This is a genomic window from Maricaulis sp., from assembly GCF_015665295.1.
Lineage (GTDB): Bacteria > Pseudomonadota > Alphaproteobacteria > Caulobacterales > Maricaulaceae > Maricaulis.
The window spans coordinates 1-57,019 of the sequence record NZ_JADFAJ010000004.1 but is presented as its reverse complement, the minus strand read 5'-3'; the positions used below and the strand labels follow the sequence as shown (position 1 = coordinate 57,019).

The following is a 57,019-nucleotide window of genomic DNA, read 5'->3' as shown; positions in this document are numbered from 1 at the left end:
GCCTGTCGGCAGGCGCGCTGGGCCTGATGCTGCTAACCGACCATCTGACCTATTGGGTGATGGTGTGCTTTGCCTTGCTGATCGGGGTCGCTGGCGGTTTCGTCATGCCGGCCCGCGACAGCGCCATCAATCCGGTGGTGCGCATCTCGGCGCGCACGCGCCATGGCGGGATCGAGCTGCAGCGTGCCGTGGTGATGGCCTCGGCGGTCCAGTTCGGCGCCCAGATCGCGGGCATGGCGGTCGGCTATTTCGCCGCCTATACCGGGCCCGGCACCCTCTTCCTGCTGCAGGCGGCTGGCCTGTGCATCGGCGGCGTCTCGGCCGCCTTCCTGCCGCGCCTCGGCTCCAAGCGCAACAAGTCGACCGCCCATCCGATGGCCGACCTTGCCGACGGGGTGAAGGCGGTCTTCACCTCGCCCGTGCTGATGCCGATGACGCTGATCATGATCGCGCTCGGCATTCTCGTGGTCGGCGGCGCCTTCCTCGTCCTGATTCCGCTGATCATCCGCGAGAGCTATGGCGGCGGATTCCCGGAAATCGCCAGCCTGATGGTCGCCTTCTGGGTGGGAGCCCTGGTGGCCAATGTGGCGCTGGTGAAATTCGGCCAGATCGAAAAGCCCGGCCGCGCTCTCATCCTGGCCCAGGCCGTGACCGTCATGGCCACGGGCGCCTTCTATTTCCACCTGCCCTTCTGGTCGCTCTACCTGCTGGTTTTCGGCTGGGGGCTGGGCGCCGGCGTCGCGATTTCACTGTCGCGCTCGGTGGTGCAGGAACAGGCGCCGCCGGACAAGCTGGCGCGTGTCATGTCGGTCTATCAGCTGGGCCTGTTTGGCGGCATGCCGGCCGGCGCCGTGCTGATGGGCATCGTGGTCGGCCAGCTCGGACCCAATGTCTCGGCGCTGATCCCGATGTTCGGACTGGGCATCGTGCTGGTGGTCATCTGCCTGACAACACCCATATTGTCTGTCAGACGGGGCCAGACCCATGCGCTGGCCGGCCCGGACGATACAGCTGCCGCGGAGCACCCGAATGCCGAAACTGAGTGAGACCGAAATCGCAGCCCTGAAGGCCAGGCTTGATCCGCACACCTATGCGATCGCCTTCGAGGAAGGGACCGAGCGCGCCTTCACCCACCCGTTCAACACGGAGAAGCGGGCCGGCGCCTATCACTGCAAGGTCTGCGACATCCCGCTTTTTGCGTCGAGCGCCAAGTATGACAGCGGTTCGGGCTGGCCCTCCTTCTGGGAACCGCTCGGCGGCGACAATGTCGAGACCAAGACCGATTACAAGCTGCGCCTGCCGCGCACCGAAATCCATTGCGCCAATTGCGGCGCCCATCTCGGCCACGTCTTTGCGGACGGACCGCAGCCAACCGGCCAACGCTATTGTACCAATGGCGGCGTGCTGGACTTCAAGCCCGGTGACGGCGAGACGTAGGCCAAACACTTGAGGGGAAACACATGCGTTATTTGCCGCTTGCCAGGCGAATGGGCGTGGGACTTGCCGGTCTCGCACTCGTCGCCTGCAGCCAGGAGACTGACATGACGTCCGACAATCCGGCCGCCACCGCGACCACCACCGTGACCACGCACGGCGCCCTGATCACCCGTGCCCAGGGCCTCGAGCCACCACGCGCCGAACAGCGACCGGTCACCATTGAACAGGTCGGTTTCACACGCGTCGACGAATACCAGTGGATCAAGGACGAGAACTGGCAGCAGGTCATGCGCGAGCCGGAGGTGCTGGACACAGATGTCCGCGAGCTCCTCGAGGCGGAGAATGCCTATCTCGACGCTGTCATGGCGCCGACCGAAGCCCTGCAGGAGCGGATTTTCCAGGAGATCCGCGGCCGCATCAAGGAAGATGACAGCTCGGTGCCCGAGCGAGATGGCGACTATGCCTACTACACGCGTTATCGCGAAGGCGGCCAGTATCCGGTCTTCGCCCGCCGTCCGGTCGATCCGGAAACCGGCGAGCCGATGGGCGAGGAAGAAGTGCTGGTCGATGGTGACGCGGAAGCGGCCGATTTCGACTATCTCGACTTCTCCGACATGGAGCATTCGCCGGACCACCGCTATGTCGCCTTCGGCGTCGATGTGCGCGGTTCGGAGTATTACGAGATCCGCGTCAAGGACGTCGCCACCGGCGCCATCGTCGCGACCCTGACCGATGAAAGTTCGGGCGATTTCACCTGGGCCAATGACAGCGCCACCCTTTACTGGGTCTGGCGCGACGATAATGGCCGCTCCAAGCGCGTCTATCGCCAGTCGGCCAATGGCGGGCCGTCAGAGCTGATCTATGAAGAGCCGGATGACGGCTACTTCGTCTCGGTCGGCCTGAGCGACAACCACAATCACATCGTGATCAATGCCGGCGGCCACACCTCGAACGAGCTGCGCCTGATCGACGCCAATGACCCGGCCGCCGAACCGGTCCTGATCGCGGCACGCGAGGATGACGTGGAGTACTACCTGACCGAGGCTTCGGACCGTTACTACTTCCGGACCAATCTGGATGGCGCGGTCGACTTCAAGATCATGTCGGCGCCGCTCGACAATCCGGGCCGGGAAAACTGGGAGGATTTCATCCCCCATCGCCCCGGCACGCTGATCAATGGAGTCATCGGTTTTGCCGATTGGCAGGTCCGCGTCGAGCGGGAGAATGCCCTGCCGCGCATCGTCGTGCATGAATACGCGACCGGCGAGGAATACAATATCGACTTCGACGAGGAGGCCTATTCACTCGGCGCCTCGGCGGGATACGAGTTCGCCACCGACGTGCTGCGCTTCTCCTATGAGAGCCCGTCCACGCCGGAGGAGACCTATGACTACAATCTGCGCACGCGCGACCGCACCCTGCTGAAGCGCCAGGAAGTGCCGTCCGGGCATGATCCGGAAGACTATGTCGTGCGCCGCATCATGGCCGAGGCGCATGACGGGGCTCAGATCCCGGTCACCATCCTCTATCACCGTGACACGCCGATCGATGGCACGGCGCCGCTGCTGCTCTACGGCTATGGCTCCTACGGCATCACCATTCCGGCCGCCTTCCGCGTCACCCCGCTCTCGCTGGTCGATCGCGGCATGGTCTATGCCACCGCCCATATCCGCGGCGGCATGGCGAATGGCTATCAGTGGTATCTGGACGGCAAGCTGGAAAACAAGATCAACACCTTCCGCGACTTTGTATCGTCCGGCGAGGCGTTGGCGGAACTCGGATACACGTCGCGCGGCCAGATCGTCGCCTATGGCGGCTCGGCCGGTGGCCTGCTTGTCGGCGCTGCGATCAATCTCCAGCCCGACCTGTTTGCCGGTGCCATCGCGGCTGTTCCCTTCGTCGACGTGATCAACACCATGTCGGATCCGGAACTGCCGCTGACCCCGCCGGAATGGCCGGAATGGGGCAATCCGATCGAGAACGCGGCAGACTACCAGACGATGATCGAATACTCGCCCTACGACCAGATCCAGGAAATGGCCTATCCCCATGTCCTGGCCACGGGCGGCCTGACCGATCCGCGCGTCACCTATTGGGAGCCGACCAAATACGTCGCGCGCCTGCGCGAGCGCCGGACCGATGACGGTCTGACCCTGTTGAAGATGAATATGGGGGCCGGCCATGGCGGCGCCTCCGGCCGCTTCGACAGCCTGCGCGAAACCGCCCTCAACTGGGCCTTCGCCCTGATGGCGGTCGGCCTGGCCGACGAGGAAGTCGAAGCGATCGCCGCTGAATAGCGCGGCTTGCAGCGCAAACGAGCAAGGCCCGGATCGATGATCCGGGCCTTTTTCTTTTCCTAGCCGTCGAGACGGTAGTCCAGCCGTGTCGTGGCGCCCTGGAACAGGACGGGCTGGCCATTCTCGACCTGCGGGTTGTAGCGCCAGCGACTGACGGCGGTGACGGTCGCCCGTTCAAACGCACCGCTGTCGCAGGACAGCGCCCGGATATTGGTCGTCGAGCCATCAGGCGTGATGTCGAAGATCACCGTGCAACTGCCCGAATTGCCGCGTTCGGCTTCCCGCGCCGGATAGACCGGTTCGATGCGCACGATGGGGACCGGGTTCCCGTCCACACGTGTCAGGCCATCCCGATTGTTCAGGACCGGCGGCTCGACCGGAGGCAGCGCGTGGGAGATCCCGGCACCGGGGTCAGTCGGCACGGCCCGGTCAACCGGCAGGCGCTCCAGCGGTGGCGGTGGTTCCACTGCCGGAATATCGACGATTTGGACACGAACGTCCGGCAGGTCGTCTTCCGGCACCTCATTGATCGAAAAGCGCGGCGTCTCGACCTCCTGAACCCGCTCCACCATCGGAACGGCGATCAGGTCGCGCATCAGGAGAAAAAGACCAACGGTGATGGCGGCCGCAACCGGCAACACGATTGGTGTGCGAAGATTTTGGATCATGGCTGTCATTGAACAGGCCTCCCCACGGGCGTGTTCTGCATGGCCTCACAGAGGTATGCCCCTAGCAAGCCGGCCAAGTGCCCGGCGCCGTGAACCGGCGCCGGGTTGGCCGGTGCGGCCCGTCCTCACAACACGAGGCCCGGCCGCAGGATCAGCCTCGCCACGCGGCGGGGCAAAAGCGGGGCGCAATCACGGTCAAATGGGGCGATTGCGGGGTCTTGTCCGGGCCGGCCTCAAGTCCGCTCCGGATCCGGCAGGCGATGGCCATAGCTGTCAAACCAGGGCTCGCACGGGGCTGGCAGTGCCAGTACGCGCCGGCCCTCGCTGTCATACTCGTCCTCGGACACCACGACCTGGCGACGAAGCCGTTCGATGTCGATTTCGCAGGACTCGATCGTGGTCAGGATTTCCAGCTCGCGAGCCGCGCGCAGGACAGCGCGCTTGGACGCGATGAAATCGAGCCAGCCCTGCGCCCCGGCACGTGAGTAATCCCAGTCAAGCGCCCGCAGGAAGGCCTGTTCGGCGGCGTTCAGCCGGCCGAGTTCCATGCGGGCATTGCCGACATAGGTCCAGGTATCCCCGGGCCGAGACAGGCCGCCGCGATTGATGGCCTGCAGGAATACCGCCTCGGCCTCGCTGAACTGCGCGGCCCGGTACAGTGCCTCGCCATAGGCCTCGTAGTCACGGCCATGGCCCGACGTGGTGGCGACGCGTTCCAGAACCGGCAGGGCGCGCTCCCACTCACGGGCATGCCGCCAGAGATTGGCCAGCAGCTGCAAATTGCTCACAGACGCTTCAACCCGCCCGGCATTGAGCTCGCGCTCGAGCATGACCGCGCCGCCATAAGGGTAGTCGTAATAGGAATAGTATTGCGCCAGCCGTACCAGCTCCTCGCTCGAGGTGAGCATGCCGTTCAGATACATGATGCGATTGACCTCGAAGGCATCAGCCTCCCGGCCATTTTGTGCCAGCAATGCGGCATAGCTGGTCCAGTTGGCCTTCTCATCGGGCCAGCGCGCCACCATCAGCTCCATCAGCGCCATCTGGTCGGGCAGGCGTTCGAGCTGCTGGTAGTAATAGAGCAGGACGGAAATGTGTTGCCGCCCCTCCGCACCGTCTGCCTCGGCAAGCGTGAACGCATCGCGGGCATAGGCCAGGCCGCCCTGATGATCATCGTCCTGGGCATAGGCCTGGGCCAGTCGCATCGCGAGGTCGGCGTTCACCGCAACGCCATGTCCGATCGCCGCCTCGGTCAGATTGATGCCGGCGCGATACTGGCCATCGACCATCAGAAGCTGTCCGGTATTGATCCGCAGCGCGTTCAAATCGTCATCGGGAAGATTTGCCAGCGCAATCACGGTGCGCCAGTCGCTGATGGCGCCGTCCATGCTGTCGAGTTCATAGCGGGCACGGCCGCGCTGGCGCAGCAGGATGGCCCGCTCATAGGGGCTCAGCGACCAGCCCTCGATCATTGCGGCATAGCCGGCCTCCGCCTCGTCCCAGGCCTCCAGGCCCTCCAGCTCGATCAATTCCAGCAATCGGGCTGCCACCGGCGGCGACAGGGTGCCGCCGGGCCGGTCATCGGCGAACGCGGCAGCGAATGGGTGGCCGAAAACCATGAGTGATATTGCCAAGGCCGCCACCGCAAGGCGGGGCCAGCCGGCATTGCGCGCCGGACAAACCGGTGTGTCCATGTCCTTCTCCCCAAGCCATGACGCGAACTCCCCAGCCCGGCATTACCGTCATGTAATGAAAGTCTTGCCGCCCAAGATGGCGGGAATGCGGCGATTTGGGGTTGTCTTTTGGGCGAGGCGCCCGCCTGGGGCGATCAGGCCGGGATCGGGACAGGCCGGGATCGGGACAGGCCGGGATCGGGACAGGCCGGGATCGGGACAGCCTGATGCGAACATGAAAACGCCCCGGCTGCAGGCAGCCGGGGCGTTGGTCATTCTCAGTGGCAATCCGGTCTAGCCGGCGTCGCCACCCGTGCCGTTTTCCTGGGCTGTCGCAACGGCGTCAAGACGCTCGCCATGGACATTGTACAGGTCGGTACAGCGCTCCGGCACATCGACCACGATGCGGCCATCCTCGTCGATATCACCCAGCAGGGTGGCCGTTTCGAGAAGATCGCTGATCGAGAAGCGGCACTCGTCCTGGCGGACGCGTTCACGGATCTCGACACGTTCCCGCGCGGCACGCTGGCGGTTGGTGATGAAGGTGGCCCAGCCATTGGCCGTGCGGCGCGAATACGGGTAGCGCGCGCCCTCGCGGAAGGCGGCCAGGGCCGATTCCTCGCGGCCAAGCTCGGCCCGCACATTGCCCAGCAGCGTCCACGCATCACCCGGACGGTCAAGGCCGCCGCGGTTGAGCGCTTCGGTGAAGGCGTCTTCAGCCTCGTCGAGTTCACGACGCTGCCAGAGGGCCTCGGCCAGCTTGAGATAATCGTCACCGTCACCGGTCAGCTGAGCCAGCTGGCGCAGAACCGGGATGGCCCGCTCCCACTCACGCGCCTGACGCCACATATTGGCAAGAAGGCTGAGATTGTTGCGGGTCCGCTCGACGACGCCGGCATTGAGCTCGCGCTCGAGAACCACAGCGCCACGATAGGGGTATTCATAGAAGGAATAGTACTGGGCCAGGGCCACGACTTCACGGCTCTCGGTGAGCATGCCGTTGATGTACATGATCTTGTTGGCTTCAAACGCATCCTGCTCGCGACCCGTCTGGGCCAGCAGAGAGGCGTAGGACCGCCAATTGCTCTTCTCGGTCGGCCAGCGCTGGACCATCTCCTCGATGATACGGAACTGGTCCGGGATGCGCTCGAGCTGCTGGTAGAAAAACAGCATCAGCGAATAGTCACCACGAACCCGTTCGCCCGCCGGCTGGGCGTTCCAGAAACGCTCGGCCCAGACAACACCGTCACGATAACGCTCGGCCTGGGCATAGGCCTGGGCCAGCATGCGCATGACGCGCGGGTTGAGGGCATCGACGCCCAGCTGGGCAACGGCTGCTTCCAGCGCCTGGATACCGCGGGTGTAGTCACCCTCGGAAATGTACAGCTGGCCGATATTGATGCGCAGGTCAGAGACTTCCTGGGGCAGCATGGCGCCGGTGGCGATCGCCGCTTCCCAGTCCTGGATGGCCCGCGAAACCTGCTCCAGCTCGTAATAGCCCCGGCCTCGCATCTGCAGCGAGATCATGCGCTCGTACGGGTTGATCCCGGAGTTGCCGAGGGCCCGGTTGAGGGCCGTAATCGACTCCTGGAACTGGTCATTCGACTGGAATTCCTGGGCTTCCAGAACGATCTGGCCAATGGCCGCCGAGAAGACCCGTTCAGCCTGGTTCTGCTCGGCGTCTTCGTCGTTATTGTTCCGTCGACGCTGCGCATCGGCATCGGAAATCATGACTCCGGCCAGCGAAACGGCGAGAGCAAGCGTCGCGACAGAGCGCAACAGGCCTGATGTATCGAAACCGTTGAAACGGATCATCGATGGCTCCTTCATACCAACCCCAACTCCCCGGGTCGGCTTTCCAAAATCTCGCGGGATGCGGACCGCACCGGTCCTTGGTTCATCCCGGGCGGCCAGCGGGGACGCAGCGGACCGGTCAGGCCCGCCGCGCCCGAACACTAGTCGGCCAAGCGGAAGTCAAAGCGGGTTTCCACGCCACGACGGGCGACCGGAATACCGTTTTCGACTTTCGGATTGTACCGCCAACGCTCGACAGCCCGACGCGACGCGCTCTCGAAGAAGGAGCTGTCACAGCGGTAGATGTCGACATTGGTCGGCGTACCGTCCGGCGTCACATCAAAGCGAACCCAGCAACTCCCCTCAATGCCGCGCTCGGCGGCACGAAGCGGGTATTGCGGCTCGATCCGGACCAGCGGCTGGGCATCCCGGTCAGAGACCGAGAAGTTGACGCTGTCCGAGTTGAGCTGCGGTGCCTCGAAGTCCGGAATCGCACCCATGACGGTGGCGAGACCTTCCGACGGCTGTTCCGCACGCTGCCGCTCGATCTGCGGCGGCGGGGGTGGCGGATCGACTTGCTGGACATCCTCGATCGTGGTGTCGCGGCGACGGGCTTCCACCTCGGCCACTTCATCATTGATCGAGAAGACCAGATCGTCAGCCGCCTCGTCCTGCTGGACCTCTTCGGTCTTGATCAGGTCCTGCATCACATAAAACAGGAACACCGTGATGATGGCCGCAAGCGGGACACCGATAACGAGACGTATGAAACTTCCCATTTTCTCTCCTCCCGCTACTGGAATGTCGAAATCTTCACTTCGACTTCCATCTCCGAAAGGAGCTCCTGGACGTCGAGGATCAGACCGATATTCGCACTTTCATCACCCTGGATCATGGCACGACCCTTGGGGTTCTCTTGCAGCAACTGCTCGATGACCCCCCGAAGCTCGTTCATTTCATAGACCCGACGATTGACCCAGATCTCGTTATCCGCGGTCACGGCAACGAGCATGGAAGGGTTCTCATCCTCTTCGGTCAGGGCGTCCGGGCGGACAGTGTCCACACCGGGCTCCTTGATGAAGACGGAGGTGACGATGAAGAAGATCAGGAGGATGAAGACGACGTCCAGCATGGGCGTCATGTTCAGTTCGACCTCTTCCTCATCGGTACTCACGCGGCTTGCACGTCTAGACATGTAAACCTCCCCTATCCGTCGGTCTGACGCTGGATCGAAACCGGAACGCCATTGACGCCCATTTCATCCCAGATCTGAACGATGATGCCATGATCGGCTTCGTCATAGACTTCAAGAAGCACCGCGGAACTCGGCTCCTCCGCCCGGAAGCGGTTGACGGCCGACAGGACGCGATCAACGTCGGTCCGGACCTGGTTGACGAAGATCTCGTTATCGCCATCAACCTGGATCACGATCGGCGGTGCCGCGTCAGGCGGCGGATCGTCCGGATTGTCCGCAGGCGGACGCATGTCGATGCCTTCTTCCGAGAGGAAGGTGGCGGTGACGATGAAGAAGATGAGCAGGATGAACACGATGTCGAGCATCGGCGTCATGTTCACTTCGGCCTGATCGTCCTTGTGTTTTTGACGACGCCTCATTCCACAGCCCCCTCACCGATCTCGAGCTCATCAGCAAGCTTCGACACGCGACGCTTGGCGAGGATTTCGATCTGGTTGGCGAAGATGAGACCCGAAAGGGACGCCACCATGCCAGCCATGGTCGGGATCGTGGCCCGCGAGACACCGGCCGACATGGCCTGGGCGTCCGAGGAACCCGAAATCGACATGACGTCGAAAACCGAGACCATGCCGGTCACTGTTCCCAACAGTCCGAAGAGCGGAGCGACAGCGACGAGGGTTTTCACCAGCTCGACATTCTGATCGCAACGCGATTTGACCTCCGAGATGAGTTGGTCGCGGATGGCGTGGGCATACCAGCTATTCCGGTCTGCCCGCGCATTCCACTCCCTCTTCGCCGATTTCGCAAAGCCCTCATGGGCCATGTAGAAATAGGCGAAGCGCTCGAGGATAAAGGCCCACATCACAAATGTAGTTGCCATGATGACAACCAGGACGGGGCCCCCGCGCTCGAGGAACTCCTGAAGGCCGGTTTGTACGGCCTGGAAATCCATAACGCTTCCTCCGGTTAGCCTTGTGCGCGTTCTTCAGCGTGACGGGCGATCATGCCAGCCGCCTGCTCTTCGAGCACCTGCTGAACGCCGCGCGCGAAGCTTTGCGCGAAGCTGTGGATGAACAGAAGCGGGATCGCCGCGATGAGACCCAGAACCGTGGTCATCAGGGCTTCGGAGATACCACCGGCCATGATTTTCGGGTCACCCGTACCGAACAGGGTGATCTGGGTGAAGGTCTTGATCATACCGGTGACGGTACCCAGAAGACCCAGCAGCGGTGCGATACCGGCAGCCAGCTTGAGGAAGTTGAGACCGAATTCGAGCTTCGGCGTTTCCTGCAGGATGGCTTCGTCGAGCTTGAGTTCCATCGTCTCGACGTCTTTGTCCTTGGCACCTTCATAAGCCAGCATGACACGGCCCAGCGGGTTACCCTTGGAACCGGAAGACTTGCGCTTCTGGCCCGAGACAGCTGCCTGCGTCATCAGCAGGGTGATCATGCGGAAGATACCGAACAGGGCAGAGATGACCAGCAGGCCGATGATGACCAGGCCGACATTGCCCGACTGAGCGATACGCTCATTGAGGTCCGGAACGTCCTTGTAGATGTTCAGCAGGGCGCCGCGCGACGGATCGACGACACCTTCGACGATCTCGTTCGGATCGGCGTTGAACAGGGTCGACGCCGCACCGAGGAAGTTCGCCGGCGGCTGGGCCGGCATGTCGGTCAGCGAGTAGGCGCCGGTGTTCTCGCTCTCACCCCAGAGGGCGAAACGCTGGTTGTTGTTGTAGCTGGTGAAAGCCAGGAACGGACCAACGCGGGTGATCGGAACCGCGGCACCGTCGCCGAGACCGGTCACACGACCATTGAAGGTGACGACCTGCTGCTGCTGGATCATCTCTTCGATGACACGACGCGGAATGAAGTCGAGTTCCGCACGGGTCGGCAGGGTCCGGCTTTCGGACAGGGTTTCCAGCGCATCGGCGCGACCCGGGAACTGGGCCGAAATCACCGACTGGTTCAGGATGGCAGCGAATTCGCCGGCCGACTGGCGCGCAGCGCCAAACAGCTCACCGAAGGCACCCTGGCGCTGGCGAAGCTCGGCATCGAGCTCGTCAATACGCACCTGGTTGGCTTCAAAGTCAGCCGACAGCTGGGTCGCCTGACGCTCGAGGGCAGACAGTTCACCCCGGGCCGTATTGAGCTGGGCCTGCTGGGTGTTGGTTGAGGACTGGAACTCGCGCAGGCGGGCGGCGTTTTCGGCGCTCGCTTCACGGACGTCGGAACGCACGCGGTTGAGGAGTTCATTGAGGGAACCGGCCGGCTGGGTCTGGGCCACAGCACCGGCGGTAAGAGCCACGCCAAGCGAAACGGCGGCGGCGAGCATCTTCATGGTGGTCTTCATAACTTAACTCTCCGTTCCAAGCCGTTACTGGGCGACCGTCGGGCCAGGCAGCGGCGCGAGGAAGATCGACGGGGTCGTCACTTCATCGGCGATGCGGATGGCGCGGGTCACGTTGGCAAGATAGCTGCCCGGAAGGGCTTCCCAGTCAGACGAGCCGTTGTGCAGCATCGTCAGGCTGTTGTCGGGGTAACGGCGGATCATCGCGACGCGACCGATCTGCAGGACTTTCACCTGAACCGGCACACCGTCTTCAAGGACTTCCTCGTCATAGGTGTTCACACCGCGGCCGTAAGAGGCTTCGATGTCATAAGCGTTCAGGATCAGGCGATAGCGCTCGGCCGGCGAGATGTTCGGATCATCAATGTATTCGTACAGGCGCTCGATACGAGCCAGACGACCGGCTTCGCCCTCAAGGCGGAACGGCAGGTCGAGGGCCACGAATTCTTCAAGAAGCACGACCATTTCGCGCATCATCGGAGCCAGGTCACGCTCGATATTGTCGACGCGGCCGATCTGCTGCTCGAGCGAGGCGATCTCATTCTCCTGCGAGCGGAGGAAGACCTGCTGCTGCTCGACGAACAGACGCTGCGACTCGATCTGCTCGAGCAGCGCACGATATTCCAGTTCGATGTCAGTCCGCTGGTCATCCAGCTGTTCGATACGCGCCTGGGTCTGAGCCCCGTTCTGCGTATCACCACGCGCGACTTCGAGCGTTTGGTTCAGCTGCGCTACGGCGGCCCCCCCAAAGGCGCCCGCCGCCACAGTCGCCATAAGCGACGCGCGAACCAAATTCTTCAAGTTCACCATTTCTCGCCTCACAATGGTCAATGCGGGTTCGTCCCGGAAGACTCCCCGCCCCAATAAAACTTCGATGCTGAGCCAGCATAACCTGCTGGCCTGGCCCCTACCCTTGGTTCAAGCGGCCTAGCCAAACCGCCGATACAGCGACTTAGCGTCCCAAGTCTGCATGAGTGGTTACCGCAACTGCAGGCCACCCGGTCCGTGACGGTTTCCCCGCCATCTCGTCGGCGCAGGCGCGCCGCTTGAAAATCCGTTGAACGCTAACACCAGCGTTACACTACGATCAATACATCTTTGTGGCTGCAATGCGGCCTGAACTGCGCAGAATAAGGCAGGATTCGCCTGACAGGATCATCCGCGCGCGGCAGTTCGCCCAAAGATAGTACGGTAAGCACCATCCGGTTGCCTTGCCAGACACGTTGTCTGCGCTGACCCGGACAAGAAAACTCATACTCACATTTCGGTGATGACGGTCTTACAATGCCTGCCGGATGATATCGGCGAGCACTTCGACATTCCCGGTCCGGAAATACTCGCCGTGCGCGCCGGGAAGCACGGCCATTGTCAGACCGGACGGGCATTGCGCCGCGAGGCGGGCCTGCAGCGCCTGGTCCTGCCGGCCGCTGCCGACATGACTGACGGCCCCCAGAACCAGCGTGACCGGACACGGCACGGTCTCAAATTCGGTCTGGTCGAGCAGGATGGCGCGTGAAACCTTGCGACCACGGCCCGTCAGCACGCCCGCCACGGCGATGGCAATGCGGGCGCCCTGGCAATTGCCACCGACAAGGATCGCCCCGTCCGGGCGCAAGGCCTCCACCTCGTCGGCATAGCGTTCTGCCAGGGCCGTCACCAGGTCCGGCTCGTAATCCATCACCAGATGCCCCGACCGCATGGCCGTGAAACCGGTCCCGGCGCCCAGCGCCGCCGCCAGCTGCTCCATCTCGCGCCCTGTCTGGCAGCACCAGAACATGTGGGCCGGCGTGTCTTCCGGTCCGAGCGTCCGCAGCAACCCGCCCGGACGCACCGGGCGGCCCGGCCAGCCGGCCAGCGAGCGCTGCAGGCGGTCTGTGACTGCGGTCAGCCGGTTGCGCGCGCCCAGGCCGGGCGCCTCGCCAAAGCGGGCCGCCAGCTGTCGCACGGTCGGGGCCTCATAGAGCGTGCGCAATCCGGCCGGCAGCCCGATCAGGCTCTCCAGCCCCAGCATGGCCTGCAGTCCACGCAGCGAATCCCCGCCCAGATCGGTGAAGAAGTCGTCCTCCGTGCCGATTTCCGCCAGTCCGAGCGTGTCCGACCAGACTCGCGCGATGTCGGTCTCCAGCGGGGTTTCGGGCGCGCGGGCACGCCGTGCCTGCATGACAGCGCCGCGATCGGCCGCCTTGAGCGCCACCCGGTCCGGCTTGCCGGTCCCGGTCAGCGGCAGATGCTCAAGCACGACCAGGCGGGTCGGCAGCATGTGGCGCGGCAGGACTGACAACAGGGCACGCCTGATCTGAGCCAGGTCCGGCGCCGCACCGGGTGTCTGCGCCTCGACATAGGCGACAAGTCCGGTGGCCGCAGCGTCCGCATCGGCCCGTTCCGGAATGACCGCCGCCTGGGATATCCCGGCAAGCCGGTGCAGGGCGGCCTCGACCTCGCCGGGCTCGACCCGGTTGCCATTGATCTGGACCTGATGGTCGATGCGCCCGAGGAAATGAAAGACCCCGGTCTCGTCGAGCCAGGCCCGGTCGCCCGTTCGGTAATAACGACGCGGCGTGCCGCCGAACGGGCTGAGATCGACAAAAACACGCCGGCTCGCCTCGGCATTGCCCAGATAACCAAGTCCGAGACAGGTCCCGGCCAGGCACAGCTCGCCGGGGATCCCGACCGGCGCCGCCCGTCCCGCCGCATCGACAATGGCAACGCGGACATTGGCCAGGGGACGGCCGATGGGTACCGGGTCGGTGGCGCCCCGCTCGACCCGGTGGAACACGGTGCCGATCGACGCTTCGGTCGGGCCGTAAGTGTTATAGACGCCGACATGCGGCAGCAGGGTATGCACGGCTTTCACATCGGCGGCGCGCATCGTCTCGCCACCCACCGACAACAGGCGCAGACGTGGCAACGGGCTGCCATTGCGCGGCAGGGCAGACAGATGCGCCACCCAGTCATGCAACATGGCGGGCACCATGTCGGTCACCGTCACGCCGGCGCGGCGACACAATGCGGTAATCTGCTCCGGCACGGCCATGGTCTCGCGCGATGCCAGAACCGTGCGTCCGCCGTGCAGCAACGGCCAGAAGAACAGCCAGACAGAGGTGTCGGTCGTGCCCGCGGCACCCGCCAACACGACATCGCCGGACGGCACGCCGAACATTTCGCTCATCGCCTGCAGCCGGTTCAGCACGCCGGCATGGGAGTTCACCGCCCCTTTGGGGCGCCCCGTCGAGCCGGAGGTGAAGAAACAATAGAGCGGCGCCGGGTCGGGCAAGGCATCCAGTCGACCAGGCCGGAAGGGGGTGGCGGCCACATCCGCCAGATCCTGGCCGGCATCAACTGCAAGCCAGTCAATGCCGGTCAGCTCGTCAGCGACATCATCGGCGGAGCGCTTCAGTGCGACCGGCGCATCAAGCTGGTCGAGCACGGCCCGGATCCGGGCGACCGGCCAGTCCGGGTCGAGCGGCGTGAAAACCAGGCCAGCCATCATGCAGGCCAGCTCGGCAATCACCAGTTCGGCGCTGACCGGCATGACCAGTCCGATCGCCTCGCCCGGCTTCGTGCCGGCCGCAACCAGCTCACCGGCCAGGCGCGCAGCCCGCGCAGCCAGTTCCTGGTAGCGCCAGCTGCGCTCGCCCTCGACGAGCGCAATCCGATCAGGGGTGCGGACCACCTGGTCAAGAAGGGGCTGATGCAGGCGTTGCCCCGGCAGGCGCGGCTCGTCAGGCCCGCGCCCCAATCGCTCGACCTCGACCGCGGCGGCCGGCGACACGCGCGCCAGCGCGTCCAGCTGACGGTCGGGTTCGGCCAATGCGGCGGTCAGAAAATCCGTGAAGCCGGTGACCATGCGCGCCAGGCCGGCTGCATCGACCAAATCCCGGCGCACAACCCAGCTCAGCCGCGTCCCGGCCTGGCCCGGCTCGACATAGACCGAGACCGCCCGGTCGGCGACCGGAAGGAAGACACGGTGTTGCGACAGGGTCAGCGCCCCGGCGCAGCGCGGCGGCCCGTCGGGCATGCGCACGACCGAAACCGGCGAGAACGGCATCCGGGCCGGATCATGATCGCGACGCAGCGTGCGCAGGGCCAGCGCTGCCGGATAGGTTTCATGCTGCCGCGCCGCGCGGATGCTGGCATCGACCTGCCGCACCAGGCTGACCAGGCTGTCATCAGGGCCTGGCTCGACCATGATGAGGCCGAGCTGGACGAAATAGCCGATCATGTCGGCAGTCGCGTGATCGCGGCCGGTGAAGACGGTCGAGAGGGCGAGGCGTCGGCGTTCCGACAGGGCCGCGATCCAGGCCGCCAGCGCTGCGGCCAGTATCCGGAAGGGTGACACGCCGACGCGCGCTGACAGATCCTGCAGCGTGTCATGAAGCGTTGCCGGCAGGGCGGCCGAGGATACCCGGCCGCGCGGCCCCGCATCGGCGGCAGGCCGGGGCGCAGACTGCCAGGGCAGCGGCCAGGCAGCCGTACGCCCGCCGGTCACCGCATGCCAGTGGTCCCGCGCGCTTGCGCCAGCCTCGGGGGCCGCCAGACGTTGCCGCTCCGCTGCAGCCCAATCGGCATAGCTGCATGGCGCAGCGGCAACGGCCTCACCGGCCAGCTCCAGCGCCAGCTCGTTGTAGAAGCGGATCCAGGACCCGCCATCCATGACCAGGTGGTGAAAGCCGCAGGCCAGTCGGCCGGATTCGCCGTCGGCGGTGAACAGCGCGAAGCGGTAGAGGGGGCCGGTCCCGAGGACATAGGGCATGAGCCCGAAATCATCGAGGCGCGCGGCCCGGCCCGCACTGTCAAGACAGGTCAGGTCAATGACGTCGAGATGCACCGGATCCGCTTCCAGGCGGAGCCCGGTCAGGCCGGTCTCGGCAAACCGGAAAACGGTCCGCAAGGCCTCATGCCGCTCGATGATGCGGGTCAGGGCTGCTTCCAGCGCCGCGAGGTCGACGGGCCCGTCCAGCCGCACACACCAAAGCAGGTTGTGCCGGGCCGGATCGACCGCGCCCTCACCGTCAAGCCACAGCGCTTCCTGGCTGTGGGATGTCGAGATTTGAGTGGTCAATCCATCCACCTGCAGACCCGCGTGACAGGCCCCCTGCATAGGCAGGTCCTGAACTTGCAGTGTCCCGAATTCGTGATTCAGGACAAGTGGTTACGGATGAGTTGGCTGGGGCGCCAGGATTCGAACCTGGGAATGCCGATACCAAAAACCGGTGCCTTACCACTTGGCGACGCCCCAACCGTGACCGCCAGTAACGACGGTTGGCGGTAATTACAGAACCCTCCGGAGGGATGCAACGGCGCAGTGCGGTTGATGGCAGTTCAAATGACAGAATTTGCAGCCACCCGCCCTGACCGGCCTGTTGGCACCGGCGTTTGCCGAGGCTTCAGACGGCTGACTGCACGCGCCCCGCAACCGCTGTCTTTGCCGCGTTGCACGGGGCAGAAGAGTTGGCTATAAGCCGCGCCTCGGTTCGGAGTATAGCTCAGCCTGGTAGAGCACCGTCTTCGGGAGGCGGGGGTCGCAAGTTCGAATCTTGCTACTCCGACCATTCATTTCCCGCCTCGTTTCATACCTCTCGCCCCGTTCGGGCAAACCGCCCGCGAACACTGGCGGCGCACGCCGTTTCCGCTGTGCGGGATCGCAGGCTGCGGCATCCCTCGACCCAATTGCATCCAGCACCTACATAATACTGCGAACAGGACTGCTTCTTGCAGTGCCTGGGCGAGATCATGAAAGCGCGGGGCGAAAGGGCTCTTATGAAACAGTTCTGGATTACATTCTTCGGGTCAATCGTCGGCGTTGTCGTCGGATCCCTGCTGACCGTCGTGCTCGGCGTCTTCCTTATCGGTGCCGTCATCGGCACCTTGGTCGAGGGCGCGCGGACCGAGACGGCCCTGCCCCAAACCGCCATGGTCCTGGAGCTCGACCTGCGCGAGGGACGTCTGGACAGTCCGTCACGCACGCCCTTCGGCTTTGCCGAGCCGCTGTCGGTGGTTGATGTGGTGAGGACGCTGGAACAGGCTGAATCCGACGACCGGGTCGCCGGGCTCTTCATCCGCGCCAATGAATTCGGGATGTCGCCGGGTGCTGCGGAAGAGATTCGTGGCGCCATCGCCGATTTCCGCGCCGCCGGCAAATTTGTCATCACCCATGCCCAGGGCTTCGAGGGCACCACGGTCACAGGCTATTTCGCGGTCTCCGGATCGGACCAGATCTGGCTGCAGGATACGGCCAATTTCACCCCGGCCGGCATCGCCTCGGAAGTGACTTTCCTGGGCGGGCTGTTCGAGCATTTCGACGCGGTTCCCCAGTTCGAGCAGTTCCACGAGTACAAGAACGCCGCCAACACCTACACCCAGTCCGGTTTCACCGAGGCGCACCGTGAGGCGACCCTGTCCTATATGGGCTCGATCTACGACACGGCGGTCAGCCATATCGCAGCAGATCGCGGCCTCACCGAGACCGCCCTGCGCGACATTTTTGAAACCGCACCGCACACGGCCGAAGAAGCCGAGGCGCTGGGCCTGGTCGATCAGCTCGGCCATGTCATTGAAGCGCGCGAGGCCACGCTCACCCGCGTCGGTACCGGCGGCCGCTTTGTCGACATCAGCCAGTACAACAGCCTGGCAACCCCCGCCTGGAGCAATGGCCCGATCATCGCCCTGATCGAAGGCCAGGGCGCCATCGTCACCGGCTCGCCGTCAGCCAGCCCGTTCGGTGGCGAGAACATGATTGGCGGCGACTTCATGTCGGAAGCCATTCTCGACGCGGCCGACGATCCGTCGGTGCGCGCCATCGTGATCCGGGTCGATTCGCCGGGCGGGTCGGCCATCGCATCGGATCAGGTCTGGCATGCCGTCACCCGGGCCCGTGAAGCCGGCAAGCCCGTCGTGGTTTCCATGGCCTCGCTGGCCGCATCCGGCGGCTACTACCTCGCCGCACCGGCTGATTATGTGCTGGCCCACGAGACCACCCTGACCGGATCGATCGGCGTTCTCGGCGGCAAGATCGTGCTTGACGGGACGTTCGACCTCGTCGGGTTGAATGCCGAGACGGTGTCGGTCGGCGGCGAATACGCCACCGCCTTTTCCGCGTCCGAGGCGTGGAGCGAGACGCAGCGTGCGGCCTATCGCGACCAGATGTCGGATATCTATGACGACTTCACCCAGCGCGTGGCCGATGGCCGCGACCTGCCTCTGGAACGCGTCCTGGAGATCGCCCGCGGGCGCGTCTGGACCGGCGCACAGGCGCTTGATCTGGGCCTCGTCGACGAGATTGGCGGCCTGCGCGATGCCATCGGCGCAGCACGCGAATTCGCCGGCATTGATCCCGACCAGGCGATCCGCCTGCGCCGCTTCCCGGCCGAGCGTTCAGCCCTCGAGGCCTTCCAGGAAATGTTCGGCGTGTCAGCCGACACGGCCCAGTCCGCCGCCCGTCTCAACGCGCTGATGGAACTGCCGGAAGTCCGCGCCGCCCTGGAAGCCCGCGAGGCCGCGACACGGACCGGCGTGCAGATGCGCTCGGATGCAGCCCTGCCGCAGTAAGCCGCGTAGTAAAGGGGACAGGTACAATTAACGCGCGGCGTTAATTGTACCTGTCCCCAATCTCGAGATCGCTGATCGCTGATCGCTAGGACGTCAGCACGCCCACGATCAGCAAGCCCAGCAGGCCGACGCTCAGCAGGATGGCGTAGGCAAAATCGAGGATCACCACGCGCAGCAGCGAAGTAAAACGCCCGTGCGCATAGACGGTCCGGTGCAGGCGGTAAAGATACCAGTTCGACCAGATCAGTCCGACCAGGGTGACAATGCCGCCATGGATCACATAGGCGGCGATCGAAAGCCCCGTGATCAGGAACAGCATGAAGGCGTGGAAGTGCAGCGACACCACAAGGTGATCGTAGAAGAAATAGCCCCTCTTGTAGAAATGCATGCCCGCCAGCATCAACGCATAGAGCGGCAGCATGAAGAACATCATCGTCGGCGCCCAGCGTTGCATGGACGCGACCAGCGTCGCGCCCCTGCTGTCAATGATGCGATCAAAGCGCTCGACCAGCGCCTGCCGGGCCTCCAGCGGCAATTCCTCGAGCCCGTTGGGGTCGACCGTCATGCCCTCGCCAACCTCGATCGGACCATCCGGCGTCTCGACCGCGTCTGCCGCGTCAGACGGATAGAGTTCCGGCAACAGGGCCTGACGGAATTGTCGCTTGATGTCATCGCGACTGGCCCGCGCTTGCATTTCCTGCACTTCCGGCGGCAGATCCGGCACAGCGTCCGCCTGGGCGATCCCGGTTTCGGCAAGGCGGGCAATCCGCTCACGTTCCTCGGCGCTCATACCAGCTTCGGCCAGCCGGGTGTCCAGCTCCGCCAGATTTGTCTGGATGGCCTCGCCATCCGCCACGGCGGCGTTCGCGATCTCCCGCGCGGCATCGAGATCCGCGCCATCGCCGCCACCGCCAATTCCATCAAGGGCGAAAACAAACAGGAAAAACAGCACACTCGCCGTCAGATAGAGACGGAAGGGCATGACATAGCGGGCGCGCACGCCGCTGAGATAATTCTGGGTGATCTTGCCGGGCTGGAACATCAGCGGCGGAAGGGTGCGCCACAGGCGCCCCTCGAGACCGAACAGGCCATCGAGGATGTCGGTCAGCAACTCCCAGATCGGCCGGTGATAGGTGTCGGCGGTCTGGCCACAACTGTGACAGACCGGGCCGGACAGCTCGGTCGAGCAGTTCGAGCAATGTCCGGCGGGGGTCGGCGCCTCGAACACGGAGTATCTCGCGCGTTTCTTGCGCTTGGAAGCCTGGATCGAGTCGCCAAGCTCGCCGGCGGCGCTACCTGCGACCACGGCGTCACTGATGGGATCACTTCCGGTCATGAAAAAGCCCTGCCCCTGGCATTGTGCGCGCACAAGCTAGGTCGGCAGGGCCTCCTCTGACAAGCGCTGCGACGGCTACTCGTCGGTCGCGGCCGTCTCTTCCAGGTCCGCAAAGCACAAAAAGCGCGAGCGGTGGATGTTGGTGAGATTGTCTTCCCAACCGGTGATACGCGGGTTCACAAGGTTCTTGTTGACGTAGAAGACAATCGGGATGATCGGCATGTCGTCGATCATCATCTGCTCGGCCTCGGCCATCATGCGGCCACGCAGTTCCAGGTCGAGCTCGCGATTGGCCTCGGTCACCAGGCTGTCGAATTCCGGATTGTTGTAGCGGGCATAATTCATCGGCACCGACCGATACTCGCCAAGGAAGAGGAAATTGTAGGGATCGTTGTAGTCGGCGATCCAGCCGCCGTCTGCGACCTGGAAATCGGACGCGCGCAGATTGTCGTAATGGATCTGCGTGTCGTTGACGATCAGCTCGGGCTGGACCCAGTCGGCAATCGCCGACCAGTCATTCTGCACCACCGGCGCGATGCGCGGATTATCGCCTGTCGCACGATAGGTGTACTCGAATTCGAACGGATTGTCGGGACCATAGCCGGCGGCCTCGAGTAGCTCACGCGCCATCCCGCGGCGCTGTTCGACCGGGATGTCGGCCCACTCGGCCTCGACACCGCCCGGATAATTGGCAACGCCCGGCGGGATCATCGAATAGGCGGGCTGCTGGCCGGCCCTCAGGATCTCGTTGGCGATGAAGTCGCGATCGATCGCCATGCCCAGCGCATTGCGGACATTGGCATCGTCGAACTGTTCGATGGTCGTGTTGATCGAGAAGTAGATCGTGCCCATGAAGGGATTCACGCGGACATAGTCCGGGATTTCACGGCGCAGGAATTCCATCTGCTGGCCGGGGAATTCCATGTTCAGGTCAAGCTCGCCATTGCGGACCCGGCGACCGGCCGCCGAATTGTCGACGGTCGGGTAGAAATACACGTCGTCGATACAGACATTGGCGTCGTCGTAGAAATTCTCGTTGCGGACCAGATGGACATAATTATTGGTCCGCCAGTCCTCGAGCGTATAGGCGCCGTTCGACACCATATTGCCCGGGCGAACCCATTCATCGCCATAGACCTCGACCACGTGCTGCGGGAGCGGGAAGGTGGTGTAGTGGGTCAGGAGACCCGGCAGGTAGGGCGCCGGATTGACCAGCTGGACTTCCAGGGTGCGGTCATCAATCGCGCGCACGCCGATGGTCGACGGTTCCGCGGCCCCGGTCGAGGCTTCCTCGATACCGGCGATCGGGTACAGCAGAGAGACATATTGTGCACCGGTGGTGGGTGTCGCGATGCGCTGCCAGGCAAAGACGAAATCACCAGCCGTCACCCGTTCGCCGTCCGACCAGACCGCTTCCCGCAGGGTGAAGGTCCAGGTCAGGCCATCCTCGGAGACTTCCCAGCTTTCGGCCATGCCCGGGATCGGCGCGCCGTCCGGATCATCCGTGAACAGGCCGAGGAACATGTCGCCAATGATGTTGTTTTCCCAGGTGCCGGAGGCCTTGTGCGGATCAAGCGAAAGCGGCTCCGCATTGTTTCCCCGGTGCAGCACCACCGATGTGGAATCGGCGGCATCATTGCCGCCACAGCTGGCCAGGGCCAGCGCTGAGGTGGTGATGAGGACAGTCTTGAAAATTTTTGTGCGGATCACGGTTTCGGTCTCCCCTCCGAAGCAGCACGACGAGTCAGTTGGCGATGTTCTATCTGAACATCACCGGCCGGTCGACACTGGCCGAGCGGTCGCGCATAGTCGAACAAGCAAATAGATTTACACGAGTCACCATGAACGCGCGATTACTGATTCTTCTGCCTGCCACCCTGATCACCGCCCCGGCGCTCGGACAGGCGAGCGATTCGCCGCTGGACCCGCTTTTCACCTGCCGCGACATCGCGGATGACAGCGCCCGACTGGTTTGTCTGGATGCGGCGGTCGATGCCTTGCGCGGCGAGACCCAGCGGGGTGAGGTTGTCGCGGTTGAACGCGAGCAGATCGAGGCGGCCGAGGAAGCCACTTACGGGCTGAGCATTCCAACGCTGCGTCTTCCCGGATTGTCTTTGCGCGGCAGCGAAGACGATACCGAGCTTGCGGAAATCGAGTCCGCGGCGGCCTCTCCCGATCGCGTGATCGTCCGCAATGACCGCGGCCAGATCTCCCGGATCGAGGGCCTGCGCGTCCTGGAAATTTCCGAAAATCGCAGCGGTGAAAAAATCATCCGGCTTGCCAACGGCCAGGTCTGGCGACAAACCGACAGCACCTATGTGCAACTCACTCGCAGCCGGGCCGACACCGACTATACGGTGACCATCTCGGACGGTGCGCTGGGCTCGCATTTCATGCGCCTGGACAATGGCGGTCGCCGTTTCCGGGCCGTCCGCGTCGAATAAGCAATCGAGGTTTACATGCGTAACGCATCCTGCGGCCTGATCGCCGCGCTAATGATCAGCACGGCCCTGCCAGCCACGGCACTCGGCCAGGACGGCGACGCCGTCGATAATATCCTGGCCTGCCGCGGTATTGCCGACATCTCCGCCCGACTGGCCTGTTTCGACAGCGCCGCAACCGAGCTTGCGACCGCGCGCAGCACCGGCGATTTGCTGACGGTGAGCCGTGAGGATGTCGAGGCGGTCGAGGGCGACAGTTTTGGCTTCGCCATGCCGAGCCTGCCCCGCCTGCGCCTGCCCTCGCTCGCCGCATTTGGCGGCGCCGGATCGCAACATGACGCCCTGGCCCCGATTCCGGGCGACGCCGCAGCCCCGGCACCGGCCCCGGCCGCTGCACCGGCCGCTGCGCCGGCCCGCGCGCCGTCAACGCCGGACGAACCGGCCGTCCGGCCGACCCCGGCTCCTCTGCAGGCCCCGATACAGACCCCGGTACAGGCCCCGGTACAGGCGCCTCCGGCCCGGGTCGCGAGCGCCGAGCCTGCTCCGGCATCGGCCTCGGTGGCGCCGAGCGAAGAACCCGGTGGCGTTGCCATCCTGGAACGGGCTGATGACGGCGACGTCTTCCGCGTCTCCATGGAGATCGAACGCATGCGCACGGTCGGCTACAATACGGTGATCTTCGAGATGGCCAATGGCCAGGTCTGGCGCCAGGCCGATTCCGGACGGGTTCGTCTCCCGCGCGGCGACGGCCATGTTGCGGAGATCCGCCGTGCGGCGCTCGACAGCTACCTGCTGCGCATCAATGGCGAAGGCCGCGCGATCCGGGTCCGCCGCGAAGAATAGCGACAGCCGGCTTCCATGAGAAAAGGCCGCCGGGATGATCCGGCGGCCTTTTTTGTTCGTCCTGCGCGCCCTGCCCGTCGGTGCATGCGGCGCGCGCGGGGGCTAGCGGTCCTTCGGATCGATCGCGTCGCGCAGACCGTCGCCGATGAAGTTGAGGCAGAACAGGGTCACCATCATTGTCACCGCCGGGCCGATCAGGGTCCAGGGCGCCGGTTCCATGTCCTGGGCACCGGCCGAGATCAGGCGGCCGAGCGAGGTCAGCGGTTCCTGGACGCCGAGGCCGAGGAAGCTGAGGAAGCTCTCGGCCAGGATCACGACCGGGATCATCAGCGTGACATAGACCACCACCGGGCCCAGCACGTTGGGGATGATGTGGCGCTGGATGATCTTGGGCCGCGACACGCCGGCGGCATGGGCCGCCTCAACGAATTCCATGCCCTTGAGGGCGATCGTCTGGCCGCGCACGATGCGGGCCATGGTCAGCCATTCAACGGCACCGATGGCCACGAAGATGAGGATGATGTTCCGCCCGAAAGTCACCATCAGGATGATGACGAAGAAGATGAAGGGCAGCGAATACAGGATGTCGACGAAACGCATCATCACCTGGTCGACCCTGCCGCCGATAAACCCGGCGGTGGCGCCCCAGGTCACACCGATCAGCAGCGACACGAAGGTCGCCACGATGCCGACCATCAGCGAAACACCGAGACCGACCAGGATCCGCGCGACCATGTCGCGCCCCTGGGCGTCAGTGCCGAGAATGTGCCAGTGATCCAGCGTCGGCGCGATCCAGACGCGGTCGCGATAAATGGTGTCGTAGTCATGCACCCAGAGCAGCTGGCCGACCGTGGCCAGGAAGACCAGGATGGCGAGCACGATCATCGAGGTGACGGCCGCCTTGTTGCGCATCAGGCGAACCCGCGCATCGTCCCAGAGCGACCGGCCCTGGACAGCGGCCTTCTCGATCAGCTCGGCCTTTTCCTTGGGAGTGTAAAGCGTCGTCATGACTCGTACTTCACCTTCGGATTGAGAACGCCATAGAGCAGGTCCGCGAGCAGGTTGAGCAGGATGATCAGGGTCGCATAGACGATGACCACACCCATCACCACCGTGTAGTCGCGCTGCAGGGCGGCATCGACGAAGTGCTTGCCGATACCCGGCAGCTGGAAAACGCGCTCGATGACCAGCGAACCGGAGATCACCGCCGCCGAAGCCGGTCCGAGATAGGAGACCAGAGGCAGGATGGCAGAGCGCAGCGCGTGGCGGATGATCACTGCCGGCGCCGACAGGCCCTTGGCGCGGGCTGTCCGGATATAGTTGGAACGCACCACCTCGATCATCGAGGCGCGCATCAGGCGGGCAATGATGGCGATCTGCGGCAGGGCCAGCGTGATCACCGGCAGGATGAGGCGGTCGGGTGTCATGCCGTAGCGCGGGTCAAGCCCGCCGGTCGGCACGAGTCCCAGATAGAGACCGAAGACCAGCGCCAGAATGGGACCCATCACAAAGGGCGGGATCGATATGCCCACCATTGCGAAGGTCATGACCGAGAAATCCGTACCGGTGTTCTGCCGGAGCGCCGCGATCGAGCCGAGCAGCGTGCCGAGCGCGATGGCCAGCAACATCGAGAACAGGCCGATCGTGGCAGACACGGGGAAACCTTCCGCGATGATCTCGGCAACATTCTTGTCGCGCAGTTTCAGCGACGGTCCGAGATCGCCCTGAAAGAGATTTCCCATATAGTCGAAATACTGGAATATCAGTGGCTTATCGAGACCATAGCTGGCCATGATGACCTGACGTGTCTCTTCCGGCATCGGACGTTCGAGATCGAACGGTCCGCCCGGAGCGACACGCATCATGAAAAAGGCGACCGTGATGATCACCAATATGGTCGGGATGGCGACGCTGAAGCGCCTCAGTACAAATCCAAGCATGAAATCTTCGGCTCAGTCCAAGTTGCGCGCAGTTTCAATGCGCCACGCGTGATGTCAATGAAGCGTCTGTTGCTGTAATGCAGCATCCTGCACGGCTGGCGGGGGTAGAGGGGCTGTCCGGGACAGCGTGGGCATGGGTGTCGCCTCACTGACAAAAAACTGGACCAGTATCAGCGCCAGGATAAGCCAGCCCAGCCGCAAGATGCGCTTGCCTAGAAATCGACCGGCGTTCACATTCCCCTCCCGTGATCATGACGACACACACCGATCACGCAAAAACCGCGCCGTCCGTGACCCGGAGTGAATTGCAAGTGTCCGGCGAATGCCTAGGATGCAGCGCGTCGACGACCGAGAAAGGCCAATCCATGCACAGTGCGCTGTGGTGGCGAGATTTCGAGTTCCAGGACGGCATTGTGACCGTGAAGAAGACGGGCGCCCGGCTTCCGCTCAAGCTGGGACTGATTGGCGAAGTCCTGTCCTGGTTCCCTTTCTACTTCGTCGTCGAGGGCTGGCGGATCAAGTCGGCATTCCGCCGGGGTCCGAAAATCTGGTTCGCGCCTGACCGGCCGCGTCCCTGGTATCTGATCTGGTCGGTGCTGCACGCCGCCGGTGCCCGCATCGCGCGCCATCCCGGCGAGGCGGATGCGGTATTTGTGTTCGATGATTCCACAACTTGCCAGCCCTGCAATGTACCGCCGGATGCCCGCGTCATCAACCGGGACTGCCAAAGCATCGAAAAGAGCCATGTCGCCGCCGTGTTCGAACAGGCATTCGGCTATTCGCTCTCGGTTGACCCCACGACGTGGAGCGGGCCGATGGTGGAGAAGTCCGAACTCAACGGCGCCCATGATGGCCGTGTCATCCAGGGCCCGATCGACAGTGCCAGGCCGGGCCGGGTCTATCAGCGCGTGATCAACAACACCGTCCCCGGCAATATGGTCGAGGACCTGCGCTGCGCGACGATGGACGGCCACATCCCGCTGGTCATCCGCAAGCGCCGCCAGATCGCCACGCGCTTCTCGAACTCGAACGACGAAATCGAGTGCGCCGAGACCGACGATGTCTTCTCCGCGGAGGAAAAAGCCCAGCTCGCGGCCTTCACCCGGGCCATGGGGCTGGACTGGGGCGGGCTTGACGTGCTTCGCGATCGCGAAGACGGCAGGCTTTATGTCGTGGATGTGAACAAAACTGATATGGGTCCTCCGGTCGCAATGCAGTTGGATGACAAGATCATAGTCACCCGACGGCTGGCCGCGGCATTCCTGGAATTCCTCGGCCACCCGAAACCGGAACCGGTCAAGCAGGCATCATGAGTTCAATACCATTCGCAAGAGATTTCGACTTCGAGTACGGGCGTTGCGACACGCTCTCCCCCCTCATCCGGCGCGTCGTCGCTCCCAATCCCGGCCCCTTCACCTATACCGGCACGGGCGTCTACATTATCGGCCATGGCTCGGTTGCCGTGATCGATCCCGGCCCGGTTGACCCGGCCCATATCGAGGCCCTGGACGCGGCGCTCGAGGGCGAGACCGTCAGCCACGTCTTCGTCACCCATCACCATCTCGACCATTCGCCGCTGGCTCATCCCCTGGCCAAGCGCCATGGCGCAAAAGTCTACGGTTTCGGCCCACAGCAGACCGAGCCGGCCGGCGGCGAAGTGCGCATGGAAGCGGGCGATGATGTCGGCTTCCAGCCGGACATCCAGGTCGCCGACGCGGACATGTTCCACGGCAAGGGCTGGACCATCGAGGCGATGCATACGCCCGGTCATACCTCAAACCATGTCTGCTATGCGCTGATCGAGGAAAACACGCTGTTCTCGGGCGATCATGTCATGGCGTGGTCGACCAGCGTCATCAGCCCGCCGGACGGGCATATGGGCGACTACCTGCACCAGCTGGCACGGGTGCGCGACCGCGAATTCGCCAGGCTTTGGCCGACCCATGGCCCGTCGATCAACGATCCCCGCCCCTTCATCCAGGCCTATATTGATCACCGGCTGGCCCGCGAGGACCAGATCCTCGCCTGCCTCGCCGAGGGGCACGACAATATCCGTGACATGGTCGCTGTGATGTATGCCGATGTCGACAAACGCCTCCACCCGGCCGCCGCCCATTCCGTCCTCGCCCATGTCATCCATCTGGTGGAGCTGGGCAAAGTCGCCAGCGAAACCGTTGACCAGGTCGATCTGACGGCGACATTCAGGCTCGCGGAACCGGCCTGAGCTTGCGCAAAATGCGGACAGGTAGAATTAACGCCGCGTGTTAATTCTGCCTGTCGCCTTTATTCCACGGCCTCACCGCGCATCGCGGCCAGGAAGCGCTCGACGCGCTTGGCATTGCGGCCCAGATCATGGACCGGCTGACGGGCCAGGGAGCGGATATCGACACGGGCACGCCCGTCCTCAAGCTCTGTCACCCGGACCGCGATATCGTCGCGGAATCCGAACATCAGGCTCTCGGCCCCGGCCTCGAACATGCCGGCCGCATCGGACGCCGTGCCGATCCGCCAGCCCTCGTCACGGGCCACCACAAGGGCCTCGCGGAAGACCGTGCGGGCGTCGCGCTCGACGATGAGGCTGGTGATCTCGGGATAATAGGACTGTTGCATCGCAGCGCCAGACGGATCGAAGTCGAGCGGGCGCTGGGCATTGCCGCGGCGCGCGGCATAGGCCGGCGTGAAATGGGGCGGGTCCTCGAAATCCGTCGTCACATCGAGCACAAGCGGCCGACTGTCGGCCAGCCCGTCAAACACGACACGCCCGCCATAACCGCCGATGGCTACGAGAAGTGCGAGGATCGGCACGCTGATCACGCCGAACCAGCGATGCGCGAGCAGGCGATGGGTGATGACCAGGATCGCCATCATGCCGCCGGCGATGGCACAGGCCAGGATGAGTTTCGGGCCGATATCGAGCGTCATCCAGTTCAGCCCGAACGCCCAGCCCCAAAAGCCCAGCTTGGTCCCGAGCGCAGCGACCAGGAACCACAGCGGTGTCAGGATGGCGAGTGGTGCCGTGATCCAGCCCAGCGGCTGGATGACCAGGCGCAGCATGTCAGTCAGACGTTCCACTTTTCGGCCCCCTCAGGCGTTCGGCTCAGGGATACAACCGGCGGACCGTCCAAGTCGACCCCAAATCGGGCCTGTCAAAAAACATTCTATCATGCAGGCGGAAGGGCCGGTCGCGCCAGAACTCGAGGCTCAGCGGACGGATGCGAAAGCCCGACCAGTGCGACGGGCGGGGCACTTCGCCCAGGCCAAAGCGGGCCGCCTCGCGGGCCACGGCCTTCTCCAGCGCAAAGCGGCTTTCCAGCGGGCGCGACTGTTTCGAGGCCCAGGCCCCGATCCGGCTGTCGCGGGCCCGCGAGGCGAAATAGGCGTCCGCCTCCTCGGCGCTGACCGGCTCGACCGCCCCCCTCACCCGCACCTGACGACGCAGCGACTTCCAGTGAAAGCACAGCGCCGCCTGCGGATTCTCGGCCAGCTGGCCGCCCTTGCCGCTTTCCAGATTGGTGTAGAAGACGAAACCGTCGGCATCGACATCCTTCAAAAGCACCATGCGCACATCCGGCAGGCCGGACGCATCCGCCGTCGCCAGCGCCATCGCATTGGCATCATTGGGCTCTTTCTTCTTCGCATCGGTCAGCCATTCGGCAAACAGCGCAAAGGGATCCTCGCGATCGAAGATTTCCACCGCATTGGCGTCCGCAGACTTGGCATAGGCCTCGGCATCGGGGCTGGGCGGGATGAGTTTGTCGTCGGACATGGGCGGCACTCCACAGGCGTCTGCGCCTAGGTAAGCTCCTGACCCGGCACGTCAAGCTGTCCCGGTGCGCCAACCGCCCGCGGACGGAGCAGTGCCGGGGCAGTTCCTGGCAACGTCAAGCACGCGCACTGGTTCCCGATTGGCCGCTGGAACAGTGGCGCCCCGCGCCCACCCCTCCATAGATCGCTTGTCAGCCAGCAGGCCGTATCCAGTTCTTCAGCTCAAGGGTGAAACCGCGAAGCGGCCGCGTTGCGGCCCTTGACCTGAAGAACTGGATACGGCGACCTCTCGGCAAGCGGTTTAGGGTGGGGTTTGCGCCGGGCGCGCAGGGGTACAGAGAGAGATTAATTGTGCCGGTCCCGCTTTTTGGGAAGCCTGAAGTGATGTCAGCTCGCCTCAAAACGGTTTTCTGCGTGCCATCGCAGGAAACCCTTGTCTGGAAAATCAGTGGGATTGTCGGGCAAACGCAGCCTCTGCCCATTAAGGCGGCGGTATTCGTTTCCGTTGTTGAAAACCGTTCGAACCCTGTCGCTGACCACAAAGCGGAAGTCGTCATCAATCATCGCGTAACCGGCATCGAACACACTGTGAATATCTCGCCTCAATAGAATACCGTTCGATCGGGTGTGCTGCCCCCCTTCGGCATAGGGCTTGATATGCGCCGCCTCCAGAGCAGGTAAAACTCGGCCATCGGTCAACGCACACTGGTGCTTGTAGGCTTCTATGACAGAGATCCGGAACGATCCCTGTCCCAGACGCGGCAAGACCAGATGGGGGCCGCCGAAACGTTCGGCTGCCTCAGCCATACCGCTTGCAACCTGATGAGAAGACAAAAGCTGATCCAGTTTGTTCCAGAGGGCTGCGCCCTCTGGCTCCCCTGTCGAGAACGTCTTGCCGCCAACAATGTTCTTCGACCAAGATGAAGGAAGCTCTGACCAGTTCCGTTGGTCGAGGAACACCGGTTGCGTTAGAACCCTGCATCCGATCAAGCTTTGCGGGCCGACGCGTTCATCTTTTCGATAGTTTTGAATGAACGCTACAAAGTCGGTCAGGCTTGCAACGCCGTTTGCCTGCCCGAACGCGTCCCAAGCAATCTGGATTGGCAAAATGGTTGCCGTCGATAGGACACCGAATCCCCCAATAACATTTCGCGGTGATTTCAATCGAAAAACAAAGAATTCGCCGGGGGTAATTGCTCGAAAATTTGTAGCGCTTGGCTGCCAGAAGTTCACTTCGGAATGTGGAGAGCTCCGATACAGAAAATCGAACCATCGGTTATCTGTGTTGGAAATGAAGAGATTGACCATATTTCCCGAAATACCTCATGAACCCAAGGGCAAGGCTACGAGCAAGATGCCGATCTGACAAATGACCTGAGACCTTCCGGCGCAATCGAAAGGGACAGACACAGCTTCCGATTTTTCAGAAATAGCAGGCTATCTCGAAATCGCGGCTGTCCAGCCTTCCCGCCCGGCAACGGCCCCCTCCCCCGCGTCAACCTTTCGGGAATCTTCTTGCGTTAAAACAGCAGCATGACATCGCGTGTTGAGAGTATGGATGCTGCGTTTGCCGTGCTGGGCGTCGCCCCGGCCGACGGCATGGATGCCGCGCGCGCATCCTTCCGGGCGCGGGTCAAGACGCTGCACCCCGACGTCACACCGCCAACACAAGCGACCCTGTCCGAACTCGCCCGCATTGTCGCGGCGATGGAGTTCATCCGGACCCAGGCGCCGGTCTGCCTCGAAGTCGAGATCACGGCCGAACAAGCCGTCCGGGGGCTGACCCGCACCTTGCGACACGGCGACACGCCGGTCCTGGTACGCATTCCCGCCGGAACACGCGACGGCACCGATCTGCCCGCCGTCGGCGAAGAGCGGGTGCGCATCCTCATTCGCGTCGCCGCCGCCGGTGAGGCGCCGGTCGAACAACGACCCGATTTCCCCGATGCCGCGGATCTCGACGCCTTCATGCATGAATTCTCGCGCCCCTCGGTCAATGCCCGCCTGGCGCGCTGGATCCGCAAAGCGCAGTCGGCTGCGTGACGTAGCCGAAACCTGTGTCTAATCTGCCCCGACAGCAGGCGGATACATCATGTCTCACAACACGTTCGGACATCTTTTCCGGGTCACCACCTGGGGCGAAAGTCATGGGCCTTCGATCGGCGCCGTCGTCGATGGCTGTCCGGCCGGCATTCCGCTGAGCGAGGCGGACCTGCAGCCCTTCCTCGACCTGCGCCGTCCCGGCACCTCCCGCCATGTCACCCCGCGCCAGGAACCCGACCAGGTCCGCATCCTGTCCGGCACGTTCGAGGATGACCGCACCGACGGGCCGGTGACCACCGGCACGCCGATCGCGCTGATGATCGAGAATGTCGACCAGCGCTCGAAGGATTATGGCGCCATCCGCGACAAGTGGCGCCCGGGCCATGCCGATTACACCTATGACATGAAATACGGCATCCGTGATTATCGCGGCGGCGGCCGCTCCTCGGCCCGCGAAACCGCGATGCGCGTCGCGGCCGGCGGCATTGCCCGCAAGGTGATCGGCGACGCGATCTCGATCCGGGCCGCTCTGGTGCAAGTGGGCGAGCGCGCCATCGACCGGTCGCGCTGGGACTGGGACGAGGTCGCCAACAACCCCTTCTTCTGCCCCGATGCGACAACCGCCGCCCTGTGGGAAGCCGACATGGACGCGCTGCGCCGGGCCGGCTCCTCGACCGGCGCCATCGTTGAAGTCGTGGTCTCCGGCGTCCCCGCCGGCTGGGGCGCCCCCGTCTATGCCAAGCTCGACAGTGAACTGGCCGCCGCGATGATGACCATCAATGCGGTCAAGGGTGTCGAGATCGGCGCCGGTTTTGCCTCGGCCGCCATGCGCGGCGAGGACGCGGCCGACGAGATGCGCATGGGCGAGGACGGGCCGGTTTTCCTGTCCAATCATAATGGCGGCGTCCTCGGCGGCATCTCGACCGGGCAGGATGTGGTGATCCGCTTTGCCGTCAAGCCGACCTCCTCGATCATGGTCGAACGGCGCACGCTGGACCGTGACTTCGAGGAAACGGTGATCGAGACCCGCGGTCGCCACGACCCTTGCGTCGGGATCCGCGCCGTGCCGGTGGGAGAAGCCATGGCTGCCCTGGTTCTCGCGGACCAGAAACTCCGCCATGCCGGCCAGGCCGCCTGGTAGCCGCATCGCGGCCTGCCCGTTCAGTCAGTGGTCTGATCATGAAGGTGAACCCCGCGTTCATGTTCGGCTCATGCGCGAAATCCTACCGTTGGGGCATATTGGCCGGAATTGCCCGGCGAGACCCCTTGGAGGAAACCCGCATGCAGCAGCTCAAGCGCAAATGGCTTGGCGCCTCGCTCGCGTCACTCATCCTGGTCCCGGCCCTCTTCGCTGCGGCCCCGGCTGAAGCACAACGCCGCGACGGCGGTGATGAAGTCCGCAGTGAACGTGGGAATGGCTCCGGTCGGGGCGCCCGCCAATTCGAGCGCCAGCGCCGCGACGCCGCCCAGCCAGACCGTGAACGTCAGGGGTCCAGAGGTGATCGACCGCGCCGTGACGCAGGCCCCGCATCCCGTCCGACATCTCCCGCGCGCCCCAGTCCTGACGCGCGGCCCGGTGGCGGGCGTCCCGACACCCGGGCGCCCGGCGGTAACCGTCCCGACGCGCGCGGTCCCGGTCGGCGCCCCGATACAGGTGGACCCGGTGGCGGGCGTCCCGACGCGCGCGGCCCCGGGCGGCGTCCCGATACGCGTGGACCCGGTGGCGGGCGTCCCGACGCGCGCGGCCCCGGGCGGCGTCCCGATGTTGGCAATCCAGGGCGACGTCCCGATACGCGACCCGGCCGTCCGGGCGGAGACAGGTTTGACCGTGATCGCCGGCGTCCCGATGCCCGTGGACCGGGTGGCCACCGCCCGGGTTCACGGCCGGACCGAGGCCGTCACCCCGATGCATACCGGCCTGGTCCAAACCGGCCCGGAGCCCATCGTCCCGGCCATCCGTCACGTCCTTTTGCCGGACACAATCCCCGTCGCTGGGAGTATGCGCAGCGGCGTCACAATTTCTACCGCGACCAGAACCGCCACAGCTCGCACCGGCGCTGGGTACGGCACATGAACCATGGATGGTCGAACGCGAACCATTACGGGCGCTGGGGACCGTCGAGCCGCTGGCGCTACCACACGCGCTATTATGATTATGGCTATACAAGCCGCCAATTCGCCTATTACGACGGCATCTGCCGCTATAACGGCAATGGCGATGGCGCTGTGATCGGCGCCTTGCTCGGCGCGATCATCGGTGGCGCTGCGGCCGGTGACGACAATGTCGGAGCAGGCATCCTGATCGGGGCCGGTTTCGGTGCCGTACTGGGCAACAGCCTGGGCCGGCTCGATGAATGCGATCGCGCCCAGTATCACTATGCGATGAATTATGCCTTCGAATACGGCCAGCCCTATTACTGGGGCAATCCCTATTCCGGTGTCCGCGGTGCGATCGTCATCCGTGAGACCTATTACAATGCCGGCGTCGAATGCCGCTGGGGTGATGCCGAGGTCTACATGCCCGACGGCACCTATAATTACGACCGGGTCCGGATGTGCCGCGATCCCTATGGCGACTGGCAGGTTGCCGCCTACCAGTAGGCCGGTACCAGACACGAAATCCCGTGTGCGTGGGATTTCCAGAGGGAAAGGGCCGGTCCATCGCGGACCGGCCTTTTTCTTGCGTGATGTTCATGGAACCGTTCATCCCCGGCTCATCGCCCGGTCGTTAAACATGGGATCAATACCGGCGCCCTTGCGCCGGACCCGACGCGCAAAGGCCGAATCCGGGCCGATCCTGAACTGGAGGTAGAGATGAAACTGCTGACCCCAACACTTCTCGCCGCAACGGCCCTGAGTGTCGCCCTGCCGTCCATGGCCCAGGCCCAGGCCTATCAGGACTGCGAATCCGAACGCCAGGGCCGCCAGGTCGCCGGCGCCATCATCGGCGGCATTCTCGGCGCCGTGATCGGCAATGAACTGGCTGATGACAGCAATAACAACCGCCACTCGCGCGACAGCCATTGGGGCCGCGGCGGACGTGGCGGACATGGCAGCTGGGGCCGCGGACATCGCGGCTCGCGCTATCAGCACCGTGATCGCGGCAACGCCGAGGAAGTCGGCACGATCGCCGGCGCCGGCGTTGGCGCCCTGATCGGCGCCGGCGTGGCCGGTGGCGAGGACTGTGGCAATCGCGGCCGCGTCAACCAGCCCTATTACGGCGACAAGCCGGGTGCCCGATATGAGGACACCGGCTATGGCAATGACCCCTATTATCAAAACGATCCGTACCAGGCCGGATACGGCGATGACGCCTATTATGATGACGGCTATGCCGACACATATGGTTATGGCTCGTCCGGTGAACTACTCGGCGGCGCCGAGCGCCGCGAGCCGGCCCGCGTCTACAACGCGTCATCCTATGACACGAACTCGGCCACCGGTGCCTGCCACTGGTCGCAGACCCGCCGCATGGACGCCTATGGCCAGACCGTCACCGACCAGGTCTATATGTGCCAGGGCACGGATGGCATCTGGCGCCCAGCCGACACATACGGCCAGTAATACGCGCCTTGAGGCCGCGATTGCGGCGATTCAGGTTTGAAGTGTGCGGGTGGCGGCCATAAGGTATTCCCTGTTGCCGTCACCCCCTTCGATCGGACTGTCCATGACCGCGCGTACCGAGACGCCCTCCAGCCCCTCGAGGCCTGCCCGCACGGCCGCAACCGCGTCGTCACGCGCCCTTTCGCTTTTCACCAGACCGCCCTTGCCGATCAAGGCCTTGCCGACCTCGAACTGGGGTTTGATCAGCGCGATCAGATCGCTGCGCGCCGCGCTCAGTTCCAGCGGCCGCACGATGACCTTGAGCAGGGATATGAAGCTGGCATCGCAGACCAGCAGCGAAGGCGGCTCGGAAAACATCTCCGCCGCCAATGACCTGGCATCGGTCGACTCCAAGGACGTGACCCTGCGGTCAGCCTGAAGCGAGGGGTGGAGCTGGTCCCGCCCGACATCCACCGCATAGACATGCCGCGCCCCGCGCGACAGCAGGACCTCGGTAAACCCGCCGGTCGAGGATCCGACATCAAGACAGACCCGGTCCGCCGGATCCACTGCGAAAGCATCCAGCCCCGCGACCAGTTTGAGCGCCGCCCGGGACACCCAGGGATGCGCCGCCTCGGCGACAATCTCGGCCCCCTCGGCAATTTTCTGCGACGGCTTGGTGACCTTGACGCCGTTGGCCGACACCTTCCCGGCGGCAATCGCCGCCTGGGCCCTCGCGCGGGTGTCGAAATGACCGTGTTCGACAAGATAGAGGTCTGCGCGCATGGGCGGGGTCCGGTTGGGTTTGGGTCCTGGTTGCAAGGATAGCGCGAGGCGCGGCGCGGGAGCCATGCCGGTTTGCATCGGGGCTGGCGGCTGTGTTCCCTCTCCCTTGGGAGAGGGTCAGGGTGAGGGGGATATCCCGGTGAAAGTCGGCGGATCCCCCCTCATCCGGCCCTTCGGGCCACCTTCTCCCCGGGGAGAAGGATGAGATGGTGCGCGCTCCCCGCCCCACCCCAACTGAAACCGCAAAGTGACCGCGGTCATGAAACCACCCATACTGGTGTTATGACCGGATTGCGTGACCGCAAGAAACAGGCCCTGCGCCAGGCGATTTATGACGCCGCCCTCAAGCTGTTCGAGCGCGACGGCTATGAGGCCGTCAGTGTCGCCATGATCACGCGCGAGCTGAAGATCGCCAAGGGGACTTTCTTCAATCATTTCCCCACCAAGGCGGACATCCTGGCGCAGTGGTATGAGACCACGATGATGGCCTGTCTCAAGGCGCCGCTCGCGCCCGGCCTGTCGCCCACAGAGCGACTTGTGGAGCGAATCCATGGCGGCGGCGCACAGGCGGCCGAAGCGCCCGAGCTGTGGCGCGCCAAGAATGCCGAAGCGCCCCGGACCGCTTCCATCCAGGCCGCCGACCGCACCGTCGATCTGGCCCTGCAGGACTGCCTCGTCGAAGAGATCGAGGCGGCGATCCGCGCCAAGGTCTGGCGCAGCGATATCGCACCGGCGGAACTCGCCGATCTTGTGCTCGCCCTGGCGACCGGGACCTGGCGTGAAGTCATGGTCTCCAACCGCGCCGGCGAGGCCCGCGACCTGCTCAATGCCCGCCTCGCCACCGTCCGGCAGCTTTGCCGCCTTGCCAGCCCGACCACGAGCCCCTAAAAAATGACCACGGTCATTTTTTAGAGTTCCCAATCCCATGTCACGTCTTCCGGCCCTTCTGGCCACCGCCTTGTGCCTGGCTGCCTGCGCCTCACCGGACCCGCTGCCCGAGCGGCAGGTCGTCCTGAATGCAGGTGAGACCCTGGCCGCCGCGCGCGGCGTCTGGCTGTCGGAGGAGAGCGGCTGGATTCTCGAGATCGATGGCGATGGCATCACCCGCTGGCAGGACACGCCGGCCGGCTGTTATCGCACGACGCAGGACGGCCCGACCCTGATGAGCCAGGTCGAGTATCGCTATTTCACGGCGATGAACGACCAGAGCGCCCGCTTCGAATACCTGCCCGGTGACGGCCATGCCGTCTTTGCGCGCCAGCCCGCCCTGCCGGACGAATGTGGAACAGAGGACCTCACCTCGCCGACCGCCGTGTTCGAGACCTTCACCGGGATATTCGCCCGCCACTATGCCGCCTTCGAACGACGCGGCGTCGATTGGGAGGCCGAGGTCGCAGCCGCCCGGCCGCGTGTCAGTGATGCCATGGATGATGCGGCCCTGTTCGCGGTCCTCTCGGACCTGATCGAACCGCTGGGCGACAGCCATACCAAGCTCATCGCGGACTTCGATGGCGCGCGTCACCGCGCCCAGTTCGGTCTCGGCGAGACCCTGCCCATGATCGCCGACGGGATGGGCGAAATGCCCTGGCTGATCGGTCTGATCGACCAGACGATGACGGATCTGCTCGACCCCGGCGCCCGCCATATCGGCAATGACCGGGTCATTGTCGGCACGATCGACCAGCGCATCGGCTATATCCAGATCTTCACCATGGGCGGTTTCATCGACACCGAAACACCCGGCACGCCGGAATGGGCCGCGGCGGAACTGGCTGCGCTCGACGCAATGCTGGACGAGGCCCTGACCGAGTTTGCCGATCTCGATGCGGTCATCCTCGACCTGTCCAATAATCGCGGCGGCTATGACGCCGTGACCCGCGCCATTGCCAGCCGTTTCACCGACGCGGGCTTTGACGGCTACAGCGTCCGCACGGATCCGGACGGGCCGCCCCTGATTGCCTACCGGATCGAGCCGCATGACGGCCCGCGCTATACCGGTCCGACCCATGTCCTGACCAGTGATGTCACGGTCTCCGCCGGCGAGATCACCACGATGATGCTGCGCCAACGCCCCCATGTGACGCAGGTTGGCACCACCACACGCGGCGCCTTCTCCACCCCGCTCGCCAAGCCCCTGCCCAATGGCTGGTATCTGGAACTCGCCAACGAGATCTTTGCCGACGGTAATGGCGAGATTTACGAGGCGCGCGGCCTGGAACCGGAGATCCGGCTGGACGTGTTCCCGGCCGACGATCCGGTCGCCGGCCATGCCGCCGCGGTGCGGGCGCTGGTGGCACGGATTCCGGAAGAATAGAGCGCTTTCCCTCTCCCTCGGGAGAGGGCCAGGGTGAGGGGGACATCCCGGTGAAAGTCGGCGCGTCCCCCCTCATCCGGCCCTTCGGGCCACCTTCTCCCAAGGGGAGAAGGACAGGTCTGCGCAGGACACAGGAAACCGGCTAAGCGCCCTGTATCTTCCCCTCGCCAACATAACGTCTTTCCTCCCCATCCCATGGGGAGGTGGATCGTCGCGCAGCGGCGAGACGGAGGGGTGACGCCGCAGGCGGCATGGACCCATCCTCGCTGCGCTCGGCCCCATCGACCCGAGGCTTCGCCTCGGCCCACTTGCCCACGTCGTGGGGAAGAAAAGGAGACAACCGCCACTAACCCGCGATCAGTGCCGCCGCGACACGTTCCGCGGCGGCCTCGTCCTTGCCCATGGCTTCCAGCGCCTTGGCGGCGATGTGGCGGGCGTTGAGGCCGGCGGTTTCGTACATGTCGAAAGGGGCTTCCTGGTCCTGGAAGACATCCGGCAGGGTCATGGTGCGCACGCGCAGGCCGCGATCGAGGGCGCCCTTTTCGGCCAGCAGGTGCAGGACGAAGGCGCCAAAGCCCCCCACTGCGCCCTCTTCCACCGTGACCAGGACTTCATGCTCGCGCGCCAGGCGCAGGATGAGGTCTTCATCGAGCGGTTTGGCGAAGCGGGCATCGGCGACCGTGGTCGCAAAGCCCTGGGCGGCCAGCGCGTCGGCGGCCTTGAGGCTTTCCTCCAGGCGTGTGCCGAGCGAGAGGATGGCGATGCGCGAGCCTTCGCGGACGATACGGCCCTTGCCGATCTCAAGCGCCTCGATCACGTCGGGCATCTCGATCCCGGTGCCATTGCCGCGCGGATAGCGGAAGGCGGACGGGGCATCGTCGATCAGGGCGGCGGTCCTGACCATGCGCGACAGCTCGAGCTCGTCGGCAGCGGCCATCACAACCATTCCCGGCAGGGCACCGAGATAGCCGATATCGAAACTGCCGGCATGGGTGGCGCCGTCGGCACCCACGAGGCCGGCCCGGTCGATGGCAAAGCGCACGGGCAGTTTCTGGATCGCCACATCGTGGACGACCTGGTCATAGCCGCGCTGCAGGAAGGTCGAGTAGATCGCGGCGAAGGGCTTCATCCCGTCAGCGGCGAGGCCGGCGGCAAAGGTGACCGCGTGCTGTTCGGCAATGCCGACATCGAACATGCGGTCCGGAAAGCGTTCCCCGAACAGGTCGAGACCGGTACCGCCCGGCATGGCAGCGGTGACGCCAACGACGCGGCTGTCGGCTTCGGCTTCACGGATCAGCTGCCCGGCGAAGACCTTGGTATAGGACGGCGCGTCGGCTTTTGATTTTTGCTGTTCGCCGGTGATGACATTGAACTTGGCGACGCCGTGATACTTGTCGTCCGAGGCCTCGGCCGGGGCATAACCCTTGCCCTTCTGGGTCACGACATGGATCAGGACAGGGCCATTGTCGCCGTCGCGCACATTGCGCAGGACCGGGACCAGCTGGTCGAGATCATGGCCGTCAATCGGACCGACATAGCGAAAGCCCATTTCCTCGAACAATGTGCCGCCCATGGCCATGCCGCGCATGTATTCCTCGGCCCGGCGCGCCGCTTCCTCGACGCGCAGCGCCTTGGCAACGCCCTTGCCGAGCTTGCGGATCGAGCGATAGCCCTGCGAGGAGACGAGGCGGGCGAAATAATGGCTCATCGCACCGACCGGCGGGGCGATGGACATGTCATTGTCATTGAGAATGACGATCAGGCGGCCGCCGATATGGCCGGCATTGTTCATCGCCTCATAGGCCATGCCGGCCGACATCGAGCCGTCGCCGATCACGGCGATGACATTGCGATCCTCATCCTTGAGATCGCGGGCGACGGCAAAACCGAGCGCCGCCGAGATCGAGGTCGAGGCATGGGCCGCGCCGAACGGATCGTATTCGCTTTCCGACCGCTTGGTGAAACCGGACAGGCCACCGGCCTGGCGCAGGGTGCGGATGCGGTCACGGCGACCGGTCAGGATCTTGTGCGGATAGCACTGGTGGCCGACATCCCAGATCAGCGTGTCGGTCGGCGTGTCGAAGACATGGTGCAGGGCCGTGGTCAGCTCGACCACGCCCAGCCCGGCGCCGAGATGGCCGCCGGTCACCGACACCGCATCGATCGTCTCGGCGCGCAGCTCATCGGCCAGCGCCTTGAGCCGGTCGATCGGCAGGTTCTTGAGGTCTGCCGGCGCGCTGATTGTGTCGAGGATCGGGGTTTTCGGCGGGACTTTCGCGGACATGGGCATGCGGCCTTTCACGAGCGCCGCGCGAGGATGAAGTCGACGGCCTCTCTCAATACATCTGCGCGTGCGCCGAAAGGTTCAAGGTGGTCCTTGGCCTGTGCGGCCAAGTGCCGCGAACGGTCACGTGCGCCCTCAACTCCCAGAATGGTGACGAAGGTGGCTTTTCCTTGACCGGCATCCTTGCCGACTGCCTTGCCCGCCTCGCCTGCATCGCCTGTGGCATCCAGAAGGTCGTCCGTTATCTGATAAGCCAAGCCGAGATCATGGGCAAACCCCTCCAGCGCCCGGCGTACAGCTTCGTCGACATCTTTCAGGATGGTCGCGCTCTCCACGGCATAGGAGATCAGCGCCCCGGTCTTCATGCGGTGCATGCGGGTGACAACGGAAATGTCGAACTGTTCGGTCTCGGCGCGGATATCGATCATCTGCCCGCCGACCATGCCATAGGGGCCGGAGGCGCGTGACAGGCGCTCCACAAGGCGGGCGCGGACACCGCCACGCTGATGGGTGTCGGGATGGGCGAGGATTTCATAAGCGACCGATTGCAGACCATCACCGGCGAGCACCGCCGTCGCCTCGTCATAGGCCTTGTGGACGGTCGGGCGGCCGCGCCGCATGTCGTCATCATCCATGCAGGGCAGATCGTCATGGATCAGCGAATAGGCGTGGATGCATTCCAGCGCACAGGCCGCGCGCAGAATGCCGCGTTCCTCGGCGTGGACGAGACGTCCGGCCTCTATGGTCAAAAAGGGACGCAACCGCTTGCCCGGGCCCAGCGCGGCATAGCGCATGGCCGAATTGAGATGGGCCTCCGGCCCCTCAGCGCGCGGCAACAGGGCATCGAGCGCGACCGTGACCCGGTCGGCATGCTCGTTGAGTCGCTGTTCGAAAGTCTCCATCGACCTGCCTGTCCTGACCTGCCCGACCGGGCTCCCCAAGGCGCCTGCCCCGTTTCGATTGTTACCGTGCCCGCTAGTGCAGTCGCGAACCATTGGGCACGCACTGGTCCGGCGCCATCAGCACGATCTCACCTGTGCCATCAGAAACGCCGAGAGTCAGCACTTCCGAGCGCATGGGACCGATCTGGCGCGGTGGAAAATTCACCACCGCGAGCACCTGTCTGCCGATGAGCGCGTCCGGCGTGTAGTGTGCAGTGATCTGGGCCGAGGATTTCTTCGTCCCGAGCTCTTCACCGAAATCGATCCAGAGCCGGATCGCCGGCTTGCGCGCTTCGGGAAAGGGCTCGGCCTGCACCACGGTACCGATACGGATATCAAGCCTGAGGAAATCCTCGATCGACGCCGTGCCCTGGCCCTCGCCTGTCATGCTAGTCGAGCCCGGCCGGTTCGGTCGCCGGTTGACCATCCTCGCCGCGCACGATCTTCTCGACCTTCAGCTCGGCGCTCTTGAGCTTGCTGTCGCAATGCGCCCGCAGCGCCGCGCCACGCTCATAGATCTCGATCGAGCGTTCGAGTTCGACCTCGCCCGACTCCAGCTGGCGGACAATGCCCTCCAGCTCGGCCAGCGCCTTTTCGAAGCTCAGCGTCGCAATGTCGGCATGCGGCTCGGCTGCCATCAGCACTCTCCGTTTTCGATACGGCCGAATTCATTCCGGCCGGGAATTGGAGCCACCATAGGAAGCCCGTCGCGGCGCCGCAATCAGTCCATCACTCGCCGCGGTATTCATAGCGGCGCCAGGACCAGTAACTGTCGCCGCCATCGCGGACACAAACCCAGCCGGCCGCCTTGAGATGGGGCCGCATCATGCGGTTGAACCAGCCATGGGCGCAGCACACGACCGGGCCGGTTTCGGCCGCACGGACCAGGCGCTCGACAGCGCGGGCGGCGCGAATATCGGCCTCGACGCGGCTTTCCCGGCCGCGAGACTGTCCCAGCCACCAGGTGCAGCGGGCAAACACGCCCCAGGTCTTGGCCATGAATTTTCCCGGCCAGGGTGGTGGAGGGAGTTCAGCCTCGACGAAGTCAGGATCGATAACCAGCTCGCGGTCGGGCGCCACGGCCTGGGCGGTCTCGACGGCACGGCGCAGGCTGGAGGCAAATATCGTCCGGGCGTCGAAAGCCTGTTGCTTCAAGGGCGCAGGCGCGACCTGGCCCTCGACCAGCGGCGCAGGCTGGTACTCCTTGTCCCACCAGTCCTCATAGCCGCGCCAGTCCAGCATCGCCTCGCGGTTTGCGAGCGGTCGGCCGTGGCGGGCAATGGTGATATAGCCGGGCCGCGAAGGCGTGGCGGGTTTGATCTCGGTCATGAAAGTCCACGGTCAGCGCGGGGGCAAGCGCCTCGGCCGGCGCGCCCCGTCGCAGCCTGGCAGAAATCCTGGTTCACGCTTCGGACAGCGCGCCGACAAATGCCGCCGCCGACCGCCCCAAGGCCGGACAGTCGTAGCCACCCTCCAGCACGGAAACAAGCCGCGAGCCGCTAAAATCGCGGGCAATGCCAGCCAGTTGCCGCGCGGCCCAGGCAAAATCGTTGCTGCGCAAGCCCCAACCACCGACCGGATCATCCGCATGCCCATCAAATCCGGCCGAGACGAACACCAGTTCCGGGCGCGCGCGCTTGAGGGCGGGTATCACCTCGCTTTCAAACCGCGCCCGCCATTGCGATCCGGTCACGCCATCGGGCATCGGGCAGTTGAGGACATTGCCGCCGAGCCCGGTCTCACCCTCGCCACCGGTACCCGGATAGAGCGGTGTTTGATGCAGCGAGGCAAAGAAGACATGCGGATTGCGCTCGGCCAGGCGCTGCGTCCCGTTGCCGTGATGCACATCGATATCGACAATGGCGACTGTGGCAAGGTCATGCACCTCCAGCGCATGCACAGCGGCTACCGCGATCGCGTTGAACAGGCAGAACCCCATCGCCCGGTCCGGCTCGGCATGGTGTCCGGGCGGGCGGGCCAGCACGAAGGCCGCGCCGCCATTATCGTCGATGACCCGGTCAACTGCCGCCACGGCGCCGCCGACTGCGCCGAGCGCCGCCGCGGCAGAGTGTGAACAGACCAGCGTATCGGGATCCAGCGCGACCCATTCGCCGTCATCGGCTTGGGCACAGGCACTCAGGACACGGTCGACATGGGCAGCCGTGTGAAAGCGGGCGAGGTCCGGCATGCCGGCCGGTCCCGCCTCGACCCAGTCACAGCCCGGCAGGGCAAGTAGCGCATTTCGCGCCGCCTCATAGCGGCCGACATGTTCGGGATGACCGGGCGGAACCGCGTGGAGGCGGCTGGCGGGATTGTCGAAGATCGTGGTTTTCATGTCCGGCAGTGTGGGCGTTTCGCGGCGCGCTTTCCAGTCCCGATCATACCGGCAGACATTGCGAAATCAGGCGCTCGGCGCCGCGCCATTATGGCGCAACACGGTCGGCAGCAGCACGACATCTTCCATGAACTGGCTGTAGTCACAGAGGATTTCCTCGCCGGAATGAATATCTCTCCGCGCCTCGCCATTGCCGTCGGCCCGGAAATCGAGATTGGGCTCATCGCTATGATTGAGGAAGCGGGCATGATCGCCATCGAGCAGATAGCCGTTCAGGCCACGATCGAAATAGGCATAGCGCTGCATGTACTGGCGATAGACGGGCGGTCGTTCGGTCAGCTGCGATTCCGTAAGGATCAGGTCGACCGCCGGGTCGAGCACCCAGATCAGGGTGCCGGCGGGAATGAATTCGGACGCAAAGACGCCCAGCCCTTCCAGCGGGCTGGGGGCGAGATAGGTGTCCACGAGTAGCATGGATGGGTCACTCCGGCCGGCCGCGTCGACGGCTGGCGATGGACCAGCGGCAGCCCCGTATCGGGGCCGGCCGCAGAGTGCGACGCTCCAGATTCCATATTGGCGAATTCTGAAAAAGCGCAAGCGGGATTTTGCGAGCCGTGAGACGATTCTTGCGCCCCGCCTGACAGGTCAGAAATTATAGGGAGAGCCGGCGCGTATCCAGGCCAGCGCAAACCCCACGGCAATCCCCGCAATGACCACGACACTAATCCAGCCACTTCCTGATCGCGTGCGCATCATCCCGCCCCTCCTCGCCTGTTCGAGACCGGTTCAAGCCTAGCGGTGAATCGGATTCATCCAACGGTAAAGTTGTGAGGACTGACAAGGACTTATTCAGGGTGTGACGACCATCACACCCTGAATTTGGCGACCCTAATGCCCCAGCGAGACATCCATGATCTTCACGCCGGGCGGTGCGGCGGGCTCTTCCGGGACGAAGAAATCCGGCAGGAGTTCAAGCGAGGGATCATAGGAATACTGGTCGAGATCGCGCTCGCCCTCCTCCCAGAGGAAGCTGTCATCAATGATGAAATTGCCGGTGAAGTCGGCGGCCGGCTTGTTGAGGACCTTGTAGGCCGTATCCGCGAGGATTTCCGGCTTGCGGCAATTCTTCATCGCCTCGTCATTGGCCAGCACATTGGAGATCGCGGCGGTCGCCACGGCGGTGCGGGGCCAGATCGCATTGGCGCCGATCTTGCCCTTGAACTCCTCGCCCCAGCCCAGGATGCACAGACTCATCTGGTATTTCGCCGAGGTGTAGGCGACGTGCGGCCCGAACCACAGGCCGCGCATGTCGAGCGGCGGCGCCAGCGCGATGATGTGCGGATTTTCCGCGTTCATCAGATAGGGCAGGCATTTCTGCGTGGTCAGGAAAGTACCGCGACCATTGACCTGGTGCATCAGGTCATAGCGTTTCATCGGTACGTCCGCCGTGCCGCGCGGATAGATGGCGGAGGCATTGTTGATCACGGCATCGATGCCGCCGAAACGCTCGACCGCCGCGGCCACCGCCGCCTCGACCTGGACCTCGTCACGGATATCGCATTTGACCGCCAGCGCCTGTCCGCCGGCGGCCTCGATCGACGCCGCTGCGGTGTGGATCGTGCCTTCGAGACGCGGATCGACCGTGTCGGACTTGGCGGCGATGACGATATTGGCGCCATCGCGGGCACAGCGTTCACCGATCGCAAGGCCAATGCCGCGCGATGCGCCGGTGATGAAAATCGTCTTACCCTTGAGGCTCATGGCGCTCTCTCCCCGATCCATTGACTGGCAGGGAGACTAGAGCGCGACTTGCCGCACCACCAGCCCGGGGCGCGGCAAAATCAGGCGCCGGCAAGGCCTAGAGTCCGCTCCAGACCCGGCCGCGCGGGCAGTAGAGGCCCTGTTCCTGGCGGCAGCGCTCCAGCGTGAACAGCACGGTCTCGGCCCGGCCGACGACATTTTCCAGCGGCACGAAGCCCGGACCGCCCGAGGCGCGGCTGTCACGCGAGGCGTCGCGATTATCGCCCATCACGAAAACAGTGCCCGGACGCACGGTGACCGGACCGAAATTGTCCAGATTATCATTGTCGGCGCGCTCGTAGATCTCATGCTCGCGATCGCCGGGCAGGATTTCATTGTAGTGGCTGACCGTGACGGCAATGCCCGTGCGGTCCTCCCGATAGGTGCGGATATCTTCCAGCAGGCGCGGCGCGGCCTCGCCATTGATGTAGAGACGGCCCTCGCGAACCTCGATCACATCGCCGGCGACGCCGACCACGCGCTTGATCAGATTGCGCGCCGGTGACTGGTTCTCGTCGCGGAAGACCACGACATCGCCGCGGCGCGGTTGCGACCAGGCAAGGCGGCCATTCCAGCTGTCGGGCAGGACATAGCCCAGCCCCAGCGGCAGCGAGTGGACGGAATAGCCATAGGCCCATTTGGACACCAGGACGCGGTCGCCGACCTCGAGCGAGGGCTGCATGCTCTCTGAAGGAATATGGAAGGCGGCGAAGCCGAAGGTCACCAGACCCAGCCACACGGCTGCGACACCGGCGACAAAACGCACGGTTTCCAGGATTTCATCGGCCGCACGGCCCGCAAGACGCTTTATCAAAGGGCTCATTTCAATTTGACCGCGGTTCCGTAGGCCAGGATTTCGGCGGCGCCCTCCATCACGGATGATGTGGTCAGCCGGACGGTGATGATGGCATCCGCGCCGAGTTCCTCGGCATGTCTGGCCATGCGGTCGAGCGCCTGCTCGCGTGATTCGGAGAGGAGGCTGGTATATTCGGGCACTTCGCCGCCAACCAGGTTGCGCAGGCCGGCGATGAAGTCGCGCCCGAAAAAGCGCGCGCGAACGACATTTCCGCGGGCAATGCCGACAACCCGATCAATCTCGCGTCCCGGTACCGAGTCGCCCATGGTGACTATAAGGCTCATCTTTCATCCCCTTGCAGCACAGGCCGGTCCGAACGGGCCCGCCAATACATCATTGCCACGCCCAGTGCCGGACACCCGGTCGCCGCCAGCCAGAGATAGCTCGCGGGATAGGGCAAATGCCAGTTCGCCAGCAGGCCGGCGGCCATCAGTCCGAGATAGGCGGCCAACCCTCCAAGCACGAGAACCGGTATCGCAATATCCAGAATTCTGCCTAACACGGGCTGCCTAACGCTGGCTGAATGGCCCTGGACGGACCGGTATGGCTCTACCGATACGTCGAATTTCGCCCACAACCAAGAAGCCCGCCTGCCATTGACAGCATTTTAAGCTGACCTCGTGGCCGCGAAGACGCAGGGGACAGGGCGCCCGACCGTCCCGCTTGGACCGGGCGCCCGGCGCTGGCATGATGCCAAGCAAGGAGAATGCGACATGTCTGACACGATCATCGAACCGGGAAAAAGCCAGGCGGCTGACCGCGACGACAAGCTGTTCGCGGCGCTGAACTATGTGCTGTTCCTGATTGGCAACATAATCGGCATTTCCAGCATCCTGGCGGTCATCATCGCCTATTCCCGGCGCGCGGCCGCGCCGCACTGGCTGCGATCACACTACACTTTCCAGATCAAGTCCTTCTGGACGGCGGTTCTGGGCATTGTGGTGTGTACCTTCATGATCATGACCGTCATCCTCTCGCCCTTCGGCGCCATCGGCCTCGCCCTGATCTGGCTGTGGATGCTGGTGCGCAGCGTGGTCGGCCTGGTCCGCCTGCTCGACGGGCGTGGCCACCGCGATGCCGACGCGATGTGGGTGTGAACCAAGCACCGATATCGCCACGACGAACTCGCCTGGCGGTATGAGGGGTGCGGGGTCCCGGCCGATGCCGGTTTGGCTATTGTCTTGTGTGGATGGGCACCTCGGGCACCCCGCACACGGAGATTTAATCGAAGCCGTTACCGGCCTCGTCTCGAAACCGGTGGGAGAAGGCAGTCGAGCTTTGTGCTGCCGTCCCACCGATGGCCACGCCGGGTTGGTCTGGCGGTGTTTCCAGGCAACCGGACGAGCTCCGTCCTCCCAACGCCCCCGGATCACCAATCCGGGCCTCGAGTGACGCGGGACGGGAAGGAGTATGCGCTGGTGGGAAGGGGGGCGGATAAGTTTTCTCGATCACCGCACTTTCCCTCTCCCTCGGGAGAGGGTGGCCGAAGGCCGGGTGAGGGGTAAATCCCTGTAACCGCAGTGCAATCTCCCCTCATCCGCCCCTCCGGGGCACCTTCTCCCCAGGGAGAAGGAAGGGGGTGCGCGGCGGGGATAAGTCGGAGAGCGTGAGACGAATGGGGACAGGTACAATTAACGCCACGCGTTAATTGTACCTGTCCCCAAATCTGCGCCCGGCCCTCAAAGTCCGAATCCGACCTCGTCGATCATGTCGGCACCCATGGTGACGTCATCGACACGCGACGGCGCCAGGGTCATCACGGCTTCGGCGTAGAAATTGGCCAGGGCGATGCGCTGGGCAGCAAAGGCCGGGTCGCCGACATTTTCCTTCTGGCGACGGCGGGCCGCGACGGCACCGACGCAGAGCAGCCAGCCGCCAATGGTCTCGCCGGCGAGGGTCAGGAAGGGCGTGGCGCCGGCCAGACGGTCCTTCATGTCGGCCTCGGTCAGCCAGTCAGCCGCCTCCTGCAGGGCTTCCAGACTGTCGCGCAGGCGCTCGCCGAGCGGCGGCAGGTCGGGATGCGAGGAGGTCAGGCAGCTCTCAATGGTCTGGTCGATATCGGCATAGAGCTCGTCGAACGCCGCGCCATCGGCCATGGACAGCTTGCGGCCGACCAGATCGATCGCCTGGATCGCATTGGTGCCTTCATAGATCGGCGTGATGCGGGCATCGCGCAAATGCTGGGCGGCACCGGTCTCCTCGACATAACCCATGCCGCCATGGACCTGGATATTGGCCGAGGCGACCTCGACCCCGATATCGGTCGACCAGGCCTTGGCGATCGGGGTGAGAAGTTCCTCACGCCGTTTGGCGGCAGCCTTCTCGTCGGCATCATCGCCATAATGGGCCATGTCGGCGGCCACGGCACAGGACACGCAAATGGCGCGGGCGGCCGCGATCTTGGCCTTCATCAGGGCCAGGGTGCGCTTGATGTCGGGATGATGGATGATGGCGTGCGGTGCCGGGCCTTCAGCATCAATGGCGCGGCCCTGCTTGCGGTCGCTCGCATAGGCCAGGGCTTGCTGGTAGGCGCGTTCGGCAATGCCGACCCCCTGCACCCCGACATTGAGACGGGCCGAGTTCATCATTGTGAACATGCAGCGCATCCCGGCATTCTCCTCGCCGATCAGCCAGCCGGTCGCGCCGGCATAGTCCATCGTGCAGGTCGGCGAGCCATGGATGCCGAGCTTGTGCTCCAGCCCGATCGGCTTGAGCGAATTGGGCGTACCGTCGGCCAGGATCTTGGGCACGATGAAGAGCGAGATGCCCTTGGTACCGTCCGGCGAACCCGGCGTGCGCGCCAGCACGAGATGGATGATATTCCCGGCGCAGTCATGATCGCCCCAGGTGATGTAGATTTTCTGGCCGGAGATCGCCCAGCTGCCGTCCGCATTGGGCTCGGCCTTGGTGCGCAGCGCGCCGACATCGGAGCCGGCCGAGGGCTCGGTCAGATTCATCGTGCCCGACCATTCACCGGTGATCAGCTTGGGCAGATACATCGCCTTCTGCGCATCCGTGCCGTGCGCGATCAGCGCCTCGATCGCGCCATAGGTCAGCATCGGGCCAAGCCCGAAGGCGAGATTGGCGCCCTGGATCATTTCCAGCACGGTGACGCCAAGCGCCCGCGGCAGACCCATGCCGCCATGTTCGGCCTCGAATTGCAGACCCTGCCAGCCACCCTCGACGAATTGCGCATAGGCCTGGGGGAAACCGGTCGGCGTGGTGACCTTGTCATTGGCCAGCTTGCAGTGCTCGGCATCGCCAACCCGGTTGAGCGGCGCCAGCACGCCCTCGGCCAGCTTGGCGGCCTCGTCCAGGATGGCGACAGTCAGATCGGCGGAAAAATCGGGAAAGGCCCCGGTCGCCTTCAGCCCCTCGACCGCAGCCACTTCTTCCAGCGTGAAACGCATTTCATCAAGGGGCGCGCGATAGGACATGGACGGTCTCCTGGGGGATTTGCTGGCTTGTTCGTTCTTGAGCCGCAACATAGCTGCAACGCGCCCCGAAGCGAATCCGGAAACAGTGTTTTGTCGATCCCGCCCCAAGGTGTGGCTTTATCGCGACGGCCGTTCGCCGCATATGTAGGGGCATGAGAGTGAAGCCAGCCTTTCTTGTCGTTTCCGCCTGCCTCGCGCTGGGCGCTTGCCTGACACCGACCACCGACCCGCAGCGCCTGCCGGCCGGCGAGTGGGCGCTCGATCCCGCCCATGCCAGCCTCACCTGGCAGGTCCGGCACATGGGGCTGAGCTGGTATACCGGCCGCTTCGACACGCTGGATGCCCGGCTCGATTTCGACCCGGCCCGCCCCGAAGCGGCGCAGCTGACCGCGATCCTTGATCCGGCCTCGATCTCGACCGGCGACCCCGCATTCGACGCCGCGCTGGCTGCCGACTGGTTTCACGCCGGCCGCCATCCGCAGATTGTCTTCAACAGTTCGGCAATCGAGATCACGGGCGAGACGACCGGCCGGGTGACCGGGGACCTGACGCTCAACGGCGTTACAGCGCCGGTGACGCTGGATGTCACCTTCAATGGCGGGCTGACGAGCCTGATCGAGGGCCGCCCGGCCATCGGCTTCAGTGCCGCCGGATCCCTCGACCGGGACACCTTCAATGTCGGCAATTTGCCACACAGCATTGTCGGGCCGACTGTGCGTATCCTGATCGAGGCCGAATTCCTGAGGGAGGGAGACTGAGATGTCGGAATCGAAAACCTATACAGGCGTTGCCATCACCCTGCACTGGATCCTCGCCGTGCTTCTGGTCGGCATGGTCTTCTACGCCTGGAATATGGAAGAGCTGAAAGAGACGCTCTTTGCCGGCGGTGATGTGACGATTGGCGAAGTCCAGTTCGCCTACAACATGCACAAGACGACCGGCCTGTTGATCCTGGTCCTGTCGCTCGCCCGCCTCGCCTGGCGGTTGACCCATCCGGTTCCCGCCCTGCCCGACGGCATGGCGTCCTGGGAGCGAATGGCCGCGACCGCCACCCACTGGGCCTTCTACGCGATCATGATCGGCATGCCGCTGGGCGGGCTGATCGCCGCCTCGTCCGCCGAGCCGCCCACCCTCCTCTTCAACAATCCCGATCTCGTCCTGCCCAAGCTGCCCGTGCCGCAGACCGAAGGCTTCCAGGACATTTCCGGCAGCGTACACGGCGCCGGCGGCTGGGCCATTCTGGGCCTGCTCGGCCTGCATGTCGCCGCCGCCCTCAAGCACCAGTTCATCAACAAGGATGGATTGATCGGCCGCATGATCCCCTTCCTGAAAGGATAAGTCTGATGTTGCGTAACTGCGTACTCGCCCTGACCGGTCTGGCCCTGACGGCGCCCGCCGCGCTTGCCCAGGACTGGTCGGTCGACCATGACGCCTCCTCGGTCGCCTTCGAGACAACCGTATCCGGCGGCGCGGTTACCGGCGCCTTTGACAGCTGGACGGCCGAGATCACGCTTGATCCTGATGATCTGGACAATGCCCGGATCGCGGCCAGCGTCACCACCGCCAGCGGTTCGACCGGCAATCGGCAGATGGATGAGAGCATGCTGTCAAACTCCGGCCTCAACCCGACTGGTTTCGAGGCGGCGAGTTTTATCTCGGACGATATCCGCGCCACCGGTGACGGCTATGAGGCACACGGGACGATGACCATTCGCGGTGTGGATCAGCCACTGGTCATGCCCTTCTCGCTCGCCATCAGCGAAGGCCGGGCCATCGCCGACAGCCGGTTTGTCATCGCCCGCACCGATTTCGGTGTCGGCGGTTCCAGCTGGGGATCGGCAGCGGCCGAGGTTGCGATGGTCCTGCACATCGAGGCCGATGCCGCAGAATAACTTGCGGCTGGCGCTTGCATGACAGGGGGCTTGGGGGCTAGCTCATCGCCATGAGCGCCCCCGCCCGATATGCCCCGATCAAACCGGCGAATGATCCCGCCGTGATCGAAGAAGCCGCTGCCATCCTGAAGGCCGGCGGTCTTGTGGCCATGCCGACGGAGACTGTCTACGGACTGGCTGCCGACGCCGGCAATGCCGACGCGGTGGCCCGGCTCTACGCCGCCAAGGGCCGGCCGCGCTTCAACCCGCTGATCGCCCATGTCGCCGGACCGAACATGGCCTGGCGCCTGGCCGGCTGGCCGGATCTGGCCGACCAGCTGGCCGAGACCTTCTGGCCGGGCCCCCTGACCCTTGTCCTGCCCAAGCGGCCGGATGCGCCGATTGCCGACATCGCCAATGCCGGGCTCGACTCGATCGCCCTGCGCGCGCCGCGCCACACGGCAGCCCAGGCGCTGATCCGCGCCTTTGACGGCGCCCTGGTCGCACCCAGTGCCAACCCGTCCGGCGCCATCAGCCCGACCACGGCGGCTCATGTGGCCGACGGGCTGGGCGACCGGATCGATCTCATCCTTGATGGCGGCGCCTGCCCGGTCGGTCTTGAATCGACCGTGATTGCGCTTCTTGGCGGGGCTCCCACCCTGCTGCGACCCGGCGGGCTTGCCCGACGCCAGATCGAGGCGATCACCGGCCGTCTTGCCGAAGCCGGGTCCAGCGAGACCCTGCTGGCGCCTGGCATGATGAAGAGCCACTACGCCCCGAATGCGATGATGCGCCTCAACGCCATGGCGGCCGAGGCCGGCGAACTCCTCCTCGGCTTCGGTCCGGTCGAGGGCGATCTCAATCTTTCCACCAGCAGCGATCTCGCCGAAGCGGCAACCGGCCTGTTCGCGGCCCTGCGCGCGCTCGATGCGCGCGGCGCGACACGGATTGCAGTTGCACCCATCCCCAATGAAGGATTGGGTGAGGCCATCAATGATCGACTGCAGCGCGCGGCCGCGCCGAAGGACGACCTGTTCTGACCCGACGATTCGCACCGGACCCTGCCATGACTGTGACCGACACGCCTGCCACCACCCTGAATATCCCACCCCTGCCGGCCAGCCTGCTTGCCCAGCTCAAGCAGGTGCTCGGACCGAAGGGCTGGTCGCAGGACGCGCATGAGCTGGCCCCCCATGTTGCGGACTGGCGCGGTCGCTACCAGGGTGCCACGCCGATCCTGCTCAAGCCGGCCAGTACCGAGGAAGTCTCGGCCTGTGTCCGCCTGTGTTACGAGGCCGGTGTCGCGATCACGCCCCAGGGCGGCAATACCTCGCTGTGCGGCGCGGCGACGCCCATGGGCGAAGTCCTGCTGACGCTCAAGCGCATGACCGCGATCCGGGAGATTGATGTCGACAATGACTCGATGACGGTCGAGGCCGGCTGCGTGCTGGAAAACCTGCAAAACCTCGCCGCCGACAATGGCCGCCTGTTTCCGCTCTCGCTGGGCTCGCAGGGCTCGGCGATGATCGGCGGGCTGATCTCGACCAATGCCGGCGGTGTGCATGTGCTGCGGTATGGCATGACCCGCGAGCTGGTTCTGGGCCTCGAAGCCGTCCTGCCCGACGGTACGATCTGGTCCGGCCTGACCGGCCTCAGGAAAGACAATACCGGCTATGATCTCAAGCAATTGCTGATCGGCGCCGAGGGCACGCTGGGTGTCATCACTGCCGCGACCCTGAAACTCTTCCCGCGCCCGGCCCGCATGGAAGTCGCCTTCTGCGGCCTGGCCAGTGCGGACGATGCGGTGAAATTCCTTGGCCTCGCCAAACAGGTCTCCGGCGGTGCCGTGACGGCGTTTGAACTCATGCCCCGCATGGCGCTGGAGATGGTGCTGGAACATGTGCCCGGGACCCGCGATCCGCTGACCGGCGAACACGCCTGGTATGTTGTGTGTGAATTGAGTTTCGGCCGCGCCGACGGCGCCCGCGAAACCCTGGAAGACGCGCTGGGCCAGGGCTTTGAGGCCGGTCTCATTGCCGATGCCGCCATCGCCGAGAATGACAGCCAGATCCATGATTTCTGGCGCCTGCGCGAGACCATTGCCGAGGCCGAGCGGGCGCATGGCAAGGCGGTCAAGCACGACATCGCCATCCCGGTCTCGAAAATGCCCGCCTTCATGCGCCAGGCGACCGAAGCCGTGGAAACCGCATTCCCCGGTGCGCTGGTCGTCGCCTTCGGCCATGTCGGGGACGGCAATGTCCATTTCAACGTCGCCGCCCGCGAACCCGGCGCTGATGATGATTTCATCACCCAGGCCGCGCCGCTCTCACGCCTTGTCTACGATCTCGTCGACACGTTCGGCGGCTCGATCTCGGCCGAGCATGGCATCGGCATCCTCAAACGCGCCGAACTGGCCAGCCGCAAGCCGGTCGATGTGGCGGTGATGCGCTCGATCAAGCAGGCGCTTGACCCAAGGGGCATCATGAATCCGCGGGTCTTGCTGGGTTAGACCGCCACGCGGGGTCGAAGTACGCCGTCAAGGGCGTGCAGAACATCCGAGAAATCGAGTGGCTTGGTCAGATAGCCAGTAGCGCCAATGCGGGAATAGCGTTCCGCCGCGCCATGGGTTGCATCGGCGGTCATGGCGAAAATCGGCATGCTTGAAAACTCGCTATCACTGGCCCGAATGCGCCGGATTGCCTCATCGCCACTGAGTCCCGGCATCTGAATGTCCATCAGCACGGCATCAAACGGCTCGGCTTCCAGTGCCGTGATCGCTTCCTGCCCATCGGCGGCTTCGCGCGTTGTGCATCCGGCATTGCGAAGCGCAGCAGACGCCACGAGTCGGTTGGTCGCGATATCATCAACGACCAGGATCCGATAATGTCGCTCCACAACGTCGCCATCGCCCTCTGACGGGCTTTCGCTGACTTCAACGTCTGACAGGAAAGTCACCGGAAGCTCGACCCAGAAGGTCGAACCATGTCCGACCTCGCTCTCGACGCCGATCTCGCCACCCGCTGCCCTGGCGATTTCCCTGGAGATGCTCAGCCCCAAGCCGGCGCCCTGGGCGTGTTGATCGCGTGTACTTTGGGCCTGCTGGAAGCGTTCGAAAATACGCGCCTGCTCGTCCTGAGACAGACCCGGACCGGTATCGGAGACTTCGAGCCGCAACGTGTCGCCCGTGCCGCGGATGGCCCGCAGCACAACCTGGCCGGACGGTGTAAACTTGACCGCATTGCTCAGAAAATTTGTGACGATCTGCCCGATCCGTTTGGGATCACCTTGCGCGCGCGCGGGCAAGTCCGGATCGAGTTCAACTTGAAAATCTAACCCCTTGCTCCGCGCCTGGTAGGACACACTGTCGGCTGCGACACGAACGGCACTGGTGATCGCAAACGGCCGCGAATCGATCACGAGTTTTCCGGTCTCGATCCGCGCCAGGTCCAACACATCTTCCACCAAATTGAGCAGGGCGTGTCCGGAGTTCTGAATGATGCCGACATAAGTCTTCTGCGCATCCGATAGCTCGAACTTCTCGAGCAATTGAGCGGTGCCAAGAATACCGTGCAAAGGCGTGCGGATCTCATGGCTCATATTGGTCAGGAATTCTGACTTGGCTTTGCTTGCAGCCAGAGCGGCGTCACTCTTTTCGCGCAAGCTTTCCCGCAGCGCCCGCTCATCGGTGACGTCCTGGAAACCGCCCTGCAGTTGAACGACCTCGTCCTTGTCATACACAGCGTGGCCAACAGCGCGGACCCAGATACGGCGCCCCTTCGCGGTAATGAGTGGCAAGGTGAAGTCCCAGGGTCTGCCGGCCTTGATACCTTCATTGACACAGCGCTCCACTTCAGCCCGCGCTTCCAGGGCGTAGAAATTTATCCCGTCTTCGAGATTGGGCACATAATCATCGTCGACTTCATGGATCTGACGGGTCACGGGGTCCCAGTAGATTTTCTGGCCGACGACATCGACTTCCCAATGACCGACCCCGGACAAGCGGCCAACCTCCGTCAGAAGGCGGTTGTTTCGGGTCAATGTTTCCTCCATGCGCACGCGATCCGTCACATCACGCGCCACGAAGTAAATCTTTCCGCCCTCATCCGTGCGGGCCTGCCACTCCAGATTCCGGTATCCGCCATCCTTCGCCCGGTAGCGGTTGACAAATCCGTTGACGGACTTTCCCTCTGACAACACGCTCATTTCGGACAGGGTGGGCGTGACATCGTCAGGGTGCACATATTGCAGGAATTCGGCCCCTTGCAGCTCTTCCAAGGGATAACCCAGCACTTGCTCCCAGCGCTTGTTGATTGTCAGCAAGCGACCGTCGAGACTGGCGATGCCCAGAAGATCCAGCGACATGTCGAAGAATTCAGCCACTAAAGCGTCGGGCTGGTGAGCGTGCACTGAGGACATGTCTGGCTCCCTGATAGCGCGGGAAGTTTGTCGCGCGGTCTGTTTCCTGACCATTAATGAAATATCGGGCGCGCCCCGATCATAGGCGCAATCGAGACGAACCATTGAGAAAACTCATGGCTCGCGCAGGCTTCATAGGGTTTCCCTGCGCCCGAGCGGACCCTAGTTTGAGGAGGCAAGGAGATTGCCCATGCTGATTCTGCTCTCGCCCGCCAAGAACATGAATTTCGATCCGGTCGATCGCGACCTGCCGGCGACCACGCCGGACCTGATCGACGAGACGCGGATCCTGTCGAAGACGACGCGCCAGCTCACCGCCCCCAAGATCAAGGCGATGATGAAGATCAATGATGATCTCGCCCGCCTCAATCGCGAGCGTTTCCAGGCGTTTGACGCCGATCAGCCCGGTGAGAAACAGGCCGCCTTCGCCTTCAATGGCGAGGTCTATCGCGGGCTCGAGGCGCACACGCTCTCGGCCGCCGATCTCGACTGGGCCCAGGACCATCTGCGTATCCTGTCGGGCCTGTATGGCGCGCTGAAACCGCTCGACGGCATCCATCCCTATCGCCTCGAGATGGGCCGCAAGCTGCACACGCGGCGCGGCGAGAGCCTGTATGACTTCTGGGGTGACCGCATCGCCAAGGAACTCAACAGCCTGCAGGCCGATGCCGCCGAGCCGGTCATCCTCAACCTGGCCTCGAACGAGTATTTCAAGGCCGTGGACAAGAAAGCCATCAAGGGCCGCGTCATCACCGCCACCTTCAAGGAAGAAAAGGACGGCCAGCTGCGCGCCCTGATGGTCTTCGCCAAGAAGGCCCGCGGCATGATGGCCCGCTGGGTGATCGAGAACCGGGTGACCGACCCCGCCGACCTGGTGAAATTCGATCTCGGCGGCTACCGCTTCGAGGCCGACGGGTCGAGCGAGGGGGATCTGCTGTTCACCCGGCCGCAGCCTGCGGCGGCGAAGGCGGCCTAGCTGTGAGTTCTCATAAGGTTGTTCACCCGGGCTGAAGCCTTGAGACTGGTTGTTGCGAAACGATCAGCCATCGAGGAGAGCCCGGATGAACGCCCACAGGAATGCCAGAACTACGCCCTATTCGCGAG

At 64.2% G+C, this 57,019-nt stretch carries 52 protein-coding genes and 2 tRNA genes (1 of these 54 cut by a window edge); 22 read left to right on the top strand and 32 right to left on the bottom strand.

All coding sequences use genetic code 11. The features are described from left to right. The 3 genes in view from QZZ02_RS02870 to QZZ02_RS02860 are tightly spaced (at most 23 nt apart) and all read left to right on the top strand, a layout consistent with a single transcriptional unit that may run on beyond the window. A protein-coding gene (locus QZZ02_RS02870; RefSeq protein ID WP_291842174.1) for an MFS transporter crosses the window boundary here: on the top strand, nt 1–1,046 show its 3' portion. 277 nt of this gene lie to the left of the window's left edge; only the last 1,046 of its 1,323 coding nucleotides appear in the window; its start codon lies beyond the left edge, outside the window; the stop codon is at nt 1,044–1,046. Continuing rightward, the gene (gene msrB / locus QZZ02_RS02865; RefSeq protein WP_291842172.1) at nt 1,030–1,437 is read left to right on the top strand and encodes a peptide-methionine (R)-S-oxide reductase MsrB; all 408 of its coding nucleotides are present in this window, start codon (nt 1,030–1,032) and stop codon (nt 1,435–1,437) included. Before QZZ02_RS02870 ends, msrB begins: the two co-directional genes overlap by 17 nt. Nucleotides 1,438–1,460: 23 nt before the next feature. Then, nucleotides 1,461–3,734, top strand: coding sequence for a S9 family peptidase (locus QZZ02_RS02860; protein ID WP_291842170.1), 2,274 nt, complete (start codon nt 1,461–1,463; stop codon nt 3,732–3,734). Nucleotides 3,735–3,793: 59 nt separating this feature from the next. Here the strand turns inward: QZZ02_RS02860 and QZZ02_RS02855 are convergent, their stop codons facing one another. From QZZ02_RS02855 to QZZ02_RS02805, 11 genes are all read right to left on the bottom strand, one after another. Continuing rightward, a complete protein-coding gene (locus QZZ02_RS02855; protein ID WP_291842169.1) occupies nt 3,794–4,411 on the bottom strand; it encodes an energy transducer TonB in 618 nt (205 codons plus the stop codon). Between the two features lie 224 nt (nt 4,412–4,635). Then, nucleotides 4,636–6,096, bottom strand: coding sequence for a hypothetical protein (locus tag QZZ02_RS02850; RefSeq protein WP_291842167.1), 1,461 nt, complete (start codon nt 6,094–6,096; stop codon nt 4,636–4,638). Nucleotides 6,097–6,369: 273 nt separating this feature from the next. After that, on the bottom strand, nt 6,370–7,890 hold the full coding sequence (locus tag QZZ02_RS02845) for a tetratricopeptide repeat protein (protein ID WP_291842165.1): 1,521 nt from the start codon (nt 7,888–7,890) through the stop codon (nt 6,370–6,372). A 140-nt stretch (nt 7,891–8,030) separates the two neighbouring features. After that, entirely contained in the window at nt 8,031–8,648 is a 618-nt protein-coding gene (locus tag QZZ02_RS02840; protein ID WP_291842163.1) for an energy transducer TonB, read from the bottom strand. A gap of 14 nt (nt 8,649–8,662) precedes the next feature. Then, nucleotides 8,663–9,064, bottom strand: coding sequence for a biopolymer transporter ExbD (locus QZZ02_RS02835; RefSeq protein ID WP_291842161.1), 402 nt, complete (start codon nt 9,062–9,064; stop codon nt 8,663–8,665). Between the two features lie 11 nt (nt 9,065–9,075). Then, entirely contained in the window at nt 9,076–9,483 is a 408-nt protein-coding gene (locus QZZ02_RS02830; protein ID WP_291842159.1) for a biopolymer transporter ExbD, read from the bottom strand. Further along, entirely contained in the window at nt 9,480–10,016 is a 537-nt protein-coding gene (locus tag QZZ02_RS02825) for a MotA/TolQ/ExbB proton channel family protein (protein ID WP_366511486.1), read from the bottom strand. Before QZZ02_RS02825 ends, QZZ02_RS02830 begins: the two co-directional genes overlap by 4 nt. A 14-nt stretch (nt 10,017–10,030) precedes the next feature. Beyond that, nucleotides 10,031–11,419, bottom strand: a complete 1,389-nt coding sequence (locus tag QZZ02_RS02820) for a MotA/TolQ/ExbB proton channel family protein (protein ID WP_291842155.1) — start codon at nt 11,417–11,419, stop codon at nt 10,031–10,033. Nucleotides 11,420–11,443: 24 nt separating this feature from the next. Further along, a complete protein-coding gene (locus QZZ02_RS02815; protein ID WP_291842153.1) occupies nt 11,444–12,226 on the bottom strand; it encodes a DUF3450 domain-containing protein in 783 nt (260 codons plus the stop codon). Between the two features lie 469 nt (nt 12,227–12,695). Next, entirely contained in the window at nt 12,696–16,478 is a 3,783-nt protein-coding gene (locus tag QZZ02_RS02810) for an amino acid adenylation domain-containing protein (protein ID WP_291842151.1), read from the bottom strand. Between the two features lie 102 nt (nt 16,479–16,580). Beyond that, a tRNA-Gln gene (locus tag QZZ02_RS02805) sits at nt 16,581–16,655 on the bottom strand. A 236-nt stretch (nt 16,656–16,891) separates the two neighbouring features. Between QZZ02_RS02805 and QZZ02_RS02800 the strand changes: the two genes are divergently transcribed. Further along, nucleotides 16,892–16,968: transfer RNA gene (locus QZZ02_RS02800), tRNA-Pro, on the top strand. A 208-nt stretch (nt 16,969–17,176) separates the two neighbouring features. Continuing rightward, nucleotides 17,177–18,964 carry a signal peptide peptidase SppA gene (sppA, locus tag QZZ02_RS02795; RefSeq protein ID WP_291842150.1) on the top strand — a complete coding sequence of 596 codons (1,788 nt, stop codon included), beginning with the start codon at nt 17,177–17,179 and terminating at the stop codon, nt 18,962–18,964. A gap of 85 nt (nt 18,965–19,049) precedes the next feature. Here the strand turns inward: sppA and QZZ02_RS02790 are convergent, their stop codons facing one another. Both QZZ02_RS02790 and QZZ02_RS02785 read right to left on the bottom strand, forming a co-directional pair. Beyond that, entirely contained in the window at nt 19,050–20,300 is a 1,251-nt protein-coding gene (locus QZZ02_RS02790; RefSeq protein WP_291842149.1) for a DUF3667 domain-containing protein, read from the bottom strand. A 75-nt stretch (nt 20,301–20,375) separates the two neighbouring features. Further along, the gene (locus QZZ02_RS02785) at nt 20,376–22,010 is read right to left on the bottom strand and encodes a peptide ABC transporter substrate-binding protein (protein ID WP_291842148.1); all 1,635 of its coding nucleotides are present in this window, start codon (nt 22,008–22,010) and stop codon (nt 20,376–20,378) included. 131 nt (nt 22,011–22,141) lie between these two features. Between QZZ02_RS02785 and QZZ02_RS02780 the strand changes: the two genes are divergently transcribed. Both QZZ02_RS02780 and QZZ02_RS02775 read left to right on the top strand, forming a co-directional pair. Next, on the top strand, nt 22,142–22,744 hold the full coding sequence (locus QZZ02_RS02780) for a hypothetical protein (RefSeq protein WP_291842146.1): 603 nt from the start codon (nt 22,142–22,144) through the stop codon (nt 22,742–22,744). 15 nt (nt 22,745–22,759) lie between these two features. Further along, complete coding sequence (locus QZZ02_RS02775; protein ID WP_291842144.1) at nt 22,760–23,584, top strand: hypothetical protein; 825 nt, start codon at nt 22,760–22,762, stop codon at nt 23,582–23,584. 102 nt (nt 23,585–23,686) lie between these two features. Here QZZ02_RS02775 and QZZ02_RS02770 read toward each other — a convergent pair whose 3' ends face one another. Continuing rightward, entirely contained in the window at nt 23,687–24,592 is a 906-nt protein-coding gene (locus QZZ02_RS02770; RefSeq protein WP_291842142.1) for an ABC transporter permease subunit, read from the bottom strand. Beyond that, on the bottom strand, nt 24,589–25,524 hold the full coding sequence (locus QZZ02_RS02765; RefSeq protein ID WP_291842140.1) for an ABC transporter permease subunit: 936 nt from the start codon (nt 25,522–25,524) through the stop codon (nt 24,589–24,591). Before QZZ02_RS02765 ends, QZZ02_RS02770 begins: the two co-directional genes overlap by 4 nt. 365 nt (nt 25,525–25,889) lie before the next feature. Here QZZ02_RS02765 and QZZ02_RS02760 point away from each other — a divergent pair, with 365 nt between their 5' ends. After that, a complete protein-coding gene (locus QZZ02_RS02760; protein ID WP_291842139.1) occupies nt 25,890–26,837 on the top strand; it encodes a hypothetical protein in 948 nt (315 codons plus the stop codon). Beyond that, nucleotides 26,834–27,748 carry an MBL fold metallo-hydrolase gene (locus tag QZZ02_RS02755; protein WP_291842137.1) on the top strand — a complete coding sequence of 305 codons (915 nt, stop codon included), beginning with the start codon at nt 26,834–26,836 and terminating at the stop codon, nt 27,746–27,748. The genes QZZ02_RS02760 and QZZ02_RS02755 overlap by 4 nt, the downstream gene beginning before the upstream one ends. A 59-nt stretch (nt 27,749–27,807) precedes the next feature. On the opposite strand, the gene QZZ02_RS02750 is transcribed toward QZZ02_RS02755, so the two are convergent. The 3 genes from QZZ02_RS02750 to QZZ02_RS02740 form a co-directional block, all read right to left on the bottom strand. Next, nucleotides 27,808–28,596 carry a DUF1499 domain-containing protein gene (locus QZZ02_RS02750; protein ID WP_291842135.1) on the bottom strand — a complete coding sequence of 263 codons (789 nt, stop codon included), beginning with the start codon at nt 28,594–28,596 and terminating at the stop codon, nt 27,808–27,810. 25 nt (nt 28,597–28,621) lie between these two features. After that, nucleotides 28,622–29,290: a pyridoxamine 5'-phosphate oxidase gene (pdxH, locus tag QZZ02_RS02745; protein ID WP_291842133.1), complete on the bottom strand. Its 669-nt coding sequence runs from the start codon at nt 29,288–29,290 to the stop codon at nt 28,622–28,624. Nucleotides 29,291–29,676: 386 nt separating this feature from the next. Further along, nucleotides 29,677–30,597: an HNH endonuclease gene (locus QZZ02_RS02740; protein ID WP_291842130.1), complete on the bottom strand. Its 921-nt coding sequence runs from the start codon at nt 30,595–30,597 to the stop codon at nt 29,677–29,679. 225 nt (nt 30,598–30,822) lie between these two features. Here QZZ02_RS02740 and QZZ02_RS02735 point away from each other — a divergent pair, with 225 nt between their 5' ends. From QZZ02_RS02735 to QZZ02_RS02720, 4 genes are all read left to right on the top strand, one after another. Continuing rightward, nucleotides 30,823–31,332, top strand: a complete 510-nt coding sequence (locus QZZ02_RS02735; RefSeq protein ID WP_291842129.1) for a hypothetical protein — start codon at nt 30,823–30,825, stop codon at nt 31,330–31,332. 49 nt (nt 31,333–31,381) lie between these two features. After that, on the top strand, nt 31,382–32,473 hold the full coding sequence (gene aroC, locus QZZ02_RS02730; RefSeq protein WP_291842127.1) for a chorismate synthase: 1,092 nt from the start codon (nt 31,382–31,384) through the stop codon (nt 32,471–32,473). Between the two features lie 929 nt (nt 32,474–33,402). Then, the gene (locus tag QZZ02_RS02725) at nt 33,403–33,933 is read left to right on the top strand and encodes a glycine zipper domain-containing protein (protein WP_291842125.1); all 531 of its coding nucleotides are present in this window, start codon (nt 33,403–33,405) and stop codon (nt 33,931–33,933) included. A gap of 213 nt (nt 33,934–34,146) precedes the next feature. Next, on the top strand, nt 34,147–34,896 hold the full coding sequence (locus tag QZZ02_RS02720) for a hypothetical protein (RefSeq protein ID WP_291842122.1): 750 nt from the start codon (nt 34,147–34,149) through the stop codon (nt 34,894–34,896). 30 nt (nt 34,897–34,926) lie between these two features. Here the strand turns inward: QZZ02_RS02720 and QZZ02_RS02715 are convergent, their stop codons facing one another. Next, on the bottom strand, nt 34,927–35,661 hold the full coding sequence (locus QZZ02_RS02715; RefSeq protein WP_291842120.1) for a TlyA family RNA methyltransferase: 735 nt from the start codon (nt 35,659–35,661) through the stop codon (nt 34,927–34,929). 282 nt (nt 35,662–35,943) lie between these two features. Here QZZ02_RS02715 and QZZ02_RS02710 point away from each other — a divergent pair, with 282 nt between their 5' ends. Beyond that, on the top strand, nt 35,944–36,549 hold the full coding sequence (locus QZZ02_RS02710; RefSeq protein ID WP_291842118.1) for a TetR/AcrR family transcriptional regulator: 606 nt from the start codon (nt 35,944–35,946) through the stop codon (nt 36,547–36,549). Nucleotides 36,550–36,586: 37 nt separating this feature from the next. Beyond that, entirely contained in the window at nt 36,587–37,975 is a 1,389-nt protein-coding gene (locus QZZ02_RS02705) for a S41 family peptidase (RefSeq protein WP_291842116.1), read from the top strand. A 346-nt stretch (nt 37,976–38,321) separates the two neighbouring features. Here QZZ02_RS02705 and dxs read toward each other — a convergent pair whose 3' ends face one another. The 11 genes from dxs to QZZ02_RS02650 form a co-directional block, all read right to left on the bottom strand. After that, on the bottom strand, nt 38,322–40,259 hold the full coding sequence (dxs, locus tag QZZ02_RS02700; protein ID WP_291842113.1) for a 1-deoxy-D-xylulose-5-phosphate synthase: 1,938 nt from the start codon (nt 40,257–40,259) through the stop codon (nt 38,322–38,324). Nucleotides 40,260–40,273: 14 nt separating this feature from the next. After that, on the bottom strand, nt 40,274–41,161 hold the full coding sequence (locus tag QZZ02_RS02695; protein WP_291842111.1) for a polyprenyl synthetase family protein: 888 nt from the start codon (nt 41,159–41,161) through the stop codon (nt 40,274–40,276). Between the two features lie 73 nt (nt 41,162–41,234). After that, nucleotides 41,235–41,588, bottom strand: a complete 354-nt coding sequence (locus QZZ02_RS02690) for a tRNA-binding protein (protein ID WP_291842109.1) — start codon at nt 41,586–41,588, stop codon at nt 41,235–41,237. 1 nt (nt 41,589) lies between these two features. Further along, nucleotides 41,590–41,838 carry an exodeoxyribonuclease VII small subunit gene (locus tag QZZ02_RS02685; protein ID WP_291842106.1) on the bottom strand — a complete coding sequence of 83 codons (249 nt, stop codon included), beginning with the start codon at nt 41,836–41,838 and terminating at the stop codon, nt 41,590–41,592. A gap of 91 nt (nt 41,839–41,929) precedes the next feature. Next, a complete protein-coding gene (locus QZZ02_RS02680) occupies nt 41,930–42,529 on the bottom strand; it encodes a histidine phosphatase family protein (protein WP_291842104.1) in 600 nt (199 codons plus the stop codon). A gap of 73 nt (nt 42,530–42,602) precedes the next feature. Further along, nucleotides 42,603–43,535, bottom strand: coding sequence for a histone deacetylase family protein (locus QZZ02_RS02675; protein WP_291842102.1), 933 nt, complete (start codon nt 43,533–43,535; stop codon nt 42,603–42,605). 66 nt (nt 43,536–43,601) lie between these two features. Then, nucleotides 43,602–44,009, bottom strand: a complete 408-nt coding sequence (locus QZZ02_RS02670) for an SET domain-containing protein (RefSeq protein WP_291842100.1) — start codon at nt 44,007–44,009, stop codon at nt 43,602–43,604. Between the two features lie 414 nt (nt 44,010–44,423). Next, nucleotides 44,424–45,296, bottom strand: a complete 873-nt coding sequence (locus QZZ02_RS02665; protein ID WP_291842098.1) for an NAD(P)-dependent oxidoreductase — start codon at nt 45,294–45,296, stop codon at nt 44,424–44,426. 97 nt (nt 45,297–45,393) lie between these two features. Next, the gene (lepB, locus tag QZZ02_RS02660; protein ID WP_291842096.1) at nt 45,394–46,158 is read right to left on the bottom strand and encodes a signal peptidase I; all 765 of its coding nucleotides are present in this window, start codon (nt 46,156–46,158) and stop codon (nt 45,394–45,396) included. After that, nucleotides 46,155–46,475 carry a YbjQ family protein gene (locus QZZ02_RS02655; protein WP_291842094.1) on the bottom strand — a complete coding sequence of 107 codons (321 nt, stop codon included), beginning with the start codon at nt 46,473–46,475 and terminating at the stop codon, nt 46,155–46,157. The genes lepB and QZZ02_RS02655 overlap by 4 nt, the downstream gene beginning before the upstream one ends. Then, nucleotides 46,472–46,693 carry a hypothetical protein gene (locus QZZ02_RS02650; RefSeq protein ID WP_291842092.1) on the bottom strand — a complete coding sequence of 74 codons (222 nt, stop codon included), beginning with the start codon at nt 46,691–46,693 and terminating at the stop codon, nt 46,472–46,474. Before QZZ02_RS02650 ends, QZZ02_RS02655 begins: the two co-directional genes overlap by 4 nt. A gap of 211 nt (nt 46,694–46,904) precedes the next feature. Between QZZ02_RS02650 and QZZ02_RS02645 the strand changes: the two genes are divergently transcribed. Beyond that, nucleotides 46,905–47,288, top strand: coding sequence for a hypothetical protein (locus tag QZZ02_RS02645; protein ID WP_291842090.1), 384 nt, complete (start codon nt 46,905–46,907; stop codon nt 47,286–47,288). A 582-nt stretch (nt 47,289–47,870) separates the two neighbouring features. Here the strand turns inward: QZZ02_RS02645 and QZZ02_RS02640 are convergent. Further along, complete coding sequence (locus QZZ02_RS02640) at nt 47,871–49,628, bottom strand: acyl-CoA dehydrogenase (protein WP_291842088.1); 1,758 nt, start codon at nt 49,626–49,628, stop codon at nt 47,871–47,873. Between the two features lie 152 nt (nt 49,629–49,780). Here QZZ02_RS02640 and QZZ02_RS02635 point away from each other — a divergent pair, with 152 nt between their 5' ends. Genes QZZ02_RS02635 through QZZ02_RS02615 form a run of 5 tightly spaced genes read left to right on the top strand, consistent with a single transcriptional unit; the run spans nt 49,781 to nt 54,008 of the window. Next, nucleotides 49,781–50,386 carry a YceI family protein gene (locus QZZ02_RS02635; protein WP_291842086.1) on the top strand — a complete coding sequence of 202 codons (606 nt, stop codon included), beginning with the start codon at nt 49,781–49,783 and terminating at the stop codon, nt 50,384–50,386. Nucleotide 50,387: 1 nt separating this feature from the next. After that, on the top strand, nt 50,388–50,966 hold the full coding sequence (locus tag QZZ02_RS02630; protein WP_291842084.1) for a cytochrome b: 579 nt from the start codon (nt 50,388–50,390) through the stop codon (nt 50,964–50,966). 5 nt (nt 50,967–50,971) lie between these two features. Continuing rightward, complete coding sequence (locus QZZ02_RS02625; protein WP_291842082.1) at nt 50,972–51,520, top strand: YceI family protein; 549 nt, start codon at nt 50,972–50,974, stop codon at nt 51,518–51,520. Between the two features lie 50 nt (nt 51,521–51,570). Next, the gene (locus QZZ02_RS02620) at nt 51,571–52,539 is read left to right on the top strand and encodes an L-threonylcarbamoyladenylate synthase (protein WP_291842080.1); all 969 of its coding nucleotides are present in this window, start codon (nt 51,571–51,573) and stop codon (nt 52,537–52,539) included. 26 nt (nt 52,540–52,565) lie between these two features. Then, nucleotides 52,566–54,008: an FAD-binding oxidoreductase gene (locus tag QZZ02_RS02615; RefSeq protein ID WP_291842077.1), complete on the top strand. Its 1,443-nt coding sequence runs from the start codon at nt 52,566–52,568 to the stop codon at nt 54,006–54,008. Here QZZ02_RS02615 and QZZ02_RS02610 read toward each other — a convergent pair. Continuing rightward, complete coding sequence (locus tag QZZ02_RS02610; protein WP_291842075.1) at nt 54,005–55,915, bottom strand: ATP-binding protein; 1,911 nt, start codon at nt 55,913–55,915, stop codon at nt 54,005–54,007. The two genes, QZZ02_RS02615 and QZZ02_RS02610, sit on opposite strands and share 4 nt — an antisense overlap. Before the next feature lie 190 nt (nt 55,916–56,105). Between QZZ02_RS02610 and yaaA the strand changes: the two genes are divergently transcribed. Further along, nucleotides 56,106–56,891 carry a peroxide stress protein YaaA gene (gene yaaA / locus QZZ02_RS02605; RefSeq protein WP_291842073.1) on the top strand — a complete coding sequence of 262 codons (786 nt, stop codon included), beginning with the start codon at nt 56,106–56,108 and terminating at the stop codon, nt 56,889–56,891. Nucleotides 56,892–57,019 lie beyond the last annotated feature (128 nt).

Bases quoted from the DNA above. Each gene is read 5' to 3' on its own strand.
- msrB (WP_291842172.1), top strand. From the start codon at position 1,030: ATGCCGAAACTGAGTGAGACCGAAATCGCAGCCCTGAAGGCCAGGCTT.
- QZZ02_RS02860 (WP_291842170.1), top strand. From the start codon at position 1,461: ATGCGTTATTTGCCGCTTGCCAGGCGAATGGGCGTGGGACTTGCCGGT.
- QZZ02_RS02855 (WP_291842169.1), bottom strand. From the start codon at position 4,411: ATGACAGCCATGATCCAAAATCTTCGCACACCAATCGTGTTGCCGGTT.
- QZZ02_RS02850 (WP_291842167.1), bottom strand. From the start codon at position 6,096: ATGGACACACCGGTTTGTCCGGCGCGCAATGCCGGCTGGCCCCGCCTT.
- QZZ02_RS02845 (WP_291842165.1), bottom strand. From the start codon at position 7,890: ATGATCCGTTTCAACGGTTTCGATACATCAGGCCTGTTGCGCTCTGTC.
- QZZ02_RS02840 (WP_291842163.1), bottom strand. From the start codon at position 8,648: ATGGGAAGTTTCATACGTCTCGTTATCGGTGTCCCGCTTGCGGCCATC.
- QZZ02_RS02835 (WP_291842161.1), bottom strand. From the start codon at position 9,064: ATGTCTAGACGTGCAAGCCGCGTGAGTACCGATGAGGAAGAGGTCGAA.
- QZZ02_RS02830 (WP_291842159.1), bottom strand. From the start codon at position 9,483: ATGAGGCGTCGTCAAAAACACAAGGACGATCAGGCCGAAGTGAACATG.
- QZZ02_RS02825 (WP_366511486.1), bottom strand. From the start codon at position 10,016: ATGGATTTCCAGGCCGTACAAACCGGCCTTCAGGAGTTCCTCGAGCGC.
- QZZ02_RS02820 (WP_291842155.1), bottom strand. From the start codon at position 11,419: ATGAAGACCACCATGAAGATGCTCGCCGCCGCCGTTTCGCTTGGCGTG.
- QZZ02_RS02815 (WP_291842153.1), bottom strand. From the start codon at position 12,226: ATGGTGAACTTGAAGAATTTGGTTCGCGCGTCGCTTATGGCGACTGTG.
- sppA (WP_291842150.1), top strand. From the start codon at position 17,177: ATGAAACAGTTCTGGATTACATTCTTCGGGTCAATCGTCGGCGTTGTC.
- QZZ02_RS02790 (WP_291842149.1), bottom strand. From the start codon at position 20,300: ATGACCGGAAGTGATCCCATCAGTGACGCCGTGGTCGCAGGTAGCGCC.
- QZZ02_RS02780 (WP_291842146.1), top strand. From the start codon at position 22,142: ATGAACGCGCGATTACTGATTCTTCTGCCTGCCACCCTGATCACCGCC.
- QZZ02_RS02775 (WP_291842144.1), top strand. From the start codon at position 22,760: ATGCGTAACGCATCCTGCGGCCTGATCGCCGCGCTAATGATCAGCACG.
- QZZ02_RS02770 (WP_291842142.1), bottom strand. From the start codon at position 24,592: ATGACGACGCTTTACACTCCCAAGGAAAAGGCCGAGCTGATCGAGAAG.
- QZZ02_RS02765 (WP_291842140.1), bottom strand. From the start codon at position 25,524: ATGCTTGGATTTGTACTGAGGCGCTTCAGCGTCGCCATCCCGACCATA.
- QZZ02_RS02760 (WP_291842139.1), top strand. From the start codon at position 25,890: ATGCACAGTGCGCTGTGGTGGCGAGATTTCGAGTTCCAGGACGGCATT.
- QZZ02_RS02755 (WP_291842137.1), top strand. From the start codon at position 26,834: ATGAGTTCAATACCATTCGCAAGAGATTTCGACTTCGAGTACGGGCGT.
- pdxH (WP_291842133.1), bottom strand. From the start codon at position 29,290: ATGTCCGACGACAAACTCATCCCGCCCAGCCCCGATGCCGAGGCCTAT.
- QZZ02_RS02740 (WP_291842130.1), bottom strand. From the start codon at position 30,597: ATGGTCAATCTCTTCATTTCCAACACAGATAACCGATGGTTCGATTTT.
- QZZ02_RS02735 (WP_291842129.1), top strand. From the start codon at position 30,823: ATGACATCGCGTGTTGAGAGTATGGATGCTGCGTTTGCCGTGCTGGGC.
- aroC (WP_291842127.1), top strand. From the start codon at position 31,382: ATGTCTCACAACACGTTCGGACATCTTTTCCGGGTCACCACCTGGGGC.
- QZZ02_RS02725 (WP_291842125.1), top strand. From the start codon at position 33,403: ATGAACCATGGATGGTCGAACGCGAACCATTACGGGCGCTGGGGACCG.
- QZZ02_RS02720 (WP_291842122.1), top strand. From the start codon at position 34,147: ATGAAACTGCTGACCCCAACACTTCTCGCCGCAACGGCCCTGAGTGTC.
- QZZ02_RS02715 (WP_291842120.1), bottom strand. From the start codon at position 35,661: ATGCGCGCAGACCTCTATCTTGTCGAACACGGTCATTTCGACACCCGC.
- QZZ02_RS02710 (WP_291842118.1), top strand. From the start codon at position 35,944: ATGACCGGATTGCGTGACCGCAAGAAACAGGCCCTGCGCCAGGCGATT.
- QZZ02_RS02705 (WP_291842116.1), top strand. From the start codon at position 36,587: ATGTCACGTCTTCCGGCCCTTCTGGCCACCGCCTTGTGCCTGGCTGCC.
- dxs (WP_291842113.1), bottom strand. From the start codon at position 40,259: ATGTCCGCGAAAGTCCCGCCGAAAACCCCGATCCTCGACACAATCAGC.
- QZZ02_RS02695 (WP_291842111.1), bottom strand. From the start codon at position 41,161: ATGGAGACTTTCGAACAGCGACTCAACGAGCATGCCGACCGGGTCACG.
- QZZ02_RS02690 (WP_291842109.1), bottom strand. From the start codon at position 41,588: ATGACAGGCGAGGGCCAGGGCACGGCGTCGATCGAGGATTTCCTCAGG.
- QZZ02_RS02685 (WP_291842106.1), bottom strand. From the start codon at position 41,838: ATGGCAGCCGAGCCGCATGCCGACATTGCGACGCTGAGCTTCGAAAAG.
- QZZ02_RS02680 (WP_291842104.1), bottom strand. From the start codon at position 42,529: ATGACCGAGATCAAACCCGCCACGCCTTCGCGGCCCGGCTATATCACC.
- QZZ02_RS02675 (WP_291842102.1), bottom strand. From the start codon at position 43,535: ATGAAAACCACGATCTTCGACAATCCCGCCAGCCGCCTCCACGCGGTT.
- QZZ02_RS02670 (WP_291842100.1), bottom strand. From the start codon at position 44,009: ATGCTACTCGTGGACACCTATCTCGCCCCCAGCCCGCTGGAAGGGCTG.
- QZZ02_RS02665 (WP_291842098.1), bottom strand. From the start codon at position 45,296: ATGAGCCTCAAGGGTAAGACGATTTTCATCACCGGCGCATCGCGCGGC.
- lepB (WP_291842096.1), bottom strand. From the start codon at position 46,158: ATGAGCCCTTTGATAAAGCGTCTTGCGGGCCGTGCGGCCGATGAAATC.
- QZZ02_RS02655 (WP_291842094.1), bottom strand. From the start codon at position 46,475: ATGAGCCTTATAGTCACCATGGGCGACTCGGTACCGGGACGCGAGATT.
- QZZ02_RS02645 (WP_291842090.1), top strand. From the start codon at position 46,905: ATGTCTGACACGATCATCGAACCGGGAAAAAGCCAGGCGGCTGACCGC.
- QZZ02_RS02640 (WP_291842088.1), bottom strand. From the start codon at position 49,628: ATGTCCTATCGCGCGCCCCTTGATGAAATGCGTTTCACGCTGGAAGAA.
- QZZ02_RS02635 (WP_291842086.1), top strand. From the start codon at position 49,781: ATGAGAGTGAAGCCAGCCTTTCTTGTCGTTTCCGCCTGCCTCGCGCTG.
- QZZ02_RS02630 (WP_291842084.1), top strand. From the start codon at position 50,388: ATGTCGGAATCGAAAACCTATACAGGCGTTGCCATCACCCTGCACTGG.
- QZZ02_RS02625 (WP_291842082.1), top strand. From the start codon at position 50,972: ATGTTGCGTAACTGCGTACTCGCCCTGACCGGTCTGGCCCTGACGGCG.
- QZZ02_RS02620 (WP_291842080.1), top strand. From the start codon at position 51,571: ATGAGCGCCCCCGCCCGATATGCCCCGATCAAACCGGCGAATGATCCC.
- QZZ02_RS02615 (WP_291842077.1), top strand. From the start codon at position 52,566: ATGACTGTGACCGACACGCCTGCCACCACCCTGAATATCCCACCCCTG.
- QZZ02_RS02610 (WP_291842075.1), bottom strand. From the start codon at position 55,915: ATGTCCTCAGTGCACGCTCACCAGCCCGACGCTTTAGTGGCTGAATTC.
- yaaA (WP_291842073.1), top strand. From the start codon at position 56,106: ATGCTGATTCTGCTCTCGCCCGCCAAGAACATGAATTTCGATCCGGTC.